Origin of the sequence: Litorivivens sp., assembly GCF_041624475.1 — a bacterium.
Lineage (GTDB): Bacteria > Pseudomonadota > Gammaproteobacteria > Pseudomonadales > Spongiibacteraceae > Litorivivens.
In genome coordinates, this window is the sequence record NZ_JBFJUX010000006.1 from 113,844 (window position 1) to 168,246 (window position 54,403).

General features: G+C 56.8%; 46 protein-coding genes (1 of these 46 running past the window's edge). 31 read left to right on the top strand and 15 right to left on the bottom strand.

Annotation, left to right across the window (positions count from 1 at the left end):
- From ABY734_RS08940 to ABY734_RS09005, 14 genes are all read left to right on the top strand, one after another.
- Positions 1–1,088, top strand: the 3' end of a protein-coding gene (locus tag ABY734_RS08940) for a FimV/HubP family polar landmark protein (RefSeq protein ID WP_372778644.1). The gene continues 1,768 nt to the left of window position 1, outside the view; the window shows 1,088 of its 2,856 coding nt (coding positions 1,769–2,856); the start codon falls outside the window, past its left edge; the stop codon is at positions 1,086–1,088.
- A gap of 124 nt (positions 1,089–1,212) precedes the next feature.
- Positions 1,213–2,004, top strand: coding sequence for a tRNA pseudouridine(38-40) synthase TruA (gene truA / locus ABY734_RS08945; RefSeq protein ID WP_372778691.1), 792 nt, complete (start codon positions 1,213–1,215; stop codon positions 2,002–2,004).
- Positions 2,005–2,070: 66 nt separating this feature from the next.
- The gene (locus tag ABY734_RS08950; RefSeq protein ID WP_372778645.1) at positions 2,071–2,691 is read left to right on the top strand and encodes a phosphoribosylanthranilate isomerase; all 621 of its coding nucleotides are present in this window, start codon (positions 2,071–2,073) and stop codon (positions 2,689–2,691) included.
- Complete coding sequence (gene trpB, locus ABY734_RS08955) at positions 2,684–3,910, top strand: tryptophan synthase subunit beta (protein ID WP_372778646.1); 1,227 nt, start codon at positions 2,684–2,686, stop codon at positions 3,908–3,910. Before ABY734_RS08950 ends, trpB begins: the two co-directional genes overlap by 8 nt.
- A gap of 26 nt (positions 3,911–3,936) precedes the next feature.
- Positions 3,937–4,746, top strand: a complete 810-nt coding sequence (gene trpA / locus ABY734_RS08960) for a tryptophan synthase subunit alpha (RefSeq protein ID WP_372778647.1) — start codon at positions 3,937–3,939, stop codon at positions 4,744–4,746.
- Positions 4,747–4,796: 50 nt separating this feature from the next.
- Positions 4,797–5,681, top strand: a complete 885-nt coding sequence (gene accD, locus ABY734_RS08965) for an acetyl-CoA carboxylase, carboxyltransferase subunit beta (protein WP_372778648.1) — start codon at positions 4,797–4,799, stop codon at positions 5,679–5,681.
- Positions 5,678–6,964, top strand: a complete 1,287-nt coding sequence (locus ABY734_RS08970; RefSeq protein ID WP_372778650.1) for a folylpolyglutamate synthase/dihydrofolate synthase family protein — start codon at positions 5,678–5,680, stop codon at positions 6,962–6,964. The genes accD and ABY734_RS08970 overlap by 4 nt, the downstream gene beginning before the upstream one ends.
- Positions 6,965–7,543, top strand: a complete 579-nt coding sequence (locus ABY734_RS08975; RefSeq protein ID WP_372778651.1) for an SPOR domain-containing protein — start codon at positions 6,965–6,967, stop codon at positions 7,541–7,543.
- 60 nt (positions 7,544–7,603) lie between these two features.
- Positions 7,604–8,128 carry a CvpA family protein gene (locus tag ABY734_RS08980; protein ID WP_372778652.1) on the top strand — a complete coding sequence of 175 codons (525 nt, stop codon included), beginning with the start codon at positions 7,604–7,606 and terminating at the stop codon, positions 8,126–8,128.
- 13 nt (positions 8,129–8,141) lie between these two features.
- A complete protein-coding gene (gene purF, locus ABY734_RS08985) occupies positions 8,142–9,665 on the top strand; it encodes an amidophosphoribosyltransferase (RefSeq protein WP_372778653.1) in 1,524 nt (507 codons plus the stop codon).
- Positions 9,666–9,702: 37 nt separating this feature from the next.
- The gene (locus tag ABY734_RS08990) at positions 9,703–10,899 is read left to right on the top strand and encodes an O-succinylhomoserine sulfhydrylase (RefSeq protein ID WP_372778692.1); all 1,197 of its coding nucleotides are present in this window, start codon (positions 9,703–9,705) and stop codon (positions 10,897–10,899) included.
- 54 nt (positions 10,900–10,953) lie between these two features.
- Entirely contained in the window at positions 10,954–11,862 is a 909-nt protein-coding gene (locus tag ABY734_RS08995; RefSeq protein WP_372778654.1) for an AAA family ATPase, read from the top strand.
- Between the two features lie 2 nt (positions 11,863–11,864).
- The gene (locus tag ABY734_RS09000; RefSeq protein WP_372778655.1) at positions 11,865–12,830 is read left to right on the top strand and encodes a DUF58 domain-containing protein; all 966 of its coding nucleotides are present in this window, start codon (positions 11,865–11,867) and stop codon (positions 12,828–12,830) included.
- Positions 12,823–14,820, top strand: a complete 1,998-nt coding sequence (locus ABY734_RS09005; protein ID WP_372778656.1) for a DUF3488 and DUF4129 domain-containing transglutaminase family protein — start codon at positions 12,823–12,825, stop codon at positions 14,818–14,820. The genes ABY734_RS09000 and ABY734_RS09005 overlap by 8 nt, the downstream gene beginning before the upstream one ends.
- On the opposite strand, the gene ABY734_RS09010 is transcribed toward ABY734_RS09005, so the two are convergent.
- A complete protein-coding gene (locus tag ABY734_RS09010; protein WP_372778657.1) occupies positions 14,786–15,421 on the bottom strand; it encodes a TetR/AcrR family transcriptional regulator in 636 nt (211 codons plus the stop codon). The genes ABY734_RS09005 and ABY734_RS09010 overlap by 35 nt on opposite strands.
- 113 nt (positions 15,422–15,534) lie before the next feature.
- Here ABY734_RS09010 and ABY734_RS09015 point away from each other — a divergent pair, with 113 nt between their 5' ends.
- Positions 15,535–16,605: an efflux RND transporter periplasmic adaptor subunit gene (locus ABY734_RS09015; RefSeq protein ID WP_372778658.1), complete on the top strand. Its 1,071-nt coding sequence runs from the start codon at positions 15,535–15,537 to the stop codon at positions 16,603–16,605.
- The gene (locus tag ABY734_RS09020; protein ID WP_372778659.1) at positions 16,602–19,721 is read left to right on the top strand and encodes an efflux RND transporter permease subunit; all 3,120 of its coding nucleotides are present in this window, start codon (positions 16,602–16,604) and stop codon (positions 19,719–19,721) included. Before ABY734_RS09015 ends, ABY734_RS09020 begins: the two co-directional genes overlap by 4 nt.
- Here the strand turns inward: ABY734_RS09020 and ABY734_RS09025 are convergent.
- The 9 genes from ABY734_RS09025 to ABY734_RS09065 form a co-directional block, all read right to left on the bottom strand.
- Positions 19,711–20,109: a YkvA family protein gene (locus ABY734_RS09025; RefSeq protein ID WP_372778660.1), complete on the bottom strand. Its 399-nt coding sequence runs from the start codon at positions 20,107–20,109 to the stop codon at positions 19,711–19,713. The two genes, ABY734_RS09020 and ABY734_RS09025, sit on opposite strands and share 11 nt — an antisense overlap.
- Positions 20,109–21,290: a formate-dependent phosphoribosylglycinamide formyltransferase gene (gene purT / locus ABY734_RS09030; protein ID WP_372778661.1), complete on the bottom strand. Its 1,182-nt coding sequence runs from the start codon at positions 21,288–21,290 to the stop codon at positions 20,109–20,111. The genes ABY734_RS09025 and purT overlap by 1 nt, the downstream gene beginning before the upstream one ends.
- 22 nt (positions 21,291–21,312) lie before the next feature.
- On the bottom strand, positions 21,313–22,806 hold the full coding sequence (locus ABY734_RS09035; RefSeq protein WP_372778693.1) for an acyl-CoA carboxylase subunit beta: 1,494 nt from the start codon (positions 22,804–22,806) through the stop codon (positions 21,313–21,315).
- The gene (locus ABY734_RS09040; protein WP_372778662.1) at positions 22,799–24,502 is read right to left on the bottom strand and encodes a class I adenylate-forming enzyme family protein; all 1,704 of its coding nucleotides are present in this window, start codon (positions 24,500–24,502) and stop codon (positions 22,799–22,801) included. Before ABY734_RS09040 ends, ABY734_RS09035 begins: the two co-directional genes overlap by 8 nt.
- Positions 24,503–24,647: 145 nt before the next feature.
- Positions 24,648–26,066 (bottom strand): serine/threonine protein kinase, encoded by a 1,419-nt coding sequence (locus ABY734_RS09045; protein ID WP_372778663.1) that lies wholly within the window; start codon positions 26,064–26,066, stop codon positions 24,648–24,650.
- 28 nt (positions 26,067–26,094) lie between these two features.
- Positions 26,095–26,856, bottom strand: a complete 762-nt coding sequence (locus ABY734_RS09050) for a hypothetical protein (RefSeq protein ID WP_372778664.1) — start codon at positions 26,854–26,856, stop codon at positions 26,095–26,097.
- A 13-nt stretch (positions 26,857–26,869) separates the two neighbouring features.
- Positions 26,870–28,057 carry an autotransporter outer membrane beta-barrel domain-containing protein gene (locus ABY734_RS09055; RefSeq protein ID WP_372778666.1) on the bottom strand — a complete coding sequence of 396 codons (1,188 nt, stop codon included), beginning with the start codon at positions 28,055–28,057 and terminating at the stop codon, positions 26,870–26,872.
- 56 nt (positions 28,058–28,113) lie between these two features.
- A complete protein-coding gene (locus ABY734_RS09060) occupies positions 28,114–29,805 on the bottom strand; it encodes a caspase family protein (protein WP_372778667.1) in 1,692 nt (563 codons plus the stop codon).
- A 155-nt stretch (positions 29,806–29,960) separates the two neighbouring features.
- Complete coding sequence (locus ABY734_RS09065; RefSeq protein ID WP_372778668.1) at positions 29,961–31,106, bottom strand: autotransporter outer membrane beta-barrel domain-containing protein; 1,146 nt, start codon at positions 31,104–31,106, stop codon at positions 29,961–29,963.
- Positions 31,107–31,218: 112 nt separating this feature from the next.
- On the opposite strand from ABY734_RS09065, the gene ABY734_RS09070 reads away from it, so the two are divergent.
- The 5 genes from ABY734_RS09070 to ABY734_RS09090 all read left to right on the top strand — a co-directional run bounded on the left by ABY734_RS09070 (position 31,219) and on the right by ABY734_RS09090 (position 35,428).
- On the top strand, positions 31,219–31,755 hold the full coding sequence (locus ABY734_RS09070; protein ID WP_372778669.1) for an AhpC/TSA family protein: 537 nt from the start codon (positions 31,219–31,221) through the stop codon (positions 31,753–31,755).
- Between the two features lie 74 nt (positions 31,756–31,829).
- Entirely contained in the window at positions 31,830–32,573 is a 744-nt protein-coding gene (locus tag ABY734_RS09075) for an SDR family NAD(P)-dependent oxidoreductase (RefSeq protein ID WP_372778670.1), read from the top strand.
- Between the two features lie 124 nt (positions 32,574–32,697).
- Complete coding sequence (gene yajC / locus ABY734_RS09080; RefSeq protein WP_372778671.1) at positions 32,698–33,033, top strand: preprotein translocase subunit YajC; 336 nt, start codon at positions 32,698–32,700, stop codon at positions 33,031–33,033.
- Between the two features lie 2 nt (positions 33,034–33,035).
- Positions 33,036–34,061 (top strand): 1-aminocyclopropane-1-carboxylate deaminase/D-cysteine desulfhydrase, encoded by a 1,026-nt coding sequence (locus ABY734_RS09085; protein WP_372778672.1) that lies wholly within the window; start codon positions 33,036–33,038, stop codon positions 34,059–34,061.
- A gap of 26 nt (positions 34,062–34,087) precedes the next feature.
- Positions 34,088–35,428: an alanine/glycine:cation symporter family protein gene (locus ABY734_RS09090; protein WP_372778694.1), complete on the top strand. Its 1,341-nt coding sequence runs from the start codon at positions 34,088–34,090 to the stop codon at positions 35,426–35,428.
- A gap of 7 nt (positions 35,429–35,435) precedes the next feature.
- On the opposite strand, the gene ABY734_RS09095 is transcribed toward ABY734_RS09090, so the two are convergent.
- Positions 35,436–36,617: an EAL domain-containing protein gene (locus tag ABY734_RS09095; protein ID WP_372778673.1), complete on the bottom strand. Its 1,182-nt coding sequence runs from the start codon at positions 36,615–36,617 to the stop codon at positions 35,436–35,438.
- 17 nt (positions 36,618–36,634) lie between these two features.
- Positions 36,635–37,699: an alanine racemase gene (gene alr, locus ABY734_RS09100; RefSeq protein ID WP_372778674.1), complete on the bottom strand. Its 1,065-nt coding sequence runs from the start codon at positions 37,697–37,699 to the stop codon at positions 36,635–36,637.
- A gap of 165 nt (positions 37,700–37,864) precedes the next feature.
- Here alr and ABY734_RS09105 point away from each other — a divergent pair, with 165 nt between their 5' ends.
- From ABY734_RS09105 to thrH, 3 genes are all read left to right on the top strand, one after another.
- Positions 37,865–38,764 (top strand): 5'-nucleotidase, encoded by a 900-nt coding sequence (locus tag ABY734_RS09105; RefSeq protein WP_372778675.1) that lies wholly within the window; start codon positions 37,865–37,867, stop codon positions 38,762–38,764.
- A 106-nt stretch (positions 38,765–38,870) separates the two neighbouring features.
- On the top strand, positions 38,871–39,845 hold the full coding sequence (gene cysB, locus ABY734_RS09110; protein WP_372778676.1) for an HTH-type transcriptional regulator CysB: 975 nt from the start codon (positions 38,871–38,873) through the stop codon (positions 39,843–39,845).
- 81 nt (positions 39,846–39,926) lie between these two features.
- A complete protein-coding gene (gene thrH, locus ABY734_RS09115) occupies positions 39,927–40,547 on the top strand; it encodes a bifunctional phosphoserine phosphatase/homoserine phosphotransferase ThrH (protein ID WP_372778677.1) in 621 nt (206 codons plus the stop codon).
- Positions 40,548–40,570: 23 nt separating this feature from the next.
- On the opposite strand, the gene pabB is transcribed toward thrH, so the two are convergent.
- Positions 40,571–41,914, bottom strand: a complete 1,344-nt coding sequence (pabB, locus tag ABY734_RS09120; RefSeq protein WP_372778678.1) for an aminodeoxychorismate synthase component I — start codon at positions 41,912–41,914, stop codon at positions 40,571–40,573.
- Between the two features lie 339 nt (positions 41,915–42,253).
- Here pabB and ABY734_RS09125 point away from each other — a divergent pair, with 339 nt between their 5' ends.
- The 6 genes from ABY734_RS09125 to ABY734_RS09150 all read left to right on the top strand — a co-directional run bounded on the left by ABY734_RS09125 (position 42,254) and on the right by ABY734_RS09150 (position 51,120).
- Positions 42,254–43,963, top strand: a complete 1,710-nt coding sequence (locus tag ABY734_RS09125) for an acyl-CoA carboxylase subunit beta (protein ID WP_372778679.1) — start codon at positions 42,254–42,256, stop codon at positions 43,961–43,963.
- A 42-nt stretch (positions 43,964–44,005) separates the two neighbouring features.
- Complete coding sequence (locus ABY734_RS09130) at positions 44,006–46,849, top strand: biotin/lipoyl-containing protein (protein WP_372778681.1); 2,844 nt, start codon at positions 44,006–44,008, stop codon at positions 46,847–46,849.
- Between the two features lie 111 nt (positions 46,850–46,960).
- Positions 46,961–47,371: a methylmalonyl-CoA epimerase gene (gene mce, locus ABY734_RS09135; protein WP_372778682.1), complete on the top strand. Its 411-nt coding sequence runs from the start codon at positions 46,961–46,963 to the stop codon at positions 47,369–47,371.
- 59 nt (positions 47,372–47,430) lie between these two features.
- Positions 47,431–49,596, top strand: coding sequence for a methylmalonyl-CoA mutase (gene scpA, locus ABY734_RS09140; protein ID WP_372778683.1), 2,166 nt, complete (start codon positions 47,431–47,433; stop codon positions 49,594–49,596).
- An 85-nt stretch (positions 49,597–49,681) separates the two neighbouring features.
- Positions 49,682–50,653: a methylmalonyl Co-A mutase-associated GTPase MeaB gene (gene meaB / locus ABY734_RS09145; RefSeq protein ID WP_372778684.1), complete on the top strand. Its 972-nt coding sequence runs from the start codon at positions 49,682–49,684 to the stop codon at positions 50,651–50,653.
- Entirely contained in the window at positions 50,653–51,120 is a 468-nt protein-coding gene (locus ABY734_RS09150; protein ID WP_372778685.1) for a YiiD C-terminal domain-containing protein, read from the top strand. Before meaB ends, ABY734_RS09150 begins: the two co-directional genes overlap by 1 nt.
- Before the next feature lie 42 nt (positions 51,121–51,162).
- Here the strand turns inward: ABY734_RS09150 and ABY734_RS09155 are convergent, their stop codons facing one another.
- Together ABY734_RS09155 and ABY734_RS09160 are read right to left on the bottom strand one after the other, a co-directional pair.
- A complete protein-coding gene (locus ABY734_RS09155) occupies positions 51,163–52,305 on the bottom strand; it encodes a patatin-like phospholipase family protein (protein WP_372778686.1) in 1,143 nt (380 codons plus the stop codon).
- Complete coding sequence (locus tag ABY734_RS09160; RefSeq protein ID WP_372778687.1) at positions 52,306–53,127, bottom strand: pyruvate, water dikinase regulatory protein; 822 nt, start codon at positions 53,125–53,127, stop codon at positions 52,306–52,308.
- A gap of 140 nt (positions 53,128–53,267) precedes the next feature.
- Here ABY734_RS09160 and ABY734_RS09165 point away from each other — a divergent pair.
- The coding region (locus ABY734_RS09165) for a PEP/pyruvate-binding domain-containing protein (RefSeq protein ID WP_372778695.1) at positions 53,268–54,403 on the top strand (1,136 nt) is incomplete at its 3' end.

The window sequence follows — 54,403 nt, forward strand, 5'->3', positions numbered from 1 at the left end:
CCGCGCAAATGCTCAACGCCGCTATAGCCAAAGAGCCGGAGCGCACTGATCTGCGCGTTAAGCTGCTCGGCGTGTTTCTGGAAACCCGGGATCAGACTAAGTTTATTGACGCTTTCCGCGAGCTGGAAGCGATGGGTGATCAGGAGGCAATTGCCGAGGTCAAGGAGTCCATGTCGGCGGTAGAAGGTGTCAGTGACTGGCTGCGTGACGAAGATGCGGCCCCGGTTGCCCATGCCGAGCCGGCTGGCGTCGATGATGACGATACCGACCTGGATTTTGATCTGGACGATGACGAGGAATTCGGTGAAACGCTGATTCGCGAGCCGGATGCTGCGCCTGAATCGACGACTCCCGACAAAGCTGAAGTCGATGATCTCGATCTGGGCTCTCTTGATCTGGATGATCTTGACGCCGATGAGGCGGACAGCGAGCTGTCGCTGGGTGATACCACTGAGAGAAAACCCGAAGCGAGCCTCGAAGAAGATGATCTGTCCTTCGATCTGGACCTGGATGACGATCTCGATCTTGGCGGGCTGGAAGATGACGACAGCAAGCCGTCGGAAGGCAGCGCAGGTAAAGATGTGGGTGGTGGCGAGCTGTCACTGGATGATCTCGACGAAGATTTCGATCTGGGTGAGCTTGATGACGAGCTCTCGCTGGAAGGCGACAGTGAGGGTCCGCTGACACCCGAGCTCGAGCCTGAGGACGATGAGCTTAGTCTGGACGAAGCGGACATCGCACCGGCACCTTCAGCCCCGGCAGAGCCTGCGCCCGAACCCGAACCCGCGCCGTCAGTAGAAAAGCCCGACGCGAAAGCCGAAGACAGCTTTGATGACCTGGAGCTCGACGACTTCAATTTCGATGAGGACAGCGCCGCCGCAGGCCTCGATGATCTCGAAAGCGACGATATGAGTGACGATCTTGGCTTGCTGGGCGACAGCGACGAGGTTGCCACCAAGTTGGACCTGGCGCGTGCCTATATCGATATGGGTGATGCCGATGGTGCCAGAGAGATGCTGCAGGAAGTGATGGAAGAGGGCAATGACGAGCAGAAACAGGACGCTAACGAACTCCTGTCCCGCCTGTAATGTAAGCCTGCCCGGGGGTGCCCACTGCGAGCGCTCCCGGACTCCTTCCCGATTCTTCGTGTGACCCCAAGTGATTGAACAATTCTCCCGAAGCCATGTATTCCCCGCTGGTGGGCGCGTGGCGATGGCCCTGTCCTACGACGGCACGTCCTACAATGGCTGGCAGCAGCAGCATTCACCGTCGATGCCCAGCGTGCAGGATGCGCTGGAACGCGCTTTGAGCAAGGTGGCGAACCAGTCGATTAAGGTCCAGTGCGCAGGGCGTACCGACAGCGGTGTTCATGCCGCCCATCAGGTCGTCCATTTTGACAGCCCGGTTCCGCGCCCGGAAGCAGCCTGGGTCATGGGCGTGAACTCCGCCTTGCCGGATGATATCGCTGTGCATTGGGCTCGTCCGGTCGATCAGCAGTTCAATGCCCGGTTCAGTGCTACGGCGAGGCGCTATCGCTACGTGTTTTTCAGTGCCCCGACGAGACCTGCGATTAATCGGCAGGCCGTTACCTGGATTCCTGAAGCGCTGGATGCCTCAGCGATGCAGGACGCCGCGCAGGCGCTGCTGGGTGAGCAGGATTTCAGTGCTTTCAGGGCGGCGGGTTGCCAGTCGCGCACGCCGATGCGCAACGTGCATCATGCGCAGGTTATTCAGCGCGGGGCCCTCACGGTATTGGATATTCAGGCCAATGCCTTTTTGCATCATATGGTGCGCAATATCGCCGGGTCGTTGCGCAAGGTCGGCAATGCTCAGGAATCTCCGCGCTGGATTGCTGATTTACTCGCCGGGCGGGACCGCTGCGCCGCGGCGGCCACGGCGGCACCGAATGGCCTCTATCTTGTCGACGTCATTTATCCAAGCCAATTTCAGCTGCCTCAGACTGGTTTGGGCCCTGATTTTCTCGCCCCCTGGCTGAAGGCTTGAGGCAGCATTCGGCGCCGCAGTCTGCTAGAATTCCCGCCCTTAAATCAGGTAAATGGTGGGATCCGAGTGGCGCGTATTCGCGTAAAGATCTGTGGCATAACGCGAGTCGAAGACGCTGTCGCTGCCGACCGCGCGGGCGCCGATGCGATTGGTTTGGTGTTTTATCCGCCCAGTTCCCGGAATATAAGTCAGGAGGTCGGCGCTGAGATTAGCGCCAGCCTTAGGGCTTTCACAACCTCGGTGGGTTTGTTTGTTAATCCGGAACCCGCAGAAGTGGAACGTGTGCTCAACAGGGTAAGACTCGATCGCCTGCAGTTTCACGGCGATGAGAGCGAGGCTTTCTGCCGACAGTTTGGTGTTCCCTATCTTAAAGCGCTGCGCACACGTCCGGGCGCTGATCTTGCTGCGATCGCTGCGAATTACCCGTCCGCAAGCGGGATCCTGCTGGACAGCTACAAGCCGGGGGTTGCCGGCGGGACAGGCGAAACCTTTGATTGGCAGCTGATACCGGAATCTCTGAGCAGCACTATCATTTTGGCCGGTGGATTGAATCCGGACAATGTGGCGCTAGCCATCGAGCAGGTTCGGCCCGCGGCAGTGGATGTCAGTGGCGGCGTGGAGTCGGCGCCGGGCATCAAGTCAGAAGACAAAATTCGAGCTTTTATAGAGGCAGTAAATCGTGGCTAAAGCGATAGATAAAGCGGTTGATTACGCAAGTTTTCCGGATAAGCGCGGGCACTTTGGCCCTTATGGTGGGCGCTTTGTATCAGAGACCCTTATGTGTGCGCTGGATGAGCTGGAAGCGGCCTATCAGCGTTTAAAAAACGACAAGGACTTTCAGGCTGAGTTTGACCAGGATCTGGCTCAGTACGTCGGCAGACCCTCTCCGCTTTACCTGGCCGAGCGTTGGAGCCGGGAAACCGGTGGCGCGCAGATTTACCTCAAGCGTGAAGACCTTAATCACACCGGCGCACACAAGGTTAATAACACCATCGGGCAGGCTCTACTGGCGAAGCACATGGGCAAGAAACGCATCATTGCCGAAACCGGTGCCGGTCAGCACGGTGTGGCTTCCGCCACCGTTGCCGCCCGACTGGGTATGAGCTGCCACGTGTTTATGGGCGAAGAAGACGTTCATCGTCAGGCCCTGAATGTTTACCGCATGAAACTGCTGGGTGCAGAGGTGATTCCGGTGAAATCCGGTTCGCGCACACTGAAAGATGCTATGAACGAAGCGATGCGCGACTGGGTTACCAATGTCGACGACACCTTTTACATCATAGGTACCGTGGCGGGTCCGCACCCCTATCCGCAGCTGGTGCGGGATTTTCAGTCCATTATCGGTCGGGAGGCACGCGCCCAGTGTCTGGAGCAAACCGGACGACTGCCGGATGCACTGGTGGCCTGCGTGGGCGGTGGCTCAAACGCCATTGGCCTTTTCCACCCCTTCCTCAACGACGAGTCCGTAGCGATGTATGGTGTCGAGGCCGGAGGCTATGGCGTAGAAACCGGACAGCATGCTGCACCGCTCAGTGCGGGTACGCCGGGCGTGCTGCACGGCAACCGAACCTATTTGATGCAGGACGATAACGGTCAGATTATTCACACCCACTCGGTGTCGGCGGGCTTGGACTATCCGGGGGTTGGCCCTGAGCATGCCTGGCTGAAAGATATCGGTCGCGCCGAGTACGTGAGTGTCAATGATGACGAGGCGCTGACCGCGTTTCGGGAATTGACTTTGGTGGAAGGTATTATGCCGGCACTGGAGTCCAGTCATGCGCTGGCCTACGGCAAGAAGCTTGCCCAGTCGCTGGACAAAGACAAGACCATCATCATTAATTTGTCCGGGCGCGGTGACAAGGATATTCACACCGTCGCGCAGATCGACGGTATCCAGCTCACCTGAGCCCGTTTAATTTTAAGGAAGTCACTTTGAGTCGTTTAACCGCGAAATTCGATGCCCTGCGCAGCGCTAAGCGCAAGGCGCTGGTTCCCTATATTGTCGCCGGCGATCCCGATATGGAACGCACCCTGCCGTTGATGCACAAGCTCGTGGAGCAGGGCGCAGACATTCTGGAACTGGGCGTACCTTTTTCCGACCCGATGGCCGAAGGCCCGACCATCCAGTTGGCCCACGAGCGGGCGCTGGTTCACGCAGTCAGCCTCAGTGGAATACTGGAGCTGGTCACCGAGTATCGCAGGCAGGATCAGGATACGCCCATTGTGCTGATGGGCTACGCCAATCCGGTCGAGCGTATGGGCTACGACTGCTTTGCCGAGCGTGCCGGTCGCGCCGGTGTCGATGGTGTTCTAATTGTCGATATGCCCCCGGAAGAGGCGGAGCCGCTGAATGAAGCACTGGCTCGGCACGAACTGGACAATATCTTTCTGTTGGCGCCAACCACCACGGATGAGCGTATTGCCAAAGTCGCCGGTCTGGCCGGGGGCTATATCTACTGTGTTTCGCTGAAGGGTGTAACCGGTGCCGGCAATATCGACGTTGATCAGGTGCAGAAGCTGATGCAGCGTATCCAGGCCCATACCAATCTGCCCGTCACCGTTGGTTTTGGTATTAAAAACGCAGAAACGGCTACCCGCGTCGCGGTTTGCTGTGATGGAGTCGTAGTAGGCAGTGCTCTGGTCGACGCGGTGGCCAGAGCCGAGAAAAACGGCACGGATGTGTTGGAGGCGACAACATTAATTCGCGATATCCGTCATGCACTTGATGCCATAAGTCGTTAGAATACCTAGTAATTTGATATTGCTATTTTGACTTAACAACAGGAAGCGTCATGAGCTGGGTCGATAAAATTGTTCCCTCCATAGTCCGGCGGGAAAACCCGATAGATCGCCGCGACGAAAATGGTCGCGGCAGCGCCATACCGGAAGGTCTCTGGAAGAAATGCGTCAAGTGCGACGCCGTGCTGTACCGGCCCGAGCTGGAAGCCAATCTGGATATCTGCCCCAAGTGTGATCACCATCATCGCATCGGTGCCCGCCGGCGACTGGATATTTTCCTGGACGAAGAAGGTCGCGAAGAAATCCTCACCCATATCGAGCCGATAGATCGGCTCAAGTTCAAAGACAAACGCAAATACAAGGATCGTCTCACAGCGGCGCAGAAATCCACCGGCGAAAAAGATGCGCTGGTCGCTTTCAAGGGCAGCCTGAAAGAGTTGCCTGTGGTTGCCGTTGCCTTTGAATTTAATTTCCACGGCGGCTCCATGGGTTACGCTGTTGGTGAAAAATTCACACAGGCCGCCAATGTGGCACTGGAAGAGCGGGTACCGCTGGTGTGTTTCTCTGCCTCCGGTGGCGCGCGTATGCAGGAAGCGCTGATATCGCTGATGCAGATGGCGAAAACCAGCGCCGTACTGGAGCGCATGAAGCAAGAAGGCATTCCCTATATTTCCTTTATGACCGACCCGATTTACGGTGGCGTCTCGGCTTCGCTGGCGCTGCTCGGAGATATCAACATTGCCGAGCCGGGCGCACGTGCCGGTTTTGCAGGCCCTAATATTATTGAGCAGACCATTCGCCAGAAATTACCGCCGGGTTTTCAGCGCAGCGAATTTCTACTGGAGCACGGTGCCATTGATATGATCGTGCACCGCAGGGATATTCGAGACACCCTTAGTCGCCTGCTCGGTAATATGACTTTCTATTCGCAGGAATGACCGCGCTTTCTGACTGGCTGCAACGGCTGGAAACTCTGCACCCGGCGCCGATGGCGCTGGGTCTGGATCGACTCTCTCCCGTCTTTCAAAAGCTCAATCCCGACCTGTCTGCCGCGAAGGTCATTACCGTCGCTGGCACCAACGGCAAGGGTTCTGTCGTGGAGCTGTTGCAGAACCTGCTGCTCAGCGCCGGGCACCGGGTTGGGCTATACACATCGCCTCATCTGCTGCGTTATAACGAGCGGGTGCGCGTCAATGGTGTCGAGCTTGATGATGAAACAATCATCGCCGGCTTCGAAGCGGTGGAGCGCTGCCGCAATGATATTTCGCTAACGTATTTTGAATTTTCGACTCTCGCTGCCCTGCACAATTTTGCTCAGGCAAAACTCGATTACATGATTCTCGAAGTAGGGCTGGGTGGGCGTCTCGATGCGGTCAATATTGTTGACCCGGATCTGTGTGTACTGACCTCGGTTGCCCTCGATCACGAAGCCTGGCTGGGCAATGACCGCGAGCAGATCGGTGCGGAGAAGGCAGGTATTTTCCGGCCCGGTGTACCGGTTGTCTGCGGTGATGCTGAGCCGCCCGAGTCGGTACTGAGCCGGGTTAAGGAGCTCGGCTGCCCGTACTTCCATTGCGGCGAAGATTTTGTGTTGCAGCAATCGGACAACGGTGGCGCACTGTGGTGGGGGCGCTCGCGGGGCGGCTCCCGTCGCGAGGTGCATTACAAAGGGCAGCTACACCTGTTGTCGGTGAATATTGCCTGTGCCCTGCAGGCCTACTGGCTGCTCAAAGATGACGCGCCCCCGGATTGGTCGGCCTTGAGCTCCACTGTGCCGGGGCGTCAGGAACACCTGAATTTTGAAGGTATCGATATTATTCTTGATGTCGCTCACAACCCGGCGGCGAGCGCGGCTTTGGCGTGGCACCTGCAGCAGTTGCCGCCGGTTGAGCGCTGTTGTGCCCTGTTTGCAGTGATGGCGGACAAGGAAATCGACGGGATGGTGGCGGCGCTCAAGGATTCCTTTCACGCCTGGTTTCTCGGCGATTTGACGGGCAATCCTCGCGCAAAGCCCGCCCGCGACCTGGCACCATTGCTACACGCTCAGGGGATCTCTATGATCAGTGTCAGCAAAAACATGCGCCAGACCTTTGCTCGGGCGATGTCCTTGCTGGAGCCGGGCCATCGCCTGGTGGTGTTCGGCTCGGTTTTTACAGTGGCGGCTATTAAAACTATTCTTGAGCAGAAACTGTCTCGACAGGATCTGGAAGGGGAAATCTGAATGAAACAGCGACTGGTAGGCGCGCTGGTACTGGTTAGTGGCGGTATCGTGCTGTGGTCAGTCCTTTTTACTGGCCCCGCTGCCTACAAAGTGGATCGCAGCACACAGATACCGCCGGCGCCCAAAGTCGTCGAACCGGAACCGGCAGCGCCGAAACGCCCTATGCAGGTGGCTGAAGTTGAGCCGGAACAGCCCATGCCGGAGCCACCGGTACCCGCGATTCCCGCGACTGGCGACAGTGCGGAAGCCGAGGCAGCGCCTGAATCCAATAGCAAGTCCGAGACGGCAAGCCGGCCCGAGCCCAAGGCGCCGATTGTTGATGACAGTACCGGCGTGGCCAATGCCTGGATTGTGCAGGTGGCCAGTTTCAGCAACGAGGGCAATGCCAACAAGCTCAAGGAACGGCTGCAGGCAAAAGGCTACAAAGCCTATGTGAAAGCGGCGCCCACAAGCAGTGGCAAAGTTTTGCAGCGGGTATTTGTCGGGCCGGAATTGAAAAAAGCCGTGGCCGAGCAGCACAAGGCAGAGATTGAAGCGGCGTTCAAACTCAAAGCTTTATTGCATGAGTTCAAACCCTGACTGGGCGTACAGCCGATACCTTGGTAGAATTCCCGCTTCTCGACGGGGCGGGACTGTTTAGTGCTTTCTGATTTTCTATGGGTGGACTGGGCAATACTGGGTATATTGTCGGTTTCAGCCATCATCAGCCTGATTCGCGGCTTTGTTAAAGAGGCCCTGTCTCTGGCCTTTTGGGCGGTCGCCTTTGTCGTTTCCATGACGTTTCATTCGCAGATGATGCAACTTCTCGAAGGAGCCATTGAGCGCGTGTATCTGCGTGAACTGGTTGCCTACATCAGCCTCTTTGCAGGCACCCTGCTGGTGGGGGCGATGACCACCTACCTGTTAAGCGAATTTGTTAAAAAAACCGGTCTCGGCGGCACCGATCGTCTGCTCGGCATGATTTTCGGTGCTGCCCGTGGCGTCATTGTGGTGGTGGCGTTGCTGGTCATTGCACCCAAGCTACTGACCGACATTGATCAGGACGCATGGTGGCAGGAATCACAGCTGATTCCCCATTTCATGCTGCTGAAGGACTGGTCCGAACAAAGTTTCAGTGAAGTAAGCGCCTGGATTTCCAGCCTTGTGGCTGAGCACCGGGCATAAGCGAGGTATAGCCATGTGTGGCATTGTCGGCATCGTTGCCAAGTCTCCCGTCAATCAGGATATCTATGATGCCCTGACCGTTCTTCAACATCGGGGGCAGGATGCCGCTGGCATCGTGACTTGCCACCAGGGCAAGTTGAATCAGCGCAAGGCCAATGGCCTGGTGCGCGATGTGTTTCGCGCCAGCCATATGGCCCAGCTGCAGGGCAACTTTGGAATAGGTCACGTCCGCTATCCCACGGCGGGTAGCTCCAGTCCTGCGCTGGCCCAGCCCTTTTATGTCAATTCACCCTACGGCATTTCGCTGGCGCACAATGGCAACTTGACCAACTCCGACCAGCTGTCTATGGAGTTGTATCAATCGGATCTTCGTCATCTGAATACCGAATCAGACTCGGAGGTTTTACTTAATATCTTCGCCCATGAACTGCAAAAGCTCGGCAAACTGATACCGTCGGCCGAGGATATTTTTCAGGCGGTCAGCGGTGTTCACGAGCGCTGTCGAGGTGGTTATGCCGCCGTGGCCATGCTGGCCGGTTACGGCATTATCGGTTTTCGCGACCCGAACGGGATTCGCCCGATTGTTTACGGACGGCGGGAAACCGAGCAGGGGCCCGAGTACATGATTGCCTCCGAAAGTGTGGCTCTCGATACCCTGGGCTTTAAAGTGGTGCGGGATCTGGCGCCGGGTGAAGCGGTCTTTATTGATGTGGATGGCAATATTGAGCTGCGCCAGTGCGCCAGTGAAATCAACCTAAAGCCCTGCATTTTTGAACATGTGTATTTTGCGCGGCCGGACTCCATCATGGATGGCGTATCGGTATACAAAGCGCGACTGCGACAGGGCGAGCGACTGGCGGAAAAAATTCTGCGCCTGCGCCCCGATCACGACATCGACGTAGTTATCCCCATCCCTGATTCCAGTCGCATTGCCGGCCAGTCGCTGGCAGCCAAGCTCGGTGTCAAATTCCGAGAAGGTCTGGTTAAAAACCGCTACATAGGTCGGACTTTTATTATGCCCGGTCAAAGTGTGCGCAAAAAATCCGTAAAACAGAAGCTGAATGCCATCGGTCTGGAATTCAAGGGTAAAAACGTGATGCTGGTGGACGACTCCATCGTGCGCGGCACCACCTGCGAACAGATCATCGAAATGGCGCGGGAGGCCGGTGCGGCCAAGGTTTATTTTGCCTCTGCAGCGCCGCCCGTGCGTTACCCGAATGTTTATGGCATTGATATGCCTTCCGCCAACGAGCTTATTGCACACGATCGCACCGAAGAGGAAGTAGCTGAACTGATTGGCGCCGACTGGCTGGTATATCAGGACCTTAAGGACCTGATTACAAGTTCCGCCGAGGGCAACAAGGCCATCAAGGGTTTTGACTGTTCAGTGTTTACCGGCGAATACGCTACCATGGATGTAGATCAGGACTATCTGGAGCGTCTCGCTCAGGATCGCAGCGATGCGGTAAAGCAGCAGCGTGACCAATTGCTGAGCAGCGATGGCGCGTTGATTGGCCTTCACAACGATATGTCTTGAACAGGCTATAAGGGATGCGGGGTCAACTTTGACAGACATCGATCAGGAACGACGGGACGTACTGGCCCAGGCAGAGCTGGATACGCGCGCAGTCCGTGCGGGGCAGGTGCGGACACACGAAGGAGAGCATGCCGAGCCGATTTTCGCGACCTCGAGCTATGTCTTTGCCAATGCTGCCGAAGCGGCGGCACGCTTCTCCGGCGACCAGCCCGGCAATGTTTATTCGCGCTATACCAACCCGACGGTTCGAACCTTCGAAGAGCGCATCGCCGCCCTTGAAGGGGCGGAGCAGGGCGTTGCCACATCGTCCGGCATGGCGGCGATTCTGACCACCTGCATGGCGCTGTTGAAAGCGGGTGATCACCTGATTTGCTCGCGCTCGGTATTTGGTACCACGACGGTTATGCTGACCAAGTATCTCGCCAAATTTGGTGTTGAAACCAGTTTTGTTTCACCGACTCGCCTCGAAGAGTGGCAGGCAGCCGTGCGACCGAACACCCAGATGCTGTTTCTGGAAACGCCGTCAAACCCTCTGGCAGAGATTGCTGACATTGCAGCCATCGCCGAGGTTGCACATAGTTGCGACAGCCTGTTGGTGGTAGATAACTGTTTCTGTACGCCGGCCCTGCAACAGCCACTGGCCCTGGGCGCGGATATCGTTGTTCATTCAGCCACCAAGTATCTGGACGGTCAGGGGCGTTGTGTCGGCGGTGCCGTGGTTGGTCGAGCCGAACAGATGAGTGAAGTGCTCGGTTTCGTGCGCTCGGCCGGCCCAACCATGAGTGCCTTCAACGCCTGGGTTTTTCTGAAAGGGCTTGAGACCCTGCGCCTGCGTATGGAAGCTCACTCTGCCAGTGCGCTGACGCTGGCCAAGTGGCTGAGGGAACAGGCGGGTGTGGAGCAGGTGTTCTACGCCGGCTTGCCGGATCACCCCGGCCACGCTCTCGCGGTAAAACAGCAGCGTGCTTTCGGCGGAGTGCTATCGTTTAGAGTTAAAGGCGACCGCGATGCTGCCTGGCGCTTTATCGACGCTACTCGCCTGATGTCCATTACCGCTAATCTGGGCGATGCCAAAACCACCATCGTCCACCCGGCGACAACAACCCACGGTCGTTTGAGCGAGGAAGACCGCAAGGCGGCCGGCATAACGGACAACCTGATTCGCGTTGCCGTCGGGCTGGAAGCGGTTGACGATCTGAAAGCCGATTTAAGCCGTGGCCTCGCTGCGGTGTGAGGCTTGCCGGCAAGCCTCTACCTCTGAGCCATTTTGAAGTAGGCGACTGAAAAGATGACAATAGATGCGTTGATCCAGCAGGTTGGTAAAATCCTCCTCGGCAAAGAACAGCAAATCCGCCTGGCCATTTGCTGCCTGCTGGCGCGGGGCCACTTATTAATTGAAGATCTGCCGGGGGTTGGGAAAACTACCCTGGCCCAAGCGCTCATGCGTGTTACCGGACTGGAATACCAGCGCATTCAGTTCACCAGCGACCTGCTGCCGGCTGATGTGCTGGGCGTTTCTATTTTTGATCGCAGGGAAGGTGGTTTTCAGTTTCACGATGGCCCTATCTTTACCCAGTTACTGCTGGTCGATGAAATCAATCGCGCCAGCCCGAAAACGCAGAGCGCCCTGTTGGAAGCGATGGCGGAAAACCAGGTAACGGTTGAAGGTAGAACGCGCCCACTGCCGGAACCATTTTTTGTTATCGCTACTCAGAACCCCTTGTTTCAATCCGGCACTTTTCCATTGCCGGAATCCCAGCTGGACCGCTTTCTGATGCGTATTTCGCTGGGTTACCCTGACCCGCAATCCGAACGTCAACTGTTGACGGGAACCGATCCCCGACAGCTGCTGCAATCGTTGGAGTCAGTGATAACGCCGGACGGACTGGCGGCGCTGCAGGCGCAGGTGGATACCGTGGTTGCCCGGGACAGTGTGCTCGATTACCTGCAGCGCCTGATTGCCTTTACCCGCACCGATCCCCATTTCGCCTATGGGCTTTCGACGCGCGGCGCGCTCGCTTTATTACATTGCGCCAAGGCTTGGGCACTGATCCACAATCGGGACTACGTTGTCCCCGAAGACGTGCAGATGGTGCTTGAGCCGGTGGCCGGACACCGCTTGCGGGAATCCCAGAGCGGAGGCGATGCTCGCTCCCTGATCGATCACCTGCTGGAAGACGTTCCGGTCGTGGTGTGACGATGCTCGGTCAGCGACTGCGTGATCGTTGGGAGCGCTGGTTAAGCCAGCGGATTAAACCAGTCAATCAAGTCATCCTGCAGCAAAATCGTATCTTTATTTTCCTCTCCCGTACGGGCCTCGGTTTTTTGCTGCTGCTGGTGGTGTTGCTGGTGATGGCTATCAACTTCCAGAACAACCTTATTTTTGGCTTTACCTTCTGGTTGTTCAGCTTGTTGCTGGTGGTAATCTTTCATACCTACGCGAACTTTTCCGGACTGGAAATTCAAGCGGGAAATACGCAGGCGGTGTTTGCCGGTGAGATTGCAGAGTGCTCATTGTTTATGCGCGCGCATCAGCGTGAGCGCGTGGCAATCAAAATCGGTTGGCCTGATACAGGGCTGCAGACGGTCTGGCTGGATCGCGGTGAAGAAAAAACGCTAAGCCTGCGTCATGTGGCTGAGCAGCGCGGTTATTATCGCCCCCCCCGATTGCGTCTTGAATCCCATTACCCACTGGCCTTGTTGCGTACCTGGAGCTGGGTTCAGCTCGACTGGCGAGTGCTGGTGTATCCAGCGCCCGTATGGCCGGGAGAGATCCCCCAGACCAGCGGCGAACATGAAGGTGCTTCAGTATCCTCAGAACCTTGGGGCGACGACTTTGCGGGGTTTCACCTGTACCAGCCCGGGGAGTCTCTGAGGCGTGCTTACTGGCGAGCTTATGCCAAAGGTTTGCCCTTGCTGATCATGGAGCACGCCCAGTCGGTGGAGAGCGACGTCTGGCTTGACTGGGATGCGCTGGCCCACCTCGGTCCGGAGGCGCGTTTAAGCGGTCTGTGTGCCTGGGTGCTGCATTGCGAAGAGCAGGCGCTGCCTTACGGCCTCAAACTACCGGGAACCCTGCTGGCGCCAGCAAGAGGCGAGCAGCATCGGGCCGCTTGCCTTAAGGCACTGGCGCTTTTCAACACGGGGACAGCGGAGCATGGCTGAGGTAAGGGTAACTCGTCATGCGCTGTTCTGGCTATTTGCAGCCCAGCTTGCGGTCATCGCGCCGCACCTTCCCATTCTGCCCCTCTGGACCGCGCTGGTTTGGGCGCTGGTGGCGCTGTGGTACTGGAAAATCTATCGCGGCGACTGGCATTTCCCCGGGCGCGCCGTTACCTGGTCCCTGTCTCTGGTCGCCGTTGTCGGTGTAGCGCTTGAATATCGGACCGCTCTGGAGCTTGAGCCCCAGGTGGCACTGTTGGTTACCGCTTTTATTCTCAAGCTGCTGGAACTGAAAAACCTCCGCGATCACTGGTTGTTGTTGATGCTGGCCTATTTTCTGGTGGCCTGCAGTTTTGTTTTCAGCACATCAATTGGCACAGTGCTTATTGCCCTGGGGCAACTGGTCATCCTGCTGCTGGCCCAGCAGTCGCTGTTTAGACCGCAGCTGGCTGTCCGCCCGATGTTGCGTCAGACCTTCAAGGTGTTTGCTCAGTCGATTCCCCTGATGCTGGTGCTGTTTGTGGTATTCCCGCGCTTCGGCCCGCTGTGGTCGGTGCCGCTGCCGGGGGACTCCGCGAAGACCGGGATGAGCGAGACTATGGCTCCGGGTGACGTGTCGCGCCTGAGCCGCTCATCCGAACTGGCGTTTCGGGCCAGTTTTTCCGGCGAAGTACCGCCGCAGCCCAGTCTGTATTGGCGCGGGCTGGTGTTGGAAGTCTTTGACGGGAGAACCTGGCTGCGTGATAAAGGCTTTATACGGCAGCCTCTGACAGCTGAGTTGGATAGGGCTGGGTTAGAACCTTTGCGCTACGAGGTAATTCTTGAGCACGGCGTACACGATTGGTTACTCGCCATCGCTCCCGCGACTATTGATGGGCGGGGCGCTTATCAGGATATTAACTACCAGTGGTTGACCCGCACTGCCTTATCGGGCCGTGTCCGCTACGAGGCGGTTTCCTATCCCGGCGCGCCGCTGACTCAGGGCAGCGCCTATACTCTCGCGAAAAATCTGCGTTTGCCCGACGACTTTAACCCGCAAATGCGAGCGCTTGCAGCAAGCTGGCGCGAATTGGACCCGGCTGAGCGGGTGGCGGAGGCCAAAGCCTTCTTCCTCAGTCAGCCCTTTGTCTACACGCTGGAACCACCCAAGCTCGGCACCCACAGCATCGACGATTTCCTGTTTGGCAGCCGTCGGGGCTTTTGCGAACACTACGCTTCAAGCTTTGTGGGCTTGATGCGGGCGGCCGGGGTTCCGGCGCGGGTAGTGGTGGGTTATCAGGGCGGTGAGCGCAACGAGGCGGGCAACTACCTGCTGGTGCATCAATCGGATGCCCATGCCTGGGGCGAGGTCTGGCTGGAAGGGCAGGGCTGGGTGCGGGTTGACCCGACTGGCTGGGTGGCGCCGGACCGGATCGAACTGGGGGCCGATATTGCCCTGGCCGGGGAGTCGGCTTTTCTGTCTGATGACATCGTTTCGCTGCGCCGCTTTAGCGGTTTCAGCGCCATTGCCCGACTGCGCTTGCTGCTGGATCGGGTCGAATACCAGTGGGTTCGCTGGATCGTCAATTTCGACAGTGACCGGCAGTGGGATATTCTCAGCCGCCTGTTCGAAAACCCTGACAATCGCACGCTGGCTTTGGCGGTGCTGGTGGCGCTGGCAGTACCCTTGCTGATATCAGCCCTACTGACCCTGTCCTGGCAGAAGGCGCGAAAACAGTTGCCCGAGGTGAAACTCTACCAGCGCTGTTGTGGCTTGCTGGAACGCCGCGGCTTGCGCCGGGGGGCAGGGGAGGCGCCGGGAGATTACGCCCGGCGCGTAGCCCGGGAAGCGCCGGAACTGGCGCCGTGGTTTGATCAGGTAACCGCGGCTTTCAGCCGGGCGAGCTACCAGCTGGGAGGTTCGTCGGCCTATACCCAGGCGATTGCGGAATTGAAACGGCTGGAAGGGGAAGGCCCTACTAGGCGTCGCTGGGCACGCCGTAAGCCCGCATAAATATCTCCAGGCAGCTCTCCAGATAGGCAGGTAGTGCAAGACGCTCCTCCTCAACCGGCAGACCCAATACCCCGCGCATATGGACGCTGGACTTGCTCAACTGCAACAGCTGGGTGGCGGCAAAGTCGGTGTTGTCGATAGTGAGCCGGCCCCGCTCTACCTGTTTGTCCAGATAGTTCACCAGTAGATTGTGGATTGGCGCCGGGCCGGCTTCCCAGAACAAGCCGGCCGCCTTGCTGTCAGCAATACACAGCCGGTGCATGCCGATACCCGCCTCGGAGGTGACCAGGGCGTTGAAGTGGAGGATAAAGTCCCGCAGAAACTCGCGCACCGGGCGCTCAAAATCTGCTTCCTGGATGGCAACCTCGTAATCGGCGCATTTTTTGTTGATAGCGGCTGACAGCAGGGCTTCCTTGCTGCCGTAATGGCTGTATACGGTCTGTTTGGATACACCGGCCTCGCTGGCAATCTGGGCCATACTCACCGCGCTGAAGCCCTCGCTTAGAAAAAGCGAGCCGGCGGCTTCAAGTATTTGATTTCCCTTGTCTTCATCTTTCCGGCTGGCGCTGGGGCGCGCTGCCAGTGCGGTTGTGTCTGCCATGCAGAAGCCTTGTGCGCGAATCGGGTCGAAAGAAACTCTATTAGAACTAGACTAGACTGTCCAGTCTAGGTTAAATACACCCTCGTATTTCGAATTGATCAGGGGAATATGTCGTGTTTCGACAAGGGTTACTCGCACTGGCGCTCTGGTTTGGCGCGATTGCCGGTCAGGCAGCGACTGAAAGCGACAGCAATCAGGCTCCGTATCGGCATCCGGTCAACGTGACCGCCGTAGAGTTTCAGGATCGCTATATCGCCAAGCGTCGCTTTTCCGGGAGGGCGGTCTCGGCCCAGCGCTCGGCGCTGGCCTTCGAACTGCCGGGTACCGTGGAGTCAATCGAAGTCGATAGCGGGCAGCAGGTGACCGAAGGGGAAATTCTGGTCAGCCTGGACAGCCGGCTGCTGCAGGCTCAGGCAGCGGAAGTGGATGCGGCGCTGGTCGAGAACCGCGCCAGCCTGGACAAGAATGCGAGAGATCTGGAGCGCCAGCGAAGCCTGCAGAACAAAGGCTATTCCGCTCAGCAGGCCATCGATGATCTGATTGCCAGTGGCAAAGTCCTGAAAGCCCAGCGCGAGCGCCTGAAGGCCCAGCGTCGCGGCGTTGAACTGCGTCTGGAAAAATCGGTGCTGAAAGCGCCTTTTACGGGTGAAGTGGTTGCCAAATACGTTGATGAAGGCGTCACCGTCAAAGAAGGGCAACCGGCAGTGGAACTGGTAGCGATTGGCGAAACCGAGGCGGTGATTGGCATACCTGAGACCTTGTATCGCGCTGCCACGGAAGTCGATAAGGTAACCGTTCGCGGCTTTTTTGGCGAAACTGAGGCCAGCGTGGTGTCCGTCTCGCAAACGGTAAACCCCAATACCCTGACGCATTCCGTGCGGATTCGTTTTCCCTCGGATATCGCCATCGCCGATGGCAGTATCGTCTACATGCTGCTGGATCAAACGGTACACAAACCCGGCTTCTGGTTACCCCTATCGGCGCTTCTGGAAGGTTATCGAGGCACCTGGTCTATTTATGCCCTGACGGATAACTCGACTCTGGAAAAGCGCAGTGTCAGCCCCTTGTACCAGGAGGGTAACCGGGTGTTTGTCGACGGTGAACTGGCGGACGGGAGTCTGGTGGTTGCCAATGGTGTCCACCGCTACGCAGCTGGCCAGAACGTTCAGGTAGCGCAGCAATGAGCTCGCGTCTGGAGAAGGTTCTCGGCAATCCACGCATGGTCGCGCTTGCCATCGCACTGGTGTTGGTGGCGGGCTTGGGCGCGCTGCAGAATCTGCCGCGTATTGAAGACCCCTATATGACCAATCGGCACGCCACTGTGCTGGTGCAATTCCCCGGCGCCAGCGCCGAGCGGGTTGAAGCGCTCGTCATTGAACCGCTGGAGCAGGTATTGCGGGAAATTCCCGAGATTGACCACCTGACGGCAACCGCCCGCGCCGGAGTGGCCTCTCTGGTAATCGAGCTGGAGGACAGTGTCCAGAGCGATGAATCCGAGGCTTTGTGGTCGGAAGCCCGGGACAAGATTCGCCAGGCCCGCAGCCAGTTGCCCGAAGGTGCCTCCGAGCCTGTGCTCGACAATGACCGCTCCTATCCCTTTACCTGGATTGCGGCGCTTCAATGGCAGGGCGGGGACGTTGATATTGACCGCCTGAACAGACATGCCAGTGAATTGGCGTCGCGCATGGTGAATACCCACGGCACCGCACAGGTCAAAATTTTTGGTCAGCCTCAGGAAGAGGTGCGGGTGGATATCGACCCGGTCAAAATTGCTTCGCTAGGATTGGATGCCAACGCCGTTAGTCAGCGTATTGCCGATGTGGACGCCAAAGTGGCGGCAGGTGAACTGCACAACGACAATCATCGCATGTCACTGGAAGTCACGGGCGCCTTTTCCCGTATTGAAGATATTCGACGGCTCCCATTGGTGACGGAAGATTCCGGTATCTCACTGCAGCTGGGCGATGTTGCCAAAGTCTACCGTCACGAAGTCGACCCGGCGCGAAGCTATGCCTTTGTCGATGGCGAGCGTGCAGTGGTGGTCGCGGTGCGCATGTTGTTCGACGTTCGCGGTGATTACTGGACCGAAGACATCCGTCAGGTGGCGGAGGACTTCCGCGCAGGCCTGCCGAGCGAAGTCAGCCTCAACGAGCTGTTTGTGCAGGAGCGATACAACGAGATTCGTCTCGGGGATCTGATGGAAAGCATCACCATAGGCTTTCTGTTGATCCTCGGTGTGCTGTGGGTAACCCTGGGGTGGCGTTCCGCGATTATTGTTGCGGCGGCGCTGCCACTTACCACCCTGTTTTCGCTGGCCTGCATGCGCCTGATTGAATTGCCGATTCACCAGATGTCGGTTACCGGTTTGATTGTCGCGCTGGGTATTATGGTCGACAACGCAATTGTCGTGACCGATACCGTTATGCGTTACCGACGTGAGGGGATAGGCGTAGTAAGTGCCGCTGCCCGAACCTTTCGTCACTTGTGGGTGCCTTTGCTGGGTTCGACGCTCACGACCGTGCTGGCCTTTATGCCGATGGTATTGATGCCAGGGCCGGCAGGTGAGTTTATCGGCGGTATTTCACTGGCGGTAATCGGTTCCCTTATCGGCTCCTGGTTGATTTCACTCTTTATTATCGCGCCGCTCGCCGGGCGTTGGCTGTCGCCGAAGCAAAGCCACGGTCTGGAATTGCCGGTATTGGGCCGTATGTTCTCCCGTACCCTGGGGTGGGTTCTCAGAGCTCCTCGACTCACCATGCTACTGATCTTTGTGTTGCCGATAATGGGCTTCATTCAGGGTTCCAAGCTGCCAGAGCAATTCTTTCCCGTTTCAGACCGGGATATGCTCAATATGGAGCTGTATTTGCCTGCAGCGGCGGGCATAGAATCGACCATGGAAGCGACCCGTCGTCTGTCCGAAGTCATTAACAGGCATGAGGATATTATCGGCCTGAACTGGTTTGTGGGCAGCAGCGCGCCCTCGTTTTACTACAACCTGAAGCAGGGTAAAGACGGCGCCCAGAACTACGCCCAGGCAATGATCACCACCACCGATTACCGCGCGGCCAACCGGCTGGTCAGTGTCTTGCAGCGCGAAATTGACAGCGCCTTTCCCGAGTATCAGGTACTGGTGCGTCGTCTTGAGCAGGGGCCTCCGACGGATGCGCCGGTCGAACTGCGCTTGATGGGCTCGAGTGTGGAACAGCTCAAGGACGTCGGCGAGCAGTTGCGTCGCATAGCGCTGGCCACCGAGGATGTGATTCATGTCCGGGACTCCTTGAGTGAGGTTGTACCCAAGGTCTGGCTGCAGGTTGATCCGGTCAAAGCCCGGGTCGGTGGTGGCGCTCCCACAGACCTGTCCGCCAAACTGCAGGCGGACTTGAACGGCATTCAGCGGGGCTCCTTGCTTGAATCCACTGAGCAGTTGCCCGTTCGAGTTCGGGTCGAAGGCATTTCCGCGGTGGCGGTTGATGAGTTGGATTTACTGCCTATGAATCTTGCCAAAGGGCCCCGGCCGCTTATGGCTATTGCTGACACCGAGCTTCGTCCCGCCCAAGCCCAGATAACCCGACGCGATGGTCAACGGGTGAATAAAGTTGAAGTCTATATTCGCGATGGTGTGCTGCCCTCCGTGGCGCTTGAGCGTTTGCAACAGGCAATGGACAAAGAGGGTTTTGAACTGCCAGCTGGCGTGCAAATTCAGATCGGTGGAGAAAGTGAAGGGCGTAACAAGGCGCTGTCCAAACTGCTTTCCAGCGTTAGTCTGATTGCGGTGCTGATGGTGGTCGCCGTATTAATGGCTTTCAATTCGCTGCGTTTTACGCTGGTGATCTTTGTGGTGGCCGGTCAGGCTGCAGGGCTCGGCATGTTAAGCCTGTCCCTCAGCAGCTTTCCATTTGGTTTTACGTCCATTGTTGCGCTGATGGGTTTGATTGGTCTGGCGGTCAATGCGGCGATAATCATTCTTACTGAACTTAAGGCCAACCCGCGGGCCATGGCGGCGGATCGTGAGGCAATTATCGCCTCTGTCGGAGAGTGCACCCGCCATATCACCTCAACCACGATCACTACTGTGGCCGGGTTGCTGCCACTGATTCTGGGAGGCGGCGGTTTTTGGCCACCCTTTGCCATTGTGTTGGCGGGCGGAACGGTATTGGCAACGATCCTGTCGCTGTATTTTGTGCCGGCGGCCTTCCTGGTGTTGCGGAAACCCTTCCTGCTGAAGCTTTTGCAGCGCAACAGCAACGCGGACAAAAGGGGGAGTGACGAGGAACAGCAGGCTTTGGTGGTTAATCAGTAGCAGCGTGATCAGTGTCGCTGTTACGGCTGTCGAGATATTCCCGGTATTTGTCGAGATCAGTCCGCACCATGCTCCAGCACAAAGCCAGAATGCTGGCGTCGTCGATAAAGCCGAAAAAGGGCAGCAGGTCGGGTATCAGGTCCAGTGGGTTTAATACATACAGCAGAGCCGCGACGATGGCGGCAATGCTGGCCCAGGGGATTTCCCGGTAGCGGCGGGTGGAGTAATCGCGCAACAGGGAATAGGCGGTGTCGATATCGTCGATGAAAGGACGCAAACGCTCGCTGGATTGGACTCGCTCCTGCAGGGCGGGCCAGCGCGAAAGCAGCCGTGTTACGTCGGCCTTCTCGACCTTGGCGGCATCCTCTTCCAGTCGTTTTTTAGACATCAGGTTTCTACCGTAATCGCTTCGATAACGGCCGTTGCCTGTTGGCGAGCGGCATCGGTGGACTCTGCGCGCGCCAGCGCTACACCCATCCGGCGCTTGCCCCTGACCTCGGGTTTGCCAAACAGACGCAAATCCGTATCTGGCGCCTGCAGGGCGTGATTCAGGTTGCCGTAGCGCACGCGACTGGATTCGCCTTCAATCAGCAGCACTGCCGATGCCGACGGGCCGTGTTGGCGAATAACCGGTACAGGCAGGCCCAGGATGGCGCGCGCATGCAGCGCAAATTCTGACAGGTCTTGTGATATCAGGGTTACCAGACCGGTGTCGTGAGGTCGGGGCGATACTTCGCTGAAATAGACCTCGTCGCCTTTGATAAATAGCTCTACTCCAAATATTCCCCAGCCACCTAGAGCTTCTGTCACCCGCGCGGCGATATCCTGGCTTTTTTCCAGTGCAATGGGCGACATGGGCTGGGGTTGCCAGGACTCCTGATAGTCGCCGTCTTCCTGGCGATGACCGATGGGTTCGCAGAAACTGACGCCACCGCTGTGGCGCACGGTGAGTAAGGTAATTTCGTAGTCAAAATCGACGAAACCTTCCACAATCACGCGACCGGCTCCGGCGCGTCCGCCTTCCTGAGCGTATTGCCAGGCCGGCGTGATATCGTCCGCGGAGCGAACCAGACTCTGCCCCTTTCCTGACGAGCTCATAATGGGCTTGACCACGCAGGGCATACCAACGACTTCAACAGCGGTCTTGTAGTCTTCGATCGTGTCAGCAAAGCGAAAGGGTGATGTTGCAATACCGAGCTCTTCTGCGGCCAGCCGGCGGATGCCTTCGCGGTTCATGGTTAGCTGGGCGGCGCGAGCAGAGGGAATAACGGTAAAGCCTTCGTTTTCCAGCTCAACCAGCCGGTCGGTAGCGATGGCCTCTATTTCCGGCACAATCAGGTGCGGCGCCTCTTTGCGCACTAAAGCTTCCAGCGCGTCGCCATCGAGCATCGACAGGGTGTACGAGCGGTCGGCGACCTGCATGGCGGGGGCATTGTCGTAGCGGTCAGCGGCAATAACCTCGCAACCAAGGCGCTGCAGTTCAATAACCACTTCCTTGCCCAGTTCGCCGGAGCCCAGCATCAATACCCGGGTGGCCGTGTCCGAAAAGGGCGTGCCGATTATCGTCATAAGGCGTTGTTTCCTCGTGAAATCAGAGAGTGCGTTGTCTGGCGCTATTCAAGCCTGTTAACAGGGCGTTGCGCAAGTCTCGCGGGTCAATGATTTCATCGAAGGCCATATTATCGGCGGTGCTCCACGATGCGCTGGATTCAAGTTCCCGCATCCGTTTGGCAGTGGCTTCATCCATGCGTGCCGCCTGATCGCCGCCTCGGGTGGGCATGCCGCCGAGCATGACGCCAGGAAGGCCAAGACTGAGTGTCTGGCTGTCGAAAGGATTCATCGCCATCAGTGAGCTGCCAAAGCCAAAGGCCTTGCGCAGGGTGACATGCAGTTTGGGATGGCGGAACCGGGTCTGGGCCCGGAACATGGCTGCGGCGCTGCGCAGGGTGCCCGCGCGCTCGGCCTGGGTACCGGACATGACGCCGGGATTGTCCGCCAGAAACAGCGCCGGTAGATTAAAACGGTCTGCAACATCGATCAGTTGCGCCGCCTTCTTGGCACCCTCGGCGGTAATGGTACCCGCCAGCACATTGGGCTGGTTTGCAATAACCAGCAAAGGGCTGCCGCCGAGGCGCGCCAGACCGGTCACCATGGAGCGGCCATAGTTCGGCTGGATTTCAAAAAAGCTGTCACGGTCGCAGATCTCACAAATAATCTTGCGAACGTCGTAGGGAGTCTGGGTGTTGCGAGGCAGAAGCTGCAGAATGTCGTCGAGACGGCGAGGCTCAGTATCGCGGTCTTCAATCCGCGGTGCCTGCTGTCCTGAATGACTGGGCAGGTAAGATAGAATGCGTCGGATTTGCTGGCACAGCTCGGCATCGTCTTCGACCAGGTTGTGGGCATTGCCACTGACAGAGGTATGCATTTCTGCCGGGCCGAGTTCTTCCTTGCTTACCTGTTCGCCGGTAGCCGCGGCGACCAGCGGTGGGCCGGCAGCAAACAGGGTGGCCTGACGGGTCATCAACACAAAGTCCATTAACAGACCACTGATCGCACCGTGTCCGGCGCTGGAACCAATGACCCCGGCAATGGTCGGGGCAATGGCGTTGAGCCGTGCGATTTCAATCATGTCGTTCGGGGCGTAAGGGTGTCGCTCCAGCGCATTGGTGGCTCGCGCACCGGCGCCATCAAGCAGCAGGATATAGGGGATTTTTTCCTGTGCAGCCAGCCGGGCATAGCGCACCCGTTTGGCATTGCCGCCGTGGCCAATGGAGCCGCCCTTAACAGTAAAGTCTTCGCAGGCAATAACCACCGGACGACCGTTAATCTGACCCAGACCACCCACCATGCCGTCGCTGGGAAGGGGCGTCTCGCCGTGGTAACTGACGCCGCCGACCAGGGTGCCGAGTTCGAAAAAACTGCCGGCGTCCAGCAACTGCTCGATGATTTCACGCGCATTCAAGCGCCCGGACTTGCGCCGCGCGCTGAGTTTTTCAGGGCTGCCCATTTTACGGCCTTCGCCCTGACGCCGCTGAAATTCTTCGAGCAGTTCCGCCCAGTCGTCTGGGATACCGTCCTTAGCCATGTTGCTCAAGGTAGTCTTTCTGCAATTGCTTTTTCAGGATCTTGCCAGTGGCGTTGCGCGGCATTTCCTGGTTGCGTACCCAAACATGCGTCGGCACCTTGAAGCCCGCCAGGCGCGATTTCACGTGGGCCTGGACGCTGGCCGCATCCAGGCTTGCGCCGGCGTTGGGGCAGACCGCGACCGCCAGCTCCTCGCCCAGTGTGTCGTGTGGAACGCCAAAGGCCGCCACTTCATGCACTTCAGGCATTTCCAGCAGGCAGCCTTCAATTTCGGCAGCGGCAATATTTTCGCCACCGCGAATGATCATGTCTTTGGCCCGGTCGACGATATAAACGAAGTTTTCCTCGTCGATGTAGCCGATATCGCCGGTGGCGATCCAGCCACTGTGAAAAGTTTCTGCAGTGGCTTCGGGTTTTTCCCAGTACTCGCTGACGTTGGTGGGTGACTTCAGCCAGATCTCACCCTTTTCGCCGCGCGGCAGATCGTTGCCATTTTCGTCGACCGTCTTGAACTCAACGATGGGCGACAGGGTGCCGGAACTGCGGGGTTTGTAGGCAAAGGCCTCGCCGGTGAAGTTGGAGCAGGTGGCATTGGATTCGGTCATGCCGTAGCCGGTGCCCGAGTAGGGTTTATGAATTTTTTCGTCTACCAAACGATTGAATTTTGGCGGGCAGGCGGCGCCGCCACCACTGACTGTGTAGAGACTCGAGGTGTCCGTTTTGTCGAAGTCCGGGTGTTCGAGCAAGTCCAGTACCATGGACGGCGCGCCGCTGAATATGGTGATGCGCTCTTTCTCGATCAGCTTCAAGGCGTCGGCGGGGTTCCACTTGTACATCATGACAATGCTGCGCCCGCCGCGCAGGGACAGCAGGAACTGGGCGTGACATCCCGACACATGGAACAGCGGAACCGCCAGCAGGGATTTGGGCGCAAAGCCGCAGGTCATCATATGCTCGACAGCCTTGGGGTTGGCCATCGCCGAGCAGGTGGCGTGGAATTCAAAATTGGTCAGCGCCTGAACAATATTGCGGTGATTGCTCAGCACACCCTTCGGCTTGCCCGTGGTGCCCGAGGTATACATGATCATGACCGGGTCGTCGCTAGTGCAAGCGAAGGGCTCGACGCTTTGGCCCAGTCCGCGCGCCACGACCTCTTTGTAGTGTTCGGCATTTGTACCAAGCGAACCCGCTGTGCGAGCCACCACGGCTTTTACACCCATTTCAGGCAGCAGGTCGTCGACAAAGCCGTAGCGCTGTTCGTCGCAAAACACCACGCGGGCGCCGGAATCGCTCAGGCCGTATTCCAACTCGGCGCGCTGTCCCCAGGAGTTGAGGGGCACCACAATCGCACCAAGCGACACGATGGCGGCGAAGGCAACCATCCACTCGGGGTAATTGCGCATGGCGATGGCAACCCGGTCACCCTTCTGGATGCCGTAGTGCTCCACCAGCTGCTGGGCGAGGGCGTCTGCCTGCTCAAAGAAGTTGTTGAAGGTCAGTTGTTCACCTTCGTAGATAATAAACACGGCATCGCCGTGGCCCCTACCCACATCCAGCATCTCTTTCAGGGTTTCGGGCGTATTTTTGTACACGGTGAACGTCGTACCGTTGATGGTCTGTTCAGTAATTTCAAAGGGCGAGCCCGGTTGCATCAGCTGGTTTGCGCATTCATTAAAGCGGGCGACAATATCGGTCATTGCGATGAATCCTAGGGGTCGTGGAATGAATTAAAACAGGCAATTTACCGATATTATCGGGATTGCCCGCCTCGGGTCTAGGGCAGAAAAGGGCAGCTCATTCGAATGGCTTACCCCCTGGCGAGGATAAAGTGGCCGTTGGGCGCTAGTTGCTCGCCTCCAGCGATTTTTTCTTCTCCAGCAGCCGGGGGTTCTGACTTAGTGAGGAGTATTTCAACAGTTCTGAAAGCTGCTGACGGTATTCCGCTTTCTGCGCCGGGTTTTCGGGCGAAGCCATGTTTCCCAATATCTCGTCGAGCATGGTGTCTATGGATTTCATTACGTCCGGGTTGCGCGGGTGGAGCCGGTAGGCTTTGTCGAGATAGAACAGGGCACCGTTGTAATCGCCGAATTTGAGTGCCTGGCGCCCTTCGCTGAGATTTTTCAAAACACTTTCCTGAGTAACCGGGGGTAATTCTTCAAAAGGGATGTCTGGACCGGCTTCGGGTTGAAAAAACAGCAGGTAGCTGGAAAAACCGACGATCGCCACCAGTAGGGCTGCAGATAGCTGCCTGACGCGACGACCAGTTCCTTTGAACTGGCTGAGGAACTGGCCGGCGTCTTGCCAGCGGTCCTCGCGCCGGAATTCAAGGGCTTTGGCGATGGCCCTCCACTGGTAGGCCGGGAGGCCCTTGATTCGCTTTGGCTTGAGGCCGAGCGATTCAGCGCGCGGCGCGCTTTTGCGGTCGAAGGGATGCTTGCCGGTCAGCATTTCATAGGCGATCAGCCCCAGCGCATAGACGTCATCCGCCGGGTGGGGAGCTTGTCGTTCAAACATCTCATAACTGGCGTAGGTGGGGGTCAGACCCGAAATTTCATCCGGATCAGCCTGGGTTTTGTCGCCTTCGATGCTTGAATAGGCGCGGGCGATACCAAAGTCCAGCACCTTTAGTACGTTTTCGCGGGTTATGAATATATTCGCTGGCTTCAGGTCCGAGTGGACAATATTGCGTTTATGGGCGTAGGCGATGGCATTGCCCAAATCTGTAATGTAGGCGATGCGTTCGGCGCGCTCGGCATCACTGGAGATGTAACTGTCCAGGGTCACACCGTTCAGTGACTCCATTGTCATAAAGAAAATGGTGTCGTCGCGGTCAAAGTCGTAGACGGTAATGATGTTCGGGTGGGCGAGGGTTTGGGATTTGTCCGTTTCCCGCTGCAATGCAATAAAGGCGCGCGAGTCTTTGGCAAAATCGCCGGTGATCACCTTGATGGCAACGGTGGGGTCGCTGTGCCCGGCTTCTACCCGCCGCAGGTCCCTGGCGCGAAATACGGCCCCCATCCCACCCTGACCAAGCTTTTCGCCGAGCTGGAACCGGTCCTTGAGCATGAATCCCGATTGCATCATCGCGAGGGTGTCGCTGGAAAAACTTTTGTCTGCAGAAGTTTCGCTCGTGCTGACCTGTGTTTTATCAAAATCGGAACTGACCTGAGTTTCAGCATTGTCGGTCAGCTGGGTGGCGATCTCAGTCTCATGGCCTTGCGGTCGGTTGGTTATCGGTCTGGTTTTATCGTTGTCGTTCATATCGTCTCCCAAAAAACGGGGTGTCCGTTTACAGCAGACTGTCCAGTATGTCTGGCCAGTTTTCACGCCAGCAGCAGACATGGTCAAAGTCAGGAAATTCCCTCAGTGTACCACCGTGCTGCTTCACATAGGCGCTCGCCAGCTCGGGCGGCGTATTGCGATCCCGCAGGCCGATCAGATGTTGTTGGCGAACGGTATTGGTTGCTGCTTCGGCGATCGGGTTCAGTGAATCACTCAGCGGCAGATAGCCGTGCAGTGTCGTCCAGGCAGCGATATCCAGATTGCCGGCAACGGTAACCAGCTGGATATCTCCCGCCAGCCGGCCGGCGACTAATGTGGCCAGGGCGCCGCCGCCACTGTAGCCAATAAGCAGTAGCGGCCGCTGGTCCTGGCGAAGTTGTGTGATTGCGCTGATCAGGCTGTTGACCACTTCCTCGCCGTAGCGTGCCGAGGTCCAATAGCGAGGAGCGCAGGGCGGTGTGTCAGCAAACCCAAAGTAGCAGGGGCGGCCCAGGTAAATGGCCGAGTAGGGCGCTGCGGCCATCAACTGGAGGGCCAACGGCCGCCGTGGGGTTGGGTCATTGGCTATGAACTGACCCTGCAGCCAGGGGCTACCGTCACCGTCGAGGTAGATGTGCAGACGTTCGCTGGGTCGGCCCTGTTTGCGAAACACTTGATGCTGGAAGGGTAGGCCGCGGACAACTTCGCTGCTCAATTTATGATCGTTGGCGAATTGCCGGGCGCGTTCAAGCGGGGAAGAGCAGGCTGCCGTCAGGACGACAGCCAGCAACAGAAGGCCTGTTTTAGAGTTCGACGCGAGCACCGATAACAACTGTATCGCGATCCAGCAGTTCGTGATCGATCAGGCGCTCATAGCTGATAAAACCAGACAAGCCGCGCTTGAACTGGGCGGCAAGGTTGATACGCCCAGCCCGGTAATTTCTCGCCGGGTCTTCGCCAAACTGGCGTACGCCGGTATTGGTGGTGACCGCGTCTGCCTCTGCGTACTCGTGGTGATAGGCAAAATAGACGCTGGGGATCAATACGCCCCAGTCGGTGAGAAACACATAGTCGGCCTGCAGGGATGCACGCGCATTCAGCGAGTCAAACTTCTGCTCTTCATAGGTAAGGGCGCCGAAGCCGCTGACTGTCTTTTCGCTGTAGCCGTCGATTGAACCACGAACATTGAGCAGCCTGACGCTGGGCGTTATGGTCCAGCGATTGTGGTTAAAGAGGTGACCAAAGGCCAGTTCGGCGGAATGAAAATCGCCTTCGGTGGAACTGTCAAACTGGCCAAAGGTGGAGGAGCGCTCCACGTCGAGGTCAATCTGTCCATAAGTAAGCAAGGCGTCGAGGTAGGTGTCTCCCCAGTATTTTGATGCGTGGAAGCCGATAATAATGCTGTCGCTTTCGGCCTTGCCCTGATTGTCGTCATATTCGGTATCCGAGGCGACATAGTTGAGTGTGGCCCCGGCTATCAGGTCTTCCTGCAGGCGGTAATCGGTGCCCAGAATGAGGATGTCCGCATCCTGTTCGTAGGCGCGGCTGATATCAGTTGCGCGACGATCGGCATTGCTGCTGTCGAGCACGACAAAGGGTGACCAGCGGTTGCTGTCAGCGATGCCATCGGCGCCTGCGGCACCACCCTTCGGGTGACCCATTGCGGCAGTGCGATTGCGCTTACCGCCAAAGCTGCCCCGGGCCTGGGTGATTCGGTCGTTGAGACCGCCGACAAAATCGACTGTCTGCTCACGGGTTGAGCTGCCAGTCTGATCGGCGCATTCAGGGCGTTCCGTTACCGTGGGATTTTCAGCGGGGCGTGCCACGGAAGTGTTTTCGGAAGTGGAACCAAACTCCTGAAAGGGCGGTGACGTTGGCTCTTGCGGTTGTGGCTCAGAGTTGGTTCCGCACTCCTTGTGGTCGGCAAGGCTCTGCCCGGTGAGTAGCAAGGCACAGCTGGCGATAGCTGCGACTTTGATCAAGTTAATCATACAATGCCCCCTGTCGCTGGCTGTCATATTCTTTATATATCAAGAATCCAATAAAGTTACTGAGCTCTCGGCACGAAGAAGAAATCGCCAACTTCGTGTCCGGCTCCCTTGATGCTTTTATAGACCGGTTCCTGCAGAAACTCATTGGCCTGCGCCCGGGCCGTGACCGGCTGCTTTATTGCGGCGTACAGGTCGGGGGCAGACAGAACCTCGGTATTGCCGCGCAGTGTTTCAATTAATTCCCGGGCAAAGACTGAATGCCCCTGGCCTCCACTGTCGATTACCGGCTTGTCGCCGCCTGATGAAAGCAGCAAGCGGGATTTACGCGGCAGCTTGTAGCGAATGTACTCCAATTTGTTGGTTTTAGCGGTATTGCCGAAAAAGAGATGGCCGGGTGAATTTGACAGCAGGCCACCATAACAGGAGTCGGCGACCACCAGGACACGCTTGGCCTGAAGCCGGCCGAGGTGGTTGGTGATGTATTCATTGGGCACCCAGAAGGCATCGTTGGGTGGCGGGTCGGCATTGACCGGAAGCCAATAGCCTGTATTTCGATCACCAACATCGATCAGGTTACCGTGCCCCGCATAGTAGAGAAACAGGTTGTCGTTAGGCCCGAGCTTGTCGTGCAGATCGTTAATGGCTTTCATAATGGAAAACCGGTCGGCGTCGAGTAACAGCTCTACCTGAAAACCGTACATCTCTTGCAGAATGCGGCCCAACTCTTTGGCGTCGTTCCAGGGGGTATCCAGGTTGGTCAGTGACTGGTACTGGCGGTTGCCGATAATCAACGCGTAATAGCGCCCGAAATTTAGGTCGCCAATCATCAGCGGTGTAACTGCCTCGGTGGTAGATGACTGGGTGTTTACCAGGGCTGATGGGCGAGTCGCAGTGGCAGTGCGCAGTTTCGGCCCCTCAGGAATTGACGCTAGCTGTGTTGCGACGTCCTGTTGTGAGCTTTGCAGGCTGGCAACCAGTTGTTGGAGCGATTCAAGCTCAACCCGCAGATCGCGCTGGGCGCCTGATTCCCCAGCTGAACTTGAGGAATTGGCGGCGCTTTGTAGCTTCTTTTGCAGGCTATTGATTTGTTGCTTAAGCAGCCTGACCTGAGTTTCTTTGGCGGCAAGCTCCTTCTGCAAACTGGCGCGGAGGGCTTCCTGTTCCTGTCTGGCGGTTTCCTGAAAGATCACGCTGTCTTCCGGTAGACCCCAAGCCTGACGATAAAGGTTAAGCGCTTTCAGCTTGTCCGCCTTTACACCAAGGCCCTGTTCGTAAAGGGTGCCGAGATTGAACAGGCCTCGTTCATTGCCCTGATTTGCGGCTTTCTCATACCAGATGGCGGCAGCTTCGTAATTGGGCTCCGCACCGAGCCCTTTTTCAAAAATCTCACCGACATTGACCTGGGCTTCCGCATCACCGGCTTTAGCGGCGGGCATCCAGACGTTCAGTGCCGATTTATAGTCTGCGCGATCGTAGGCGACATATTCGCCGCCGCGAATATTGCAGTCAGAGGCTGTGGTTTTTATGGGACGACGGGCGGTAAGGTAGGTCTGGTTGCCGAGGCTGCGAACCTGACCTGGGAGCAGGCAATCCACCACGTGCATGCCCGAAATCAGCTCTTCCTGCGAGGCGGGGGTTGCACCGGGCTGGGTGGTCGAAGATGAGCAGGCAGACAATAGAAGCAGGCTGGCAATGCCGCAGGCCCCCATAGCTACCACGCGATATTTACCTGTCAGGTGTAATTTCATGGCTAGCGACCTTTTAGCGCGGAAACGTAATGAGCAGGCTGGAACGAACTTGCCTTGAATCTCCACTTTTAATTAGTGTGGGACATTCTGACAGCGCTATCAAGCGGGAACGCAGCTAAGGGTAAATCAACGGCCTGCTACTGATCTCAAGCGCACTAGAGCTCCAATCTGAGTCCGGCCGTAAAGCTCTTCTGATCGAGCAGACTGTGCGCAATAACCTTTTCAAAGGCCGCGAAAACGGATCGGCCGTGGCGGAGCTGGAGCGACAGGCTGAGGCGAGCAGAGCCGTAATTTTGTTCGGGTTTATCGCTGATGTGTTTGATTCCACTGCGAGTTTTGAGGGCCTCGACATCGCCAAACTCCCGGTGATAGGCAATGTATAAGCCGGGAATAACGACGCCGAAGTTCGTCGAGACAGCGTAATCCAGTTGCAGGGCGCCGCGCAGGTTCAGTGACTCAAAATGCAGATCCCGGTAGGAAAGGGCGCCGCTGCCAGTCAGGGGCTGCTCTGAGTAGTCGTCGAGTTTGCCGCGAAGATGGAAAATGCGCAGGCTTGGGGTAAGTGTCAGACCCTGCCAGCCGAAAAAGTGGCCCAGCGCAGCTTCTGCCGAGTGGAACTTGCCTTGGGTGGCACCCCTGTAGCTACCGGTACTTGAGTGTCGGACAGAATCCAAGTCAATCTGCCCCACACTGGCGAGTGTATCCAGGAAGGTATCTCCCCAGTACTTTGAGCCATGAAAACCCAGCATGAGTGTATCGCTGCTGGCGTCGCCTTCCTTGCCGGCAATAACCGTATCGGCCTTTAGAGAACTGAGGCTTATGCCGCCTCTAACGTCAGGATGCAGCTGGTAGTCAACACCCAGCAGCAAAGCTTCGCTATCCTGCGCATAGGCCAGCCCGCGCCTCGTCTGCTGTTTATCTGTATCAGCGGAGTCGGCCATCAGAAAGGGAGACCAGCGACTGAAACCGTCGGTATCGGCACCGGCGCTTCCGCCCCGCGCCGAGTTGCTGTTCCGGCCACGCGCCAGGCCTATGCGGCTGCCCAGACTGCTTGCAAAGCTGCCAGCAGCACCGCTTGCCGAGAATCCACCTTCACCGGGACAGTCTGACTGGTCGCAGCGGTCGGCGTTCTTGTTCTGATCCTGGAAACCGAAGGAAATCGTAACCAGCTCGCCTATCAGGGTAATGTTGTCGTCGTGAACGTTGACAAGATTGCCTTGATGGTCAGCAAATGCCAGGGAGCTAAGGCACAACGATGCGGCTGCCAGTCGGATTAGTAGCGTTTGTCCGAGGCGAGTCATTGCAGCTCCTTCGTGACCGAGTCGAGCGCCGCATTTATTAACGGGATTTTAGCGCAGGCCTCATGCAAGCTGTTCATTATACGGCAAGATACTGAGACTTGTCGGTTGTCCAATGGAGGTTAACTTGAAATTACAGGACGTGACACTTTTTCGAGGTGGCGAGCGCACTGTGCTGAGGGAGGTTGTCGATAAGCGAGCGGTCTTGCTAATTATACTGCGGCACAGTGGGTGTCCACTGTGCCGAGAGCACCTGGTGGTTACTGAGGGGATGCTCGCTGAAATTCCCACCGATCGCTGCCAGGTGGTGGGTATCTGCCAGGGGGATGGCGCCGAGGCACTGGCATTGGAGCAGGAACTGGAGCTGAGTTTTCCGGTTTACGCCGACCCGGACGCAGCCCTGTACCGGGAGCTGGATATGCCACACGGCTCCTGGTGGCAGGTCACCCTGGGGCCGATGCTGCGTCAACCATTGAAGGCGATAAAGCGTATGCGCGATGTGCGCCGTCCGGGCAAAGACGTCAGACAGCTGGGCGGTGTGGTACTGCTGTCTTCGGCGATGGAGCCACTGTATCGCTATGTTCAACGCGATTCCGGAGACCTGCCGGGTGACGACGAGGTGCTCTCCGCAGTCGCTGCGCACTGCAGCTAGCCCGAACGGCGTATGTTGCAACATTCACGGCGTGCTAGTGTTAGCCGCGAATTAGACTGACAGGACGTATTTTTATGGGACGATTTTCGGGCAAGACGGTATTGATCACCGGTGCCGCATCAGGCATTGGCCGCGCCAGCGCTCAGGCTTTTGCTGCCGAAGGTGCCTCGCTCTATCTTTGCGATATCAACGGTGAAGGATTGCAAGCAGTCGCAGAAGCACTGCCGGGGCAGGTGAAAACCCGGGTGTTGGATGTGACCAGCTCGGCCGATTGCCGGGCTGCGGTGGAAGAGGCCGCAACAGAATTTGGCCAGCTCGATGTGCTGTGCAATATTGCGGGTATAGCCAAGACGCACCATTTTCACGATACAACGGATGAGCAGTGGGATCAGATTCTGGCCGTCAATCTGTCCAGCGTAATGTATCTGTCGCGGGCGGCCATTCCCCATCTGCTGAAACAGAAGGGCAATATCGTCAATATGGCGTCCATAGCGGGCCTGATGGGCCAGGCCTATACCTCGGGCTATTGCGCCAGCAAGGCGGCGGTGGTGATGTTGAGTAAATCGATTGCGCTGGAATATGCCAAACAGGGGCTGCGCTGCAACGCGATTTGTCCGGGCGGGGTGCAGACTGAGCTGGTTCAGAAGTTTTCCGCGCCGGAGGATGTCAATTTCGAACTGATGGCTCGCTATATGCCCCTGACGGAAATGGCTGAAGCGGAAGATGTTGCCAACGCGGTGCTGTTTCTGGCCTCACAGGATGCGCGCCATATCAATGGTGTCGCTCTGCCACTGGATTCCGGCGTGTCGGCGGGTTAGCGTACACGAGCGCGCGGGGTCACGCTTAACGGTCAATATGGATTACAATGACGTTCGCGTTTGAGCTACAATCAGATTAATTATCAAGATTGATCTGCAAGACATTGATTATTAAGGATATGTGATGAGTTTCTTTATCTCCCAAGCCCATGCACAGAGCGCAGGACAGCAGCCTCCTCCCGGCGGTGATCTGTTCCAGCTGGGTTTTCTGGTGCTGTTGTTTGTACTGTTTTACTTTCTGGCAATCCGCCCCCAGCGCAAACGTCAGAAAGAGCATGCGGAAATGGTCGCGGCCCTGGCCAAGGGTGATGAAGTAGTGACCAGTGGCGGCATTCTCGGCAAAGTGGTGCGTCTTGATGACCATTACGTGGTGCTGCAAGTGGGCGACAATATGGAGCTCAAGTTCCAGCGCGGCATGGTCAGCGCTGTGCTGCCCAAGGGCACTATCAAGGCAATCTGATCGTGCCCTTGCCGCCGCTTCCCCCAAGGCTGCCACTGGCGCAACTGCCCACCCCCTTGCAACCGCTGGATCGTCTCAGTGAGAGGCTTGGGGCAGGAATCCGCCTCTGGGTGAAGCGCGACGATCTCACCGGCAGCGTGTTAAGCGGTAACAAGGTGCGCAAGCTGGAATTCACTCTGGCTCAGGCCTTGCAAGACGGTTGCGATACCATCATTACCTGCGGCGGTATTCAGTCCAACCACTGTCGCGCTACCGCACTGCTTTGTGCCCAGCTCGGTCTGCGCTGTCATTTGATTCTGCGCGGAGCTGAGCCCGAAGTCGGCGACGGCAATCTGCTCCTCGATCAGCTCGCTGGCGCACAGATCGACTTCCATCCGGCCCGTTTCTACCAGTCCAATCTAGACTCCCTGCTCAATGCGGCAAAGCAGCGCAGCGACGAGGCAGGGCATCCGGCCTTTATCATTCCCACCGGTGCCTCGGACGGTATCGGAGTATGGGGCTACCTGATGGCGGCAGACGAACTGCGGCAGGATTTTGCCCGCGCAGGGATTGCGCCGGAGCATATTGTCTGTGCGACGGGTTCGGGTGGCACCCAGGCGGGTTTGACCCTAGGCGCGCGTTTACTGAACTTGCCGAGTCAGGTTTGGGGGGTGAACGTCTGCGACGACGAAGCCTGGTTCCTCAATAAAGTGCGGCAGGATGTTGCGGACTGGCGCGACCGCTATCAACCGGCTTTTGACCTAGCCTCACTGGATACCCGGGTGATTGATGGCTATGTGGGTGCCGGCTACGCCATAGCCGATGAGGCCGTGTTTAAAACCATCGCTACCGTGGCGCGGCTGGAAGGCATTATTCTTGACCCGGTTTATACCGGCAAAGCCTTTCACGGCCTGATCGAAGAAATCAGAAGCGGCCGCTTGGCGGGCAGCGATCTGGTGTTTGTGCACACGGGCGGCACGTTTGGCCTGTTCCCCCAGCGCGATCAAGTGGCACCGGTATTGACTAAAGCGCACTCGGAACAACAATAACAGCAACCATCGCAGGATTTCTCATGCTGGAAACTTTTGAAAGACTGGTCTCATCGCTGAATGGACTGGTCTGGGGCCTACCCATGCTGGTGCTTATCCTTGGCACCGGTCTCTACCTGATGCTGGGTTTGCGGTTGATGCCGCTACGCAATATCGGTCGGGCGTTCACCATGTTGCTGGCCGGCAGGCGCGGTGAGGGCGAAGGCGATATTTCGCCATTTCAGGCTCTGATGACCTCGCTGTCGGCGACTATCGGTACCGGCAACATCGCTGGTGTTGCCACTGCGATTGCACTGGGTGGTCCCGGCGCGCTGTTCTGGATGTGGTGCACCGCGCTGGTTGGTATGGCAACCAAATATGCAGAAGCGGTTTGCGCCGTGCACTATCGCGAGCGCGACGCCAACGGTGATTTCTGTGGCGGCCCGATGTATTACATCAAGAATGGTCTGCCTTCTCATTGGCGCTGGCTGGCGGTGGCCTTTGCCCTGTTTGGCGCGATTGCCGGCTTTGGCATCGGCAACAGTGTGCAGGCCAATTCTGTCGCCGACGCGCTCGACAGCAGCTTCGGCATCGATCCGCGCATTACCGGGTTTTGCCTGCTGGTGGCGGTAGCCGCCGTGGTGCTGGGCGGGGTTCGTCGTATAGCCGAGGTGGCCGGCGTTCTGGTGCCTTTGATGGCCGCGCTTTACCTTATCGCCGGCTTGATCATCATCATCGGTTCCCTTGGGGAGTTGCCGGCGGTGATTGCGCTGGTATTTGAATCTGCCTTTACCGGTACCGCGGCAACCGGCGGTTTTGCCGGAGCAGCGGTTTGGGCCGCCATTCGCTTCGGGGTGGCGCGGGGTATTTTCAGCAACGAAGCGGGGTTGGGCAGTGCGCCTATTGCCCACGCCGCTGCCAAAACCGACAGCCCGGTGGGGCAGGGTATGGTCGCCATGCTGGGTACCTTTATCGATACCTTGATCGTGTGCAGTATCACGGGTTTTGTGATTCTGTTGAGTGGCGCCTGGACCAGCGGCGAGAACGGTGCCGCACTGTCGGCGGCGGCCTTTGATCAGCTGTTGCCCGGCGGCCAATACGTTGTATCGATTGGTCTGGTATTGTTTGCCTTTACGACTATTCTTGGCTGGAGTTATTACTGCGAGCGTTGTGTGGTTTATCTGTTCGGCGTAAAGGCCGAGCTGCCCTTTCGCCTGTTGTGGGTAGCTGCGGTTCCTCTTGGCGCGCTGGCCAATCTGGAATTGATCTGGCTGGTGGCAGATACGCTGAATGCCATGATGGCACTGCCCAACCTGATTGCCCTGTTGTTGCTGAGCCCGGTTGTGTTTCGTTTGACGCGGGAGTATCGCGCGACCAACAGAGCGTAAAAAAGTGTTATTTCACGTAAGTGACCAGGTCGGTTTCGCTGACGTCGACCATTAACAGGTGATTGGCGCTGAGGCTGACGCCGTAGGTGCGGCAAAGCTCCTGCCGTTCCTGATCCTTGTAGGTTGAGGAGTGGACAATGTAATCAGCATCGTCTGTCGCGTCTCGACTCGCGATCATTTCCGGGAAGTAGGGGCGTGTGCCCCAGTTGAACCCGCAGAAACTGCGGTCAACCGTCAGCTTGTCCAGTACGTTGTAATTGGATGACACCTGTTCGCCATCAGCCCGACAGACAAAGAAACGAATCACGCCGAGTTTGCGCAGTTCACTTACCTCTACCTTGCTCAGGTCTTCGTCCAGCACCAATTCTTTCAGCGCGAGTATGGCGTGATTGACGTCAGCTTTATGCAGAGCGGCATCCTTTCGGACTCCGGATTTTCTTGAGAGGTAGCGCTGGCGAAGTGCAGTGACCTGATCGCGAAACTGGTCTATGGGGAGGATGGTTGATTCTGCGTTGGAAAACAGAAAGCCCTGGATAAAGCGAGCACCGCAATCGACCGCAAACATGAACTCGTCTTCAGTTTCGACACCCTCATACACGACCTTGATATCGTTTCGTTCGGTGACGTAGCGAAGCGCCTGCAAATAGTCTGCCCGGACACCGCCGCGTGAGGCCAGGCGGAAAAGGTTCATGTCGATTTTCAAGTAGTCTGGACGCAGATCAAACAGGCGTTCCATATGAGAATAACCCGCCCCGAAATCATCAATGGCGACCTGTAGCCCGGCTTCACGAAAGCGCTTGGCCAGCACGTTTACCGATTTACGCTTGCCCGGTGCTTCCGTGATTTCCGTGACCACTTTGTAGGGAGGCAATTCCAGTCGATCGAGCAGGGCCAGCGTGTTTTCGCCGAGATCGGAGCGCTCTGGCTGAATAAAAGCCGGTGAAATGTTTACACTGATAAACTCACCGCCCGGTCGGGCCGCAAACGTCGCAAGAGCCGTGGAGCGAATATGGCGATCGACAGTGATCTTGTCCTCGACATTAATCTGTTCGTCGTTGAAAAAAGGCCAGGCGCTTATGATGCTGCCGTCATGGGTTTCACAGCGCGCGAGGGCCTCGTAACCTCCAATGTTGCCGGTCAGGACATCCACAATCGGCTGATAGTGCGGAAAAAACTGCTTCAGATCCATAGTGCCCCAATTCGTCGTTAGCGATACAGCCGCGGGACACGCGAAGTTACGCCGGTAAACAGGTGGTAGCTTATGGTGTTGGCAAGTGGCGCGATATCGTCGGCTGGAAGTCCTTCTCCCCAAAGGGTTACATTATCACCTTCGTTAATCTGTAATGTAGAGTCTGTGATGTCAATACTGCAGATGTCCATTGAAATTCGCCCCACCACGGGAAAACGATGTCCGTTGACCAGCACGGGTGTGCTGTTGGGGAGTTGTCTGGGGTAACCGTCGCCATAACCGATGCCGATGGCTGCAATCCGGCTGTCTCTGCTGGCCGTCCACTTGCCGTTATAGCCCACAGACTCTCCAGCAGACACACTTTTCACAGCGAGAATGCGGGATTTAAGTGTCATCACTGGCATTAAATCCATTGGTATTGCTGTAGGGTTAGAGCCGTACAGCATAATGCCGGGGCGCACCCACTCCCGGTGACTGCGCTCTGCGCTTATGATCGCGGCGGAGTTGGCCAGACTGCGGGACAGGTTGGGGTAGTGATTGGCGACCCGATCAAATCGGTCGATCTGTTCTGTCGTGATCGGTGCGCTGTCTTCGTCGGCACTGCTGAAGTGTGTCATCAAGTTAAGGCTGTGCGCCGCCTTTGCCGTGCTGAGCACTTGGTGAGCCTGGTGCAGTTCGACTTCGGACAAGCCGAGACGATTCATGCCGGTATCCAGTTTCAGCCAAAGCTCCATCGGAATCCCAAGGGCGGCAACTTGGCGCGCCTGGGCCAGTGTGTGTATGGCCAGAGCAATGCGGTGTGTGGCGCAGTAGCGCAGCGCCTCGTCAGAAAGAAGAGTGCCCATTAATAAGATTGGCGCGCTGATACCCTGGTTGCGCAGCGTCTGTGCTTCGCTGAGGCGGGCAACCCCCAGCATGTCTGCCTCAGGAGCCAGCTGTTTGCCGACCTCCACCAGTCCGTGACCGTAAGCGTCAGCTTTGATCATGCTAATCACTTTGGCTTTGGGAGCGCACTGCCGCACCTGAGCGAGGTTGTGAGAAAGGGCTGAGAGCTTAATTTCTGCCCAGGCAGTGTGTTCCATGATGCACGATGTCCGCGGGTGATTGATTACTGCAGGTACCGGGGCAAATTACCCTGCGCTCACGGTGACTGCAAGCGCTGCCACAGAGATTCATTTAAAGTCGCAAGAAAAATGGCTATGCTAGTGTTTTAGTGCAAAAAATCATCGGGTTCAGGCGGCCTGCGAATGCCAAAGGGTTTTGAAGACAAGCTGGTTATTTCTATTTCGTCCAGAGCACTGTTTGATCTGGATGAGAGTCATCGGGTCTTTGAAGAGTCCGGTCTCGAAGCCTATCAGCAGTATCAGATTGATCATGAGGAAGAGGTGCTGGAACCGGGTGAAGCCTACCCGCTGGTGCAGAAGCTACTCAAGATTAATGAGCGCCTGGGGGAAGAGCGGGTGGAGGTGATTCTGCTGTCGCGCAATTCCGCCGACACCGGCCTGCGGGTATTCAACTCCATTGAGCATTACGGGCTGAAAATTTCCCGCGCTGCCTTTTGTGGCGGGGAGAGCCCATACCGTTACATCAGCGCCTTTGGTTGCCATCTCTTTCTGTCGACCCATGCCGACGACGTTCGCAACGCCCTGAACAACGGGGTGGCCGCGGCCACACTGTTGCCGCGGGGCAAACGTTCGGTCGAAGAATCGGATCAGTTGCGCTTTGCCTTTGATGGCGATGCAGTGCTGTTTTCCGACGAGGCGGAGCGCATTTTCAAGGAGAAGGGGCTTGAGGCCTTTGCCGCTAGCGAGCGCGCTGCGGCCAGAACCCCCTTGTCTGGCGGTCCCTTCAAACCCTTCCTCGCCGCTCTGAATCGCCTGCAAACTATCTTTCCGCCCGATGAATCACCGATCCGCACAGCGCTGGTCACCGCCCGCTCAGCGCCCGCCCACCAGCGTGTCATACTCACCCTTCGAGACTGGAATATCAGGATTGACGAATCGTTGTTTCTCGGCGGCCTCGACAAGGGCGATTTTCTGCATTCGTACGGTGCTGATGTGTTCTTTGATGATCAGGCTTCACATTGCCAGTCCGCGAGTCAGCACGTTGCCACCGGGCATGTCCCCCATGGCGTTGCCAATGACTGAGTTGCCCGCCAGGGAATTGGCAATTTTTCTAAAGTTATAAGCGGCAACCGCGTTATTACTGTACTAAACTGCTATCAGCTTGTGAGTTTGGTCAATAAGAGATGCTATGAAGCTCCAGCAATTGCGCTACATCTGGGAAGTGGCCCACCACGACCTCAACGTTTCTGCTACCGCGCAGAGCCTCTATACCTCCCAGCCGGGTATCAGCAAGCAGATTCGCCTGTTGGAAGATGAGCTGGGCGTTGAAATCTTCGCCCGCAGCGGCAAGCATCTGACCCATATCACCCCGGCAGGAGAGGCGATCATCAAGACCGCCGGCGAAGTGCTGCGCAAGGTCGAAGGTATCAAGCAGGTGGCCCAGGAATTCAGTGACGAGCGCAAGGGTGCCCTGTCGATTGCCACGACCCACACCCAGGCGCGCTATGCACTGCCGCCGGTGATCCGCGAGTTTATGAGCAACTACCCGGATGTCGCCCTGCATATGCATCAGGGCACACCCTTGCAGATCTCCGAGCTGGCCGCCGACGGCACCGTCGATTTTGCGATCGCGACCGAAGCGCTTGAGCTGTTCGGTGACCTGATCATGATGCCTTGCTACCGTTGGAACCGCACTGTGCTGGTGCCCAGGAATCATCCGCTGACCCAGATTTCCCGGCTGCAGCTGAAGGATGTGGCCGAGTTTCCCATCGTTACCTATGTATTCGGCTTTACCGGTCGTTCAAAGCTGGATGAGGCTTTTATAGAAGAAGGACTGTCGCCGAAGGTGGTGTTTACCGCAGCCGATGCCGATGTTATCAAAACCTATGTCCGGCTTGGTCTGGGTATCGGTATTGTGGCGAAAATGGCCTACGACCCGGAGCTGGACAGCGATCTGGTGCCGCTGGATGTGAGCCACCTGTTTGATGCCTCGGTGACCAAAATCGGCTTTCGTCGCGGCACCTTTCTGCGCGGCTACATGTACGAGTTTATCGAGTTGTTTGCCCCTCACCTGACGCGAGAGCTGGTTGACGAAGCCTATCGCCGTCACAGTAAATCCGAAATCGAAGAGCTGTTTGCGCATATCGATTTGCCAGTCTACTAGCGCCTCCAGCGCCCGCTGCGCGTTGCTTTCCCGCAGCGAACTGGGTAGAGTGCTGGCCTTTTCAGCTAGGGGACTATCGACGTGGAAATAGCCTGTCTTGATCTTGAAGGGGTTCTGGTACCGGAAATCTGGATCGACTTTGCCGAGCGCACTGGCATCGAGGAACTCAAGGCCACCACCCGCGATATCCCCGACTACGACGTGCTGATGAAGCAGCGCTTGCGTCTGTTGGATGAACACAAGCTCGGTCTGAATGAGATTCAGGAAGTGATCGCCACCATGAAGCCGCTGGATGGCGCGCCGGAGTTTGTCGATTGGCTGCGCGAGCGTTTTCAGGTGGTAATTCTGTCGGACACCTTTTACCAGTTTGCCAAGCCGCTGATGGCCCAGCTGGGCTATCCCACGCTGTTGTGTCACAACCTGGAAGTCGATACCGAATCGGGTCGTATTACCGATTACAAACTGCGCCAAGCCAACCCCAAACGGCAGGCCATTGTCGGCTTCAAGAGCATGTACTATCGCACGATCGCCGCCGGTGACTCCTATAACGACACCACCATGCTGGCCGAGGCTGATGCGGGCATCCTGTTTCACGCGCCGGATAATGTGATTGCGGAATTCCCCCAGTACCCGGCTGTGCATACCTATGAAGACCTGAAGAAAGAATTCCTCAAGGCTTCCAATCGAGACCTGTCTCTCTGACCTTCTGGGCGTCTGGTGCTTCGTCAGACGTCCGTCAAGCTCTCCAGCAAGGCCCCCACCTTATTCCAGGTCTCTTCAAACTCTGCGTTTACCTCTGAATCTTCAACAATGCCGCCCCCCGACCAGCAGTAGAGTCGGTTATCTTCGCAGAGCAGGGTTCGGATGGCGATGTTGCTGTCCATGTTGCCGTTGATGTCGAGGTAGGCAATCGAGCCGCAGTAGATTGAGCGTTCGTGGGGTTCGAGCTCGTGAATGATTTCCATTGCCCGGCGTTTTGGCGCGCCGGTGATAGAGCCGCCGGGAAAGCAGGCTGCCAGCAAGTCGAGCGCGGTATACTCCGGTGCCAGTGTGCCGCTGATGGTGCTAACCAGATGATGAACGGTCTGAAAGGTTTGTAGCTCGAACAGCTTGTCCACATGAATGCTGCCGGGCTGGCAGCAGCGGCCAATATCGTTGCGCAGCAGATCGACAATCATCAGGTTTTCTGCGCGGTCCTTGGTGCTGGCGGCCAGAGCATTGGCCAGAGCCTGATCTTTTTCCGGGATGGGGGAGCGGGGTGCCGTGCCCTTGATCGGGACGGTGCTGACTTTGTCGGAACGGACTTCAATAAAACGCTCGGGTGACAGGCACAGAACCTGACTGCCGGGCAGCTCCAGATAGGCAGACCAGGGGGCGGCAGCCACCAAGCGCAGTTGCCGGTAGGCCGCCCAGGCATCCCCCTCGCAGGGAGCTTCAAAGCGCCGGGCGAGATTGATCTGGTAGCTGTCGCCGGCCCGAATGTATTCTTTAACCCGAGTGAAGAGTGTTTTGTAACTATCTGAATATAAATTAGTTTCAAATCTCTCTGTGACACGAAAAGCGGGCTTGGCTGGCATAGGCGTCGCATCGCTCAGGCGGGCTTCAATGTCGTTGAGCAGGGAGCTTGGCGTGGCTGGGTGACTTACCAGAAAACGGCGTTTATCGAGGTGGTCGGCAACGATCGCCCAGCTGTAGAGGCCGGCAAAAACATCCGGCAGACGGTAGCTGGAATCGGCAGCGCCGACGCCCGCCAGAAAACGGCCACCATCGTAGCTCAGGGCGGTAATGATGCCGGCGGAAAATGGCAGCTCTAAGTCGATATCTGCGGCGGGCAGCATTTGCCATAGGGCGGAAAGCTTTTCGAATGCTTCTGCAAAGCCATCTTTCCTGTTTGATTTTGAAAGTGAAAGTGTTTCCAGTGGGGCAGCACTGATAATGTCGTAGCGGCCCCGCTCGGAGTAGGGCCAGGCACTGTCCAGAAACACCGGGTAGGGCAGGTCGCGCACCCTTTCAAAGAGAAGGCTGCTGTCGGATTGGTAGGTTAGTTCGCGAACCGTGAACGACGCCATGGTGTAAGGGAGGCAGCTCTGGTGAGGTGTGGGGCGCTATTGTATCGACCACAACTTGTTGAAATCCAGCGAGATTGCCGGATTAGACAGCATTTAGTGTCCGCTTTGTACATTGACACGGCCCCCCTATGCAATTAATGTTGTCGCCCGCCTGAAGCCGAAGAACACCGACTTAAACCCTTGAAAGGTAAGTGTTCTTTGTCAACTTTCGATTCAAAAGAGTGGGCCGTCAGGGAATATTCCTGCGGCAGGTGAGCGACCTTTGCCCGCCTGTAATCAGCCCTCCGCCATCGTCAGTTGCTTAATCAAGCCTCAACTTTAGTTGCTGAGACAGGAAGCATGACAAAAAAATCGCAGATCGCCCCGACACTGACAAACCCGTTTGAGCAGGCCAAGGACGTTGAATTCACCGTTCCTGGTCAGCTCGATTATGACCCCGGCCTGTACGAAACCACTCTGATGATGGGGCATGAATTGCTCCAGCTTCCCTATAAGGCCGCGGGTGTAAAAAGCATTCAGAAGCAGCACCAGAAAAAGCGCATGACCGTCTGGGAGCGCATTCAGGTGCTCAAGGATGCGGACACCGAACCGAAGATTCTGTACCAGAACTGGGGTAAAAACCTCGACGGCGCCTCGCTGGTAACAGGCATCATCAAGGTTAATGGCCGCGATGTAGCGATTTACGGCCACGACTTCACCGTGCGCGCCGGCTCCATGGACGCGACCAACGGCAGCAAGCTGGCCAGACTGTTTGAACTGGCTGGCAAGCTGGGTATTCCGCTGGTCGGTATGAATGATTCCGCCGGCGCCTTTATCCCGGCCGGCGTGGGTGGTCTGGACGGCTACGCAGAAGCCTTTACTGCGCTGCGCCGTATTAACGGTGTTGTGCCGTCTATCATGTGCATGTTTGGCTACAACGCTGGTGGCGGTGCCTACTTGCCGCGCCAAGGCTCATTTGTTGTTCAACCCAACGATACCTTCTTCGGCCTGACCGGCCCCGGTGTCGTCAAGTCGGTGTTGGGTGAAGACGTTACGGCCGATGATCTGGGTGGCCCCAAGGTTCACTCCCAGTCCGGTGTAACTGACTTTGTCGTTCCCGATGAAGTCGCCGCGCTGAACAAGGTTAAGCAACTGCTGAACTACCTGCCCGACAACAATGCCTCACAGGCGCCGTTTCAGCCAACCTCTGACCCGATTGACCGCAAGACCTGGGATATCGATCTGCTGCTGAAGAAGTCTTTCAATAGCCCGACCGGTTTCAATACGCCGTTTGATATCAGCATTATTATTCAGCAGTTGTGTGACCACGGCGATTATTTCGAGGTACAGCCCGAGCGCGCCCGCAATACCATTACGGCCTTTGGCCGCATAGGCGGCAATGTGGTCGGTTTCGTTGCGAATAACTCGGCTGTGGCGTCCGGTCAGATCGATATCGGCGCCGCTTACAAAAACGCTCGCTTTATTCGCTTCTGTAACGTCTACAACATTCCCGTGATGTTTATGGAAGACACCACCGGCTTCCTGCCCGGTAGGGAACAGGAAGAGGGCGGTATTGTTCAGGCAGGCCGTGCCATGTTGGATTCGATTGTTGATCTGCGCACCCCGCGCTTCCTGATCATCATTCGCAACGCCTTTGGTGGTGCTTACGCTTCGTTCAACAACTACCCGACCGGTGCCGACTTTGTCTGCGCACTGCCCACCACCCGCCTGGCGGTTATGGGTCCGGCCGGTGTTGAGTACGTTTACAAAGACGAACTGCGCGCCATTCGCAGCAGCCTGAAAGATCGTTTGGCTAAAGCCATGAAGCAGGGCCTGTCGGAAAAAGACGCCAAGGCTGAAGTGGCCGCCTGGCAGAAAGCTGAAGAAGCCCTGTTGGCGCAGCGTTACGAGCGCGAGCTCATGAACCCCAATGAGGCTTTGAGCCTCGGATCCATCTCACAAATTGTTATGCCGTCGGATTTGCGACAGGTCATTGCCGAGCAGCTGGAGCTGCATATGGCGAGCTACAAGCCCGAACCCATGGGCGGACCGCAACGCGAATTCCACTGACGTCACTTAAACGGCAAACCGGATTACAAGGGGAACACACTCGTGCAAAGCAACAACTACTATCTGAACAACCCGCTGATCCACGCGGATCGCAAGCTGTCTAATTCGCCATCGTCGTGGGTACGCAGCTTTTCCTGTGAAGACCTGAAACCGCTGATCATCTGCCGCGGCCCGATTCGCAAGGAGGCAATGGATGTCTTCGACGAAATGGGCATCAACGGCTACGGCATTCTGCTGTCTGAAAAGGACTCAATCACCTACACCAACGCGCTGGCGCCGGAATTGCGCAAGCTGACCGACCCGGACCGTGTTCACCGGGTGCCGGACTACACCGGTGCCAATAAAGAAGAGCGCGGCAAGCGTATCCAGCAGATTGTCCGTATCGCCAAGGATAACGGCTACAACGCGATTTTCGCTGGCTACGGCTTCATGTCTGAAGATGCCGAGATGGTTGAAGCCATGGAAGAGGCCGGCCTGAACTTTATTGGCCCCTGTTCCTACACCCAGAAAGCCGCTGGCATGAAAGACCAGGCCAAGCGCACGGCACTGGAAACCGGTGTATCGGTGACCCCCGGTGTCAACAACGCGACCAGCCTGGCCCTGTTTGCCAAGTACGGTGAAAACGGTCTTGAAAAGTGTGCCAAAGACCACAAGCTGAAGGTTGATTTCTCCAAGTGTAAGGACGACGAAGAGAAAGCGCTGGCGCTGCTGGCTGCCTCCTACGATGCGGGAATCGATATCATCGATGCCGATGATATAGGCGAGGCGCTTAAGGTTGAAGCCAAGCGCATGCTGAGCGAAAAGCCGAACAACCGCTTTCGCCTGAAGGCCATCGCCGGTGGCGGTGGTAAAGGGCAGCGTATTCTTCAATCCGCCAACTCCTACAAGGGCAAGACCCTGGAAGAGCGCGTGGAGCTGGCCGCAGCCCCGGTACCGTCGCTGGTTAAGGAATGTCTGATTGAGCTCAAGACCAACGGCGTGGGCGACAACAAAAACGTTCTGATCGAAATGAACATCGATACCACCCGTCACCAGGAAATCCAGGTGGTGGGCAATGGTGAGTGGTGCATGACTATGGGCGGTCGCGACTGCTCTTTGCAGATGCACGAGCAGAAACTGTTGGAAGTGTCTGTGACCGTGGAAGAGCTGCAAGCGGCTATAGAGGAGGCCAGCGCGGCCGGGCGCCGCGCCGAAGTCACTCAGCTGAAGAAGGATCTCGAGATCCTGCAGCGCATGGAAGAAGAGGGCGCGGTTTTCGGTGAAGCAGTGAAGCTCGATTCGGTAGGCACCTTTGAGTGTATCGTCGACGGTGAAGCGCACTACTTTATGGAAATGAACACCCGGATTCAGGTTGAGCACCGGGTTACCGAGCTGTGTTACAAGTTGAAGTTCATCAATCCGGACGATCCTAACGATTTCTTTATCGCTGAGAGTCTGGTGGAAGTGATGGCCCTGATTGCCCGTCATGGCAAGCGCCTCCCCAAACCTGAGCGTATCGTTCGCGAGCCCGCCTCGGTAGAAGCGCGCATGAACGCCACTAACCAGGCGCTGCAGCCTCACGCAGGCGGCGTGATCGAGTATTGGTCGGATGCGCTGGAAGGCGAAATTCGCGACGACCAGGGGATCTCCATGCACAATCCGGACACGGATGTGTTTATGAAGTACCACCTGGCCGGTGCCTACGACTCCAACATTGCGCTCTTGCTCACCACGGGTCAAAACCGACTCGACAGCTACACCAAGCTTGCTGAAATCCTTCGCCGCACCGAGCTGCGGGGCAAGGATCTGGCCACCAACCTGCAATTCCACTACGGTCTTGTGTACTGGTTCCTCGGCAACGGCATTAACGCACGTCCCAGCACCCGCTTTATCGTTCCCTACCTGACTGCTGTGGGTGAGCTGAGAGAGGCTGCTTCACAGATTGACCTGGACTTTGCCTACGGCCAGATCAAACAGCAGTACCTGGCAGAAGCCGACCCCAAAACCGCGAAGGCCTGGGCCAACGCGTTGGATCTCAAACAGCTGCTGATTACCCGACCGCTGGAGCGACTGTTTGGCGAACCTCATTACATGGCTGGCTGGCTGAGCGTGCACAAAGATGCGGTGAAAGTGAGCAAGAAGTCTGTGGAGTGGAAGGTAAACCCCATTGAGCTGCTGGCTGAGCTGTATCACTTCCTGAATATGGATTATCAACCGGGCAAACCCGCTCGGCACATGATCTGGGACCACGACAACGAAGTACTTCAAGCTGCCCTGAATTTTTATGCCAGCCTGAAAGACAAGCTTGGCACCGACGATTTTGTCGAGCTGCAGGCAGCACTGGCTTCAGACAAGGCGCCGAAGGGTATTACCAAGAAGCAGTGGGTTGAGGCCCAGCAAGCGCACGCTGGCTATCAGGCCGGTACCGAGCTGCTGTCTGTGTTGACCTACATCGCGCGCAAGACCAAGTTCCACGACCTGAAAGTGAACGCGGACCTGAGCATCAGCATTCCGGATCGTCTAACCGAGAAAGAGCTGCAGGACCGTATGGCCAAGGTGCTGGTGCCCCCGCCTGCGGCCAAATCCGATGAGATTCTGGCGGCCAGCGGCGGTATGTTCTACCCGCGTGAAGCGCCCGGCATGGATGTGTTCGTGAAGGAAGGTGATCACTTCGAAGCGGGCGATGTACTCTACATTGTTGAAGTCATGAAGATGTTCAACAAGGTGGTTGCTCCGTTTTCGGGTACGGTCGACAAGTGCCTGATCGATGGCGATGGCGTGATCATCAAGAAAGGCCAGCCGGTCTTCAAGGTGACGCCAGACGAGAAAATCGTGATTGAAACGCCAGAGGAAATTGCCGAAAAGCGCAAGCTGAAGACAGCGGATTTCCTGAAAACCATCGTTTAAGTGCTGAGCAGGGCGTCTGTGATCAGACGCCTGTCGCGCACTGTTGTAGATAGCGCGTCGCACGCAGGCGCGCTCACTGCTTTTTGATTCAAGTTCACAGGTATAAGCCTCATGATAACCGCACTTGACCATATCGCCATTGCCGTTCCCGAACTGGAAAAGGCCATTGCGCGTTTCAAGGAAGATTTTCAGCTAAATTTTGAAGGCACTGAAGATGTGGTTGATGCCAAAACATCCACCGCCTTTTTCCCGGTGCCTGCCACCAGCATCGAGCTGGTACACCCTTTGAACGGTGAAGGCCCGATTGCCAAATACCTGGAGAAAAAACCAGGTGGCCTGCACCATATTTGCTTTCGAAGTGACAACATTGAGGAAGATGTAGCTCGCCTGAAGGCTAAAGGCTATCAGTTTCTGTCAGAGGAACCGAGCCTGGGAGCGCACAATTCCAAAGTGATTTTCATTCACCCGAAAAGTTGTGATGGCGTGCTGGTGGAAATCAATCAGCCCGGCGACGATCACTGATTCACGTTATCAAGGCCCAGGCTTGCACTGGCTTGGCTATCACTGACAGGTAACAAGATATGGCAGACAAAGACTACAAAGCACCCGAGGCAACGCGCGAATCCTGGGAAGACTTGGCCAACAAGCAGATGAGCAAGGGCGGTAAAAGCCTGGATGATCTGGTTTGGCATACACCGGAAGGCATCGACGTCAATCCGCTGTACAGTAAGAAAGACGTTGAAGATCTGCCGTACACTGACACGATGCCGGGCATGGAACCGTTTATTCGGGGCCCTCAGCCGACGATGTATGCTGGCCGTCCCTGGACGATCCGCCAGTATGCGGGTTTCTCCACCGCTGAAGAGTCGAATGCTTTCTACCGCAAGGCGCTGGCAGCCGGCGGGCAGGGTGTATCGGTAGCTTTTGACCTGGCAACGCACCGTGGTTATGACTCCGATCACCCGCGGGTGACCGGTGATGTTGGTAAAGCCGGTGTGGCTATCGACTCAGTCGAAGATATGAAAGTGCTGTTTGACGGCATCCCATTGGACAAAGTGTCTGTATCCATGACCATGAACGGCGCGGTGCTGCCGGTACTGGCGGGCTACATTGTGTCTGCAGAAGAGCAGGGCGTTAGCCAGGATCAACTTTCCGGCACCATTCAGAACGATATTCTGAAAGAATTCATGGTGCGCAATACCTATATCTATCCGCCGCAACCGTCGATGAAAATTATCGGCGATATCATTGCCTACGCGTCGGACCACATGCCCAAATTCAACACCATCTCTATTTCGGGCTACCATATTCAGGAAGCCGGTGCCGATGCCGCCCTGGAGTTGGCCTACACGCTGGCGGACGGTAAAGAGTATATCCGCACTGCACTGGCCGCGGGATTGGATATCGATAAGTTTGCAGGCCGTTTGTCCTTCTTCTGGGGCATTGGCATGAACTTCTACATGGAGATTGCCAAACTCCGCGCTGCGCGGCTTTTGTGGGCTCGCATCGTCGATGAGTTCAAGCCGAAGAATCCGCGCTCAAAAATGCTGCGCACCCATAGCCAGACCTCCGGTTGGTCGCTGACCGAGCAGGATCCCTACAACAACGTGGTTCGCACCACAATTGAGGCCATGGCTGCAGTATTTGGCGGCACCCAGTCGCTGCACACCAACGCACTGGACGAGGCGATTGCGCTGCCGACGGAATTCTCGGCCCGGATTGCTCGCAACACCCAGCTCATCATTCAGGAAGAAACCGGCATCACCAAGGTGGTTGACCCTTGGGGTGGCTCCTACATGATGGAATCGCTGACCAACGACATCGCCGAAAAAGCCTGGGAGCTGATCCAGGAAGTGGAAGAAAAAGGCGGCATGGCCAAGGCGATTGAAACCGGTATGCCCAAGCTGCGCATTGAAGAATCGGCGGCGCGCAAGCAGGCCCGCATCGATCGCGGTGAAGATGTGATTGTCGGTGTGAACAAATACCGACTGGAAACCGAAGATGACGTCGATATTCTCGATATCGACAATGAGAAAGTCCGCAAATCACAGGTCGCCGCGCTGGAGCGTATTCGCGCCAATCGAGACGAAAAAGCCGTTGAAGATGCTCTGGAGGCGATCTACCAGTGCGCGGTAAGCGGCGAAGGCAACCTGCTGGATCTGGCGGTGAAAGCGACCCGCGTTCGTGCTACCGTGGGTGAAATTTCCTTTGCCATGGAGCGCGAATTCGGTCGCTTCAATGCGCAGGCTCAAACGGTATCCGGTGTGTACGGTAGCGCCTATCAGAACGACGACAACTGGAATGAAATTTCCGCCGATATTGAGGCTTTCACTGAAAAGCACGGCCGTCGCCCGCGTATGCTGGTCTGTAAAATGGGCCAGGACGGACACGATCGCGGCGCCAAGGTAATAGCGACTGCCTTTGCGGATGTGGGTTTCGATATCGACCTGTCACCCATGTTTTCCACGCCCGAAGAAGTGGCCAAGCAGGCGATCGAGAATGACGTTCATGTAGTGGGCGTTTCGTCGCAGGCTGCGGGCCACAAGACGCTAGTACCGGCGCTGATCGAAGAGCTGAAGAAGCAGGGAGCTGAGGATATTATTGTGGTAGCCGGTGGTGTTATCCCACGCCAGGACTACGACTTCCTGAATAAGGCTGGCGTAAAGGGTATCTTCGGGCCTGGCACCCAGATCCCCAAAGCGGCGCGTGAAGTACTTGACTCCATCAATGCGAATTACAAAAGCTGATTCGCGGGTACATTGTCAGGCCCATGCGGTTTGATGCTTCAGGCCCGGCTTTTGCCGGGCTTTTTGTTATGGACGCTCGAATAGAATGACGAGTATTGATATAGACCAGCTCCGTCAAGGCAATCGCCGTGCTCTGGCCAAAGCCATTACCCTTGTGGAAAGTAAGCGAGCTGAGCACCGCGAGCAGGCCCAGCGTCTGCTCGAAGCGGTACTGCCTTATACCGGAAACAGCATTCGCGTTGGCATCACCGGCATTCCCGGGGTGGGCAAGTCCACGTTTATCGAAAGTTTTGGCCAAACGGTTATCGAGCAGGGCAAGAAGGTGGCTGTGCTGGCGGTAGACCCCAGCTCACCCATCGCTGGTGGCTCCATTCTGGGGGATAAAACCCGGATGGAAGAGCTGTCGCGAATGGATAATGCCTTTATTCGGCCCTCGCCGTCGGAAGGTGCCCTTGGTGGCGTTGCACTGAAAACCCGCGAAACCATGCTGCTCTGTGAAGCCGCCGGCTATGATGTGATCCTCGTAGAAACGGTTGGGGTAGGACAGTCGGAATACGAAGTGGCCAGTATGGTCGATTTTTTCATGGTGCTGATGCTGCCCAATGCGGGCGATGAGCTACAGGGCATCAAAAAAGGAATCATGGAACTGGCAGATGCGTTGGTAATTAACAAGGCCGACGGCGACAGCCTCAACATGGCCCAGCAGACGCGGCGTCATTATCAGAACGCCTTGCATTTGCTGCGCCATACCAGCTTCTGGACGCCGCAGGTAAAAACCTGCTCAGCGCTGAAGAAGGAAAATATCGAGGAGGTCTGGGGCATGATCTCGGACTTTCAGATCGATGCCATCAAGAACAAGGCGTTTCACGAGAAGCGTGCCCGCCAGGCTCAGGAGTGGATGCACAAATTGCTTCACGAAATGCTTGATCTGAAACTTAAGCAGAATCCTGAGGTTAAGCAACAGATGCCGGAGCTTGATCGCCAGGTAACCGAAGGCAAGACCACTCCCTATCTGGCGGCGAAATCGCTGATTGATTTGCTGTTCAAGGCGAATTGATGAAAGACATAGCCCACAAACTAACGGAATTCGTTCAGACTCATCTACCGACGGCGCGGGCGCTGGAAATCGAGGTGGCTGACTACGACAGCCAATCGCTGACCCTGCGTGCGCCGCTGGGGCCGAGTATCAACGATAAGCATACGGCCTTTGGTGGCAGTCTGTATGTAGTGGCAGTTATGGCGGGCTGGGGCATGGTGTACCTGCGCTGCCGTGAGGCAGGAATTGATCCGAATATCGTTGTTGCCCGGGGTGAAATAGACTACCTGGCACCGGTGCCAGGCGATATTGTCGCCTCGTCACTGCCAGTGACTGAAGGCGATTGGGAGACCTTTTTTCAGCAGTTTGAAGACCGCGGAAAGGCAAAAATTGAATTGCAGACCCGGATTCTGCAAGGCGGTGAGCCTGCGGTTAAGTTCACAGGGCTGTACGCCATTATCGGTCACGCGCCCAATATTCAGGTTTGAGTTTCCCGACAGACAAAATGAGTTCTGTCGCGCGTTGGCGTATTAATCTCCATAAACAAACCGCCGCAACTCTTCAATATTTTCCATACCGTCGTTGTAACCGAGCTGAATCAGCCGCTCACTGAATTTATGGGTAAACAGCAGATAGCTGGCGATATTAACGCCGCCGGCGCTGCGATTACCGCTGCCGCGCAAAAATGTCCGGATACTGCGTGGCAAGCCATGAACAAAGTCATCAGCGATAGCGTCAATATCCTGCGAGGGCGAGATCACCAGCGCATCAATCGGGCGCAGCTTGTGGTCGGTAAAGGAATCCTGCTCCGGCATCAGACGAATCAACTGGTTGATCCTCTCCAGTCGTTCAATATCGGTTTCGATGCTGTCGACAAAGGCGCTGTTGAGCAGGTGGCCGATAATCTGACCAAAGGCGGGTGACTGAATTTTTTGAATAGGGCGCCGATATTCCCGGCGGTGACCGTTTGCCGGAATAATCAGAACGCGCTGGGCACCCAGATGCAGGGCCGGGCTGATCGGGGTAAGTTGCCGCAGGGCGCCGTCACCAAAGTAATTGCGGCCAATGCGCTGGGGCGGGAATATGGTCGGGATGGCGGTTGAGGCCATCACATGCGAAATATCGATGGGGGTGGGCACCCCCTGGCGACGCCAGCGCTGCCATCCTGCCCGCTCCGGGCCGCCCTGAAAAAAGCTGATCGACACACCCTGGGTGTAGTCCATGGCGGTAAGGCTGAGAGCCTCGAGATGGCCGGCGGCGATGTTTTCTGAAATGGCGCCGAAGTCGAGATTCTTGCGCAGCAGTTCATGCAGAGGCGAGTTGTCGAGAAGTGCGACGGGGCGCCCGACCGCGATCCCTGAATTAAACAGGGACAGCAACAAGCGCCAGGCATTACTCATCACACCCAGCCAGTCGGAGCGATAAATCTGGTCGGTACTGAGGTTTAACCAGAGGGATTCAAGCCAGTCAGCGGCGTTGCCGAAGTTTTCGGCCTTGGTGGCCAGTGCAACCGCGTTGATCGCCCCGGCCGAGGTGCCACAGAGAATTCGGTAGGGGTTGTACTCGCGATTACCGTGCAGCGTGGCAAGGGCCTTGATAACACCGACCTGATAGGCTGCACGGGCACCGCCCCCCGGTAGAATCAACGCTGTATCGTGGTTCGCTTCCTGCATTTACTTGCTGTGTCCCCGTAGCCCGGCATCCACCAGTATGCGGGTAGCTATTTCTTCAATCGACGCGTGGGTCGATTCAATATAAGGGATGCCGAAGCGGTTGAACATAATTTCTGCCTGGCGAACCTCGTATTCACATTGCGCCAGCGTGGAGTAGCGAGCGTTGGCCCGTCGCTCGGTGCGAATGGTCGACAGCCGTTCGGGCTCGATGGTCAGGCCGTAGAGTTTGTCGCGAAATGGGGCCAGGGGTTTAGGAATACGCCCATTATCCAGGTCGTCTTCGGTGAGGGGGTAATTGGCGACAAAGACACCCGCCTGCAGGGCCAGATACAGGCTGGTAGGGGTCTTGCCGCTGCGCGATACTCCGATCAGGATCAGCTCAGCCTGATGGTAGCGATCAATCTTGGCGCCGTCATCGTTGTCCAGTGCGTAGTTCACCGCATCGATCCGGTGCTTGTAATCGGGTTCGTTGGAGACACTGTGGGCGCCGCCCACGGTAAACGATGATTTAATGCCGAGCGCTTCTTCCAGGGGGGTCAGGAAGGTGGACAGGATATCCACGGTAAAACCCGCGCTGCCCTTGATCACTTTGCGAACTTCTTCATTGACGATAGTGTCGAACACGATCGGTTGGCTGCCATCGCGGGCTGCGACCCGGTCGATTTTTTCGGCAGCGGAACGGGCCTTCTCGGCATTGTCGATATAAGGCAGGATAATCCGTTCGAATTTCAGGCCCTCAAACTGGGCCAGCAGGCTGCTGCCCAATGCTTCTGCGGTGATACCGGTGCTGTCAGAGATGAAAAATGCCGTTCTTTTGGTCATTTCTGTCACAATACGGGGCCTCTTATAGGGCGAATTTCTGGCCGAGTTCCAGTATCATACGCGATCTTTAGAGCACGTACCTTATTCACTAGAGGAAACCCGTTTTGTCTGAATACGTTCTTTGGTTTCAAGAGCTTGGCATGGATGATGTCGAGCGTGTGGGCGGCAAAAACGCATCACTGGGCGAGATGATCAGCGAGCTTTCCGACGCAGGGGTTTCCGTGCCCGGTGGCTTTGCTACCACCGCGTCCGCCTACCGGGACTTTCTGCAGCAAAGCGGCTTGAATGAGCGTATCAAGCAGCGTCTTGAAGGCCTCGACGTTGATGACGTAAAGACCCTTACCGAAACCGGTCGCGATATTCGGCAATGGATTATCGACACCCCCTTTCCTGCGCAGCTCGATGCCGCGGTGAGTCAGGCTTTTGAGGAACTGGCAGAAGGCAATGCCGAAATTGCCGTCGCTGTGCGTTCGTCGGCTACGGCTGAAGATTTGCCGGATGCGTCCTTCGCCGGTCAGCAGGAAACCTTCCTCAACATTCGTGGCCTGGACAACGTCAAAATCGCGATCAAGGAAGTCTTCGCCTCGCTCTACAATGATCGCGCCATTGCCTATCGTGTTCACAAGGGCTTTGAGCACGCTGACGTCGCCTTGTCGGCGGGTATTCAGCGCATGGTGCGCTCGGAAATCGGCGCCAGCGGCGTGATGTTCAGTATGGACACCGAATCGGGCTTTGACGGCGTGGTATTTATTACCGCGTCTTATGGTCTTGGTGAAACCGTGGTGCAGGGCTCGGTCAATCCGGACGAGTTCTATGTTCACAAGGCGATTCTGGAGCAGGGCAAGCACGCCGTGTTGCGGCGCAACCTTGGCGCCAAAGCCATCAAAATGATTTACGGCAACGAAGCGTCGGCAGGTAAGTCCGTTGAAACGGTGGACGTCGACGAGGCTGACCGCAATCGTTTCTGTATCACTGACGACGAGGTCATGGCACTGGCTAAACAGGCCCTGATCATCGAGAAGCACTATCAGCGTCCGATGGATATCGAGTGGGCCAAAGACGGTGATACCGGCAAACTGTTTATTGTTCAGGCCCGCCCGGAAACCGTAAAAAGTCAGGAATCCGCTAACCTGATGGAACGCTACCTGCTAAAAGAAAAGGGCAAGGTCATCTGCGAAGGCCGGTCCATCGGTCAGCGCATCGGCAGTGGTCCGGTTCGGGTTGTGGCCGGCCTGTCAGAAATGGATCAGGTACAGAAAGGGGATGTGCTGGTCAC

Coding starts and splice junctions, on each gene's coding strand:
- truA (WP_372778691.1), top strand. CDS start 1,213: ATGGCCCTGTCCTACGACGGCACGTCCTACAATGGCTGGCAGCAGCAG.
- accD (WP_372778648.1), top strand. CDS start 4,797: ATGAGCTGGGTCGATAAAATTGTTCCCTCCATAGTCCGGCGGGAAAAC.
- ABY734_RS08970 (WP_372778650.1), top strand. CDS start 5,678: ATGACCGCGCTTTCTGACTGGCTGCAACGGCTGGAAACTCTGCACCCG.
- ABY734_RS08975 (WP_372778651.1), top strand. CDS start 6,965: ATGAAACAGCGACTGGTAGGCGCGCTGGTACTGGTTAGTGGCGGTATC.
- purF (WP_372778653.1), top strand. CDS start 8,142: ATGTGTGGCATTGTCGGCATCGTTGCCAAGTCTCCCGTCAATCAGGAT.
- ABY734_RS08995 (WP_372778654.1), top strand. CDS start 10,954: ATGACAATAGATGCGTTGATCCAGCAGGTTGGTAAAATCCTCCTCGGC.
- ABY734_RS09000 (WP_372778655.1), top strand. CDS start 11,865: ATGCTCGGTCAGCGACTGCGTGATCGTTGGGAGCGCTGGTTAAGCCAG.
- ABY734_RS09005 (WP_372778656.1), top strand. CDS start 12,823: ATGGCTGAGGTAAGGGTAACTCGTCATGCGCTGTTCTGGCTATTTGCA.
- ABY734_RS09010 (WP_372778657.1), bottom strand. CDS start 15,421: ATGGCAGACACAACCGCACTGGCAGCGCGCCCCAGCGCCAGCCGGAAA.
- ABY734_RS09020 (WP_372778659.1), top strand. CDS start 16,602: ATGAGCTCGCGTCTGGAGAAGGTTCTCGGCAATCCACGCATGGTCGCG.
- ABY734_RS09025 (WP_372778660.1), bottom strand. CDS start 20,109: ATGTCTAAAAAACGACTGGAAGAGGATGCCGCCAAGGTCGAGAAGGCC.
- purT (WP_372778661.1), bottom strand. CDS start 21,290: ATGACGATAATCGGCACGCCCTTTTCGGACACGGCCACCCGGGTATTG.
- ABY734_RS09035 (WP_372778693.1), bottom strand. CDS start 22,806: ATGGCTAAGGACGGTATCCCAGACGACTGGGCGGAACTGCTCGAAGAA.
- ABY734_RS09040 (WP_372778662.1), bottom strand. CDS start 24,502: ATGACCGATATTGTCGCCCGCTTTAATGAATGCGCAAACCAGCTGATG.
- ABY734_RS09045 (WP_372778663.1), bottom strand. CDS start 26,066: ATGAACGACAACGATAAAACCAGACCGATAACCAACCGACCGCAAGGC.
- ABY734_RS09055 (WP_372778666.1), bottom strand. CDS start 28,057: ATGATTAACTTGATCAAAGTCGCAGCTATCGCCAGCTGTGCCTTGCTA.
- ABY734_RS09060 (WP_372778667.1), bottom strand. CDS start 29,805: ATGAAATTACACCTGACAGGTAAATATCGCGTGGTAGCTATGGGGGCC.
- ABY734_RS09065 (WP_372778668.1), bottom strand. CDS start 31,106: ATGACTCGCCTCGGACAAACGCTACTAATCCGACTGGCAGCCGCATCG.
- ABY734_RS09070 (WP_372778669.1), top strand. CDS start 31,219: ATGGAGGTTAACTTGAAATTACAGGACGTGACACTTTTTCGAGGTGGC.
- ABY734_RS09075 (WP_372778670.1), top strand. CDS start 31,830: ATGGGACGATTTTCGGGCAAGACGGTATTGATCACCGGTGCCGCATCA.
- yajC (WP_372778671.1), top strand. CDS start 32,698: ATGAGTTTCTTTATCTCCCAAGCCCATGCACAGAGCGCAGGACAGCAG.
- ABY734_RS09095 (WP_372778673.1), bottom strand. CDS start 36,617: ATGGATCTGAAGCAGTTTTTTCCGCACTATCAGCCGATTGTGGATGTC.
- alr (WP_372778674.1), bottom strand. CDS start 37,699: ATGGAACACACTGCCTGGGCAGAAATTAAGCTCTCAGCCCTTTCTCAC.
- ABY734_RS09105 (WP_372778675.1), top strand. CDS start 37,865: ATGCCAAAGGGTTTTGAAGACAAGCTGGTTATTTCTATTTCGTCCAGA.
- cysB (WP_372778676.1), top strand. CDS start 38,871: ATGAAGCTCCAGCAATTGCGCTACATCTGGGAAGTGGCCCACCACGAC.
- pabB (WP_372778678.1), bottom strand. CDS start 41,914: ATGGCGTCGTTCACGGTTCGCGAACTAACCTACCAATCCGACAGCAGC.
- ABY734_RS09125 (WP_372778679.1), top strand. CDS start 42,254: ATGACAAAAAAATCGCAGATCGCCCCGACACTGACAAACCCGTTTGAG.
- mce (WP_372778682.1), top strand. CDS start 46,961: ATGATAACCGCACTTGACCATATCGCCATTGCCGTTCCCGAACTGGAA.
- scpA (WP_372778683.1), top strand. CDS start 47,431: ATGGCAGACAAAGACTACAAAGCACCCGAGGCAACGCGCGAATCCTGG.
- meaB (WP_372778684.1), top strand. CDS start 49,682: ATGACGAGTATTGATATAGACCAGCTCCGTCAAGGCAATCGCCGTGCT.
- ABY734_RS09150 (WP_372778685.1), top strand. CDS start 50,653: ATGAAAGACATAGCCCACAAACTAACGGAATTCGTTCAGACTCATCTA.
- ABY734_RS09155 (WP_372778686.1), bottom strand. CDS start 52,305: ATGCAGGAAGCGAACCACGATACAGCGTTGATTCTACCGGGGGGCGGT.
- ABY734_RS09160 (WP_372778687.1), bottom strand. CDS start 53,127: ATGACCAAAAGAACGGCATTTTTCATCTCTGACAGCACCGGTATCACC.